Genomic DNA, 40,753 nt, shown 5'->3' with positions numbered 1-40,753 from the left:
TCGATGGATGGAGCGATTCAACGACAACACCGCAGGACCAATGTGGGAGGGGGCTTGCCCCCGATTGCGGTGGGCCAGTCATTGATGCATGCGCTGACACTCCCTCATCGGGGGCAAGCCCCCTCACACATTTGGGTCGGTGTTGGCTTCAGGATTGCTGTGCGGCCTGGCCATCCAGGCGGCGCTGGATTTCTCCCATCATGTCCAAGCCATCGCGCAGGGAGACCACTGTGGCCGTAACCAGGTGATGGAGGTTTTGGCTGTCAGATTTGGCGGTCAGGATTTTTCGCACCATCGCCATACGCTCCAGACTTTGACTCCTTCAGAAACAATCACTAACACCCGCCACTATCGTCCACTTCCGTTTAGTCGATAGGAAATTTCCCAATTTCGCGCAGAGCATGCCCCACCTCCTGCTCAATAAACTCAAACACCTCCTCCGACACGCTGTACTGAAACTGCTTACGCTGGTGCTTCGAAACCTTGCCGTCGTTATCCAGGCACATCATCACCAACCTCGATAAATCACTGCCGCGCACGTCGTAGCGTTGGTTCACGGCCTTGATCACGCGGTCGTAACGGTCAAGAAATTCGGTTTCTTCACGCAGTTCTACTTCCAGAGCACGGCGGGCCATTTGCAGGGTGAATTCGACGCAGTGAGTGGCGTCCCAGTAGCGGTAGATCGAGGGATGGCCGATGAAGTCGAAGGCCATTTGATCGCCGTCCAGCCACGTAACGTTCCAGAATTCCCGCGTCGGCTGGGAAAAAGCTTTGAGTGCCGCCAGATAGGCCTGCTCTTCGTGTTTCATCGCGACGGACACCGGCAGCAGCAGGCCGTTTTCCAGTGCGCCGTAGTGGCAGAGTGTTTGGTGGATCAGGAAGCGCGACAGGCGCCGGTTGCCGTCCATGAATGGGTGCAGGAATACGAAGCCGAACGCGGTAACGGCCGCGGCTACCAGCGGGTCGACGTCGCGCACGGGTTGATTGGCGAAGGCCATCAGCTCTTCCATCAGTTCCTGGCAAAGCTCAGGGGCTGGAGGAACATAGCTGACGCCCGCCGCACCGCGCAGGCCATTGTGCAGATGATTCTGCTCATGGCGAAACGCGACGGCTTTGTCGAAGGGGTTGGAGACGGTGCTGTTCTGCAGGTCTACCAAGTAGTCCTCGGTCAGCAAGCGGCCTTCATGAGCCTGGCGTAACAGATGAACAAAGCGGCGGGATTTCTCTTCGCTCGGTTGTTCTTTTTCGATGGCGAACGAATCGCGGGTTTCGTGCAGGTAAGCCCACTGGATGGCGCGGTCCATCATTTCGGGTGGGAGGGTGGCCATGAAGGATTTGGCGCGGTCCAGCACATTGAGCGCCAACAATGCAGCCAGCTCAGGCGTTCACTCCACGGTGGCGCAGTAATGCAGCGAACCCAAACCGTTGAAATCCACACGCCAGCGGCTATTGCGGATGCTGGGGCCGGTGACGTAGCGCTCGGGATCGAACAAGGCAACGACGCGGCCCCGAACAGGCATGGAGTAATCCAGCACCCGCCCCGTTAACCCCTCCCATAAAAAACAGGCTTTGCGGATAAACGCACCGTTTGGCGATTCCGTTAATCCCGCCAAAAAGGGCTCAGACCCAAGCCGTTCAAAAACCTGAGCGAGAACAGTCAAATTCACGCCCTCATGCTTGAGAGCAAACAGCACATGGTCAAATAATGCATCGGGGCGGGCGCCACGGTGGCCGGGACAGCCAGACAAGTACCGATTAGAGTGATTCTGGTCACGGGTTTAATCATTGCCACACGCGGGAGCGCAACAACCTTTAGATCCAGTACTTCACATAGACGGGCATATCCGACTGTTGCCAAGGTGAATCTCCCCAGAAAAAAATCACTCAGGCGGTTAAAGCCCAGATTTTTTTACTGCTCACCATTTTTTTTTACAAAACCATAACTTTCAAAAGATTTTTTTACACCCTTCGCCCATTGCGCAACATCAGATTCAACTCATCCACCACCACCGCCCAATCCGCATCGTCCAAAATCTCCTCACGCAAAAAAGTCCGCTGGCTGTCGGACCAAAAAAACGCGTCGGCCAATTTCAGATCCGGTTTAAGCGGAGAATGACTGGTCAGGAATTGATCAATACTTTTCGGATCATCCGGCAAACCCAGCTGTTTGAACAATGACGGCAAGCTGTGCACTGGCGATTCCATGGCGAGCTCCTAAGAAGTTGATTCTCCAGAGTCTAACCCAGGTGCCAGCCAGGCCAGCAACCGCTCGACGCACTGCTGCGCCGACAACACGCCGGTATCCAATACCAACGCGGCAGCCGCCGGCGGTTCATAGGATGAACCCACGCCGGTAAACCCCGGCAATTCGCCCCGCCGCGCTCGCGCGTAGTGGCCTTTGGGGTCGCGCCCTTCGCACACCGCCAAGGAGGCGCTGCACCACACTTCCCGATAATCCGCGCCCAAGCGTTCGGCAAACACCGCCCGCAATTGGGTCAGCGGCGCGATCATGGCCAGGATCACGATCTGCCCGTTCTCCACCAGCAGCGCCGCCAGTTCGCTGGCACGGCGGATGTTTTCCTCGCGGTCGCTGTCGGCAAAGCCCAAGTCTTTATTGAGGCCGCCGCGCAAGGCATCGCCGTCGAGCACGATGCTTTGCCGGCCTTGCTCGAACAGCGCGGCGTGCAGCCCTTGGGCCAGGGTCGACTTGCCGGAGGCGGGCAAGCCGGTGAGCAGGATCGCCACGCTGCGATGCCCATGACGCGCCTCGCGCTGACGGCGCGTGATGCTTGCCGTCGGCGCCACCAGGTTACGGGCCAACGGCACGCGGTACCGGTGCGGTGATGTTGCCGGCAGCCCACGCCGATTCGCGGCTGGCTAGCGCGGTGGCGATACTCTGCACGCGGTCGGAGTCCAGTTGCTCGGGCAGCGGGTCGAGCCCGGCGCTGGCGAAGATCTGGCCGTAGGCGTTGCGCAGGTCGGCGTAGGCCAGGTCGCGACGCAGGTCGGCTTGCAGGGTATTGAGTTCACCCTGGATCAGGTCCAGTTCACCCAAGCCGGCGGCTTGGTGGCGGTTGCGCAGTTGGGTGAGGATTTGCCCGTCGATGCTGGCCAGTTGTTCGTTGGTCTTGAACTGACGCACCGCGTCCTGGTAGTTGGCGTTGGCCACGTAGACTTGCGCCAGCACGGCAATCGACATGGCCTGGCGCCGCGCGGTGGCGACTTCTTCGCCGGCCTTGGCCACGTCGATGGCGGCCGGGGCGGAGATGACGTTGAACAGGTTCCAGGTGATCTTGGCGCCGTAGTCGGCCCAGCGGTTGTCCACCAGGAACGAGTTGCTGTCGTAGTGCCCACCCGCGGAAAACTCCAGGCCCGGCAGCAGGCGCAGCATGGCTTTACGGGTTTCGGCGGCGCTGATGCGGGTCTGGTAGTCCTGCTCGCGCAGTTCGGGCCGGTTGGCCAGGGCTTCCTGTTCCAGGCTGGCCAGGTTGACCTTCAGTTGCGGCACGGTGTAATCGTCCGGCGTGGCCAGTTTCAGGTCGGTGCCCATGGGCAGGTTGATCAGCGTGGCCAGTTCGGTCTTGGCCAGGGACAGCGCGCGACGCTGCTCCTGCAATTGGCGCGTGGCTTCGATCAGCGAGCGCTGGTAGCCGAGGGCCTGCACGGGGTCGCCGATGCGCTGCTCGCTCATGCTCTGGCTGTTGGCCTGAGCCTGATCAACGCGCGCCATCAGGCTGTCGATCTGGCTCAGCAAACGTTCGGCGGCCACCGCCCGCCAATAAGCCGAGCGCACGTCCTGGACGATGGTGTTGATCACCTTGCGTCGACGCTCCTGGATGATCAGGCGCTGGTCGCCCTGCTGCTTGGCGCTGATGTAGCTGACACCGAAGTCGAGCACGTTCCACACCATGGTCAGGTCCGCCACGCGACGGTCGCGGTCCTGGGAGGTGGACGGTTCGAGGGACTGCGTACCGGTGCGCACGCTCTGGCTGCTGGAGGCGTTGGTGTTATTGCGCCCGGCGTAGCCGGCGGACAGTGCCATGCGCGGCAGCATGTCGAAGCTGGACAGGTCCGACTGGCGCTTGGCCAAGGCTTCTTCCATCACCTTCAAGCGCCCTTCGAGGTTGTATTTCACCGCGCGGGCCATGGCCTCATGCAGCGTCAGCGGGCCGTTCAGAGGCTCCTGATTGGTGTACATGCCGTGCAAATCGCTGCGGGCTCGCTGCTCACTGACACTGCGTTCAATCGGCTCACTGGTGACTGCGCAACCGCTGATCGCCAGCGCCAGCAGGCTGGCGCCGCATAACTTTTGACCTGTCTTCATCCCTGTAATACCCCTGTTCCTGCGCAAAATGGGAGTGTGTTCAAGCCTGCATTTCGCTGATGCCGACCTGTTGCAGCGCGGCCGCCAGGTCCATCACCTTACGATGCTCCGTGTCTTTGATCTGTTGCAGTTGCTGGCCCAGAGTTGGAGCGCCAAACGCGCCACGCAAGCCCTGGCCGGCATCGCCACTGCCCTTGATCGACTTGTTATCGAACGCCCTGACGCCACCGTCGTCGCCGCTGTTCTCGCGGTTGAACAGCCCCGAGAGAGTGCTTGAACCAAACACCCCGCCATCGCCGCCACCAAAACCGAGGAAGCCCTGGCCACTGCCGTCCCCGCTGCCGTCGGTGGTGAACACCTGAGCGATAAAGCTGGGCGATGAAGCGCCGTTATTGATGAAGATGCTGCCGATAGGCGGCAAGCCCGCGCCCATCTCACGCTGCTCGAACAACGGCGGGAAGCCGATCGGCGAACCCAGATCGCCCCCCGGCCGCCGAAGATGATCGGCTGCAACGGCTGGTTCGGTGCGTCCACAGGCGCAGCCGGCGCGGTGACGCGAAACAAGGGGTCGCCCGTCAGCGCGATGGTGTTGATCGCAAAGTTGTTGGAGTTGGCAAAACCGCTGCCGGCGTTGCCCGCCAGGTCCGTCACCAAGCTGGAGTCCAGCGTGATGAAGTTGCTCGGGTCGTTGATATTGGCCGTCGGTGTCAGGGTTGCGGTCCAGGTCTTGCCGCCATCGTTGGTGGCCAGGTTGGACAAGGTGCCATTGGCCACGCTGAGGTCATCGAGCTCGAAGCCGCTGACCCTCTCGCTGAAGGTGAAGGTCACGGTGGTGGTTTGCCCGACTGTCAGGTTGGGGTTTGCCACACTGATGGTCGCGGTGGGCCGCTCACCATCAATGGCAAAGTTGTTGGAAATCACGATGCTGTTACCGGCGTTACCGGCGGCATCATCCACCAGGCCGGCGTCCAGCACGATCAGGTTGGTGGCGTCGCTGATGGCCGCCGTAGGCGTCAGGGTGGCGGTCCAGGTTTTACCGCCATCGCTGCTGGCCAGGTTGGACAACACACCATTGGCCACGCTCAGGTCCGACAGGTCGAAATCGCTGACCGCTTCACTGAAGCCGATGGTCACGGTGGTGGTCTGGCCGATGCCCAAGTTGCTGTCCGCCACCGAGATCGTCGCGGTCGGACGCTGGGTGTCGACCGCGTAGTTGTTGGAGTCGGTGGTGCCCACGCCGGCGTTGCCCGAGACGTTGACGACGCCGGTGTTGTCCAGGGTGATCAGGTTACTGGTGTCGGCAATGCTCGCACTTGGCGTGAACGTGGCCGTCCAGGTGATGCCGCCGTCGGTGGACGACAGGTTACTCAGCGTGCCATTGCTGACGCTCAGGTCGCTGTTGTCAAAACCGCTCACGGCCTCGTTGAACGTGATGGTCACTTGGGAGGTTTCGCCAATGCTCAGCGCCGTATCGGCGACCACGATAGTGGCCGTCGGCACCTGCGTATCGATGCTGTAGTTGGCCGAGTTGGTGGTACCGGTTCCGGTGTTGCCCGCCGCGTCACTCACGCCGGCGTTGTCCAGGACGATCAGGTTGGTCGTGTCGCGCACGCCGAGGGTCGGGGTGAAGACGGCGGTCCAGGTCAGGCCGCCGTCGCTGCTGCTCACCGCGCTCAGCGTGCCATTGCCAACGCTGAGGTCATCGTTGCTGAACCCGGTGACGGCCTCGCTGAAGGTGATGGTCACCAGCGAGGTCTCGCCGACACTGAGGCTGGAATCGGCCAGCACAATCGTTGCGGTTGGACGCTGGGTGTCCAGCGCATAGTTGTTGGAATCGGTGCTGCCGACATTGGCGTTGCCGACCAGGTCGACGATGCCACCATCGTTGAGCGTGATGAGGTTGCTGCTGTCCGTGATGCCATTGGTCGGCGTGAACGTGGCGGTCCAGGTGATACCGCCATCACTGCTGCTCAGCCCCGAGAGCACGCCGTTGGCCACTGTCAGGTCAGCGCTGGTGAACGCCGTCACGGCCTCGTTGAAGGTGATGGTTACCAGCGAGGTCTCGCCGGCGGCAATGGCGGTGTCAGCCACGACGATGCTCGCGGTGGGGCGCACCGTGTCGACCGCGTAGTTGTTGGAGTCGGTGGTGCCCACGCCGGCGTTACCCGCGCCGTTGATCAGGCCGGTATTGTCCAGCGTGATGAGGTTGCTGGTATCGGCAATGCTGGCGCTCGGGGTGAAGGTGGCCGTCCAGGTGACGCCACCGTCAGTACTGCTCATGGTGCTGAGTGTGCCGTTGCTGACGGTCAGGTCCGAATTGTCGAACCCGCTGACCGCCGAGTTGAAGGTCACGGTGACCAACGAAGTCTCGCCGATGCTCAACGTGGTATCGGCAATCACAATGGTCGCCGTCGGCACGTTGGTGTCGACCTGGTAGTTATTGGAGTTGGTGGTGCCGGTACCGGTGTTGCCCGCCGCATCGCTGACGCCGGTGTTGTTCAGGGTGATGACGTTGGACAAGTCGCTGACCCCAAGGGCTGGAGTAAAGGTGGCCGTCCAGGTGAGGCCGCCATCGCTGCTGCTGACTGCGCTCAATGTGCCGTTGGCCACGCTCAGGTCCGAATTGTCAAAACCAGTCACCGCTTCGGAGAAGGTGATGGTGACCAACGACGTTTCGCCGACGCTCAGCGCCGTATCGGCGATCACGAGGGTGGCGGTCGGGCGCAGCGTGTCGACGGCATAGTTGTTGGAATCGGTGGTGCCGCTGCCGGAATTGCCTGCACCGTCGACAATACCGGTGTTATTGAGGGTGATCAGGTTGGTGGCATCACTGACGCCGCCGATGGTGTGAAGGTTGCGGTGTAGGTGATGTTGTCGCTGGTGCTCAGGCCGCTCAGGCTACCGTTGGTGACACTCAGGTCGGCCAGGGTGAAACCGGTCACCGGCTCGCTGAAGGTAATCGTCACCACCGACGTTTCGCCAACGCCAATCGCCGTGTCGGCAACCACGAGGGTGGCGGTGGGACGCTGGGTGTCGATGGCATAGTTGTTGGAGTCGGTCGTGCCGCTGCCGGCGTTGCCCGCCGCGTCAGTCACGCCGGTGTTGTCCAGGGTGATGAGGTTGCTGCTGTCGCTGAGACTGGCGCTGGGCGTGAGCGTCGCGGTCCAGGTGATACCGCCGTCGCCGCTGCTCAGGCCGGTGAGCGTGCCGTTGGCAACCGTCAGGTCGGCGGCGGTAAAACCTGTCACTGCTTCGTTGAACGTGATGGTGACCAGCGAGGTTTCGCCGACGCTCAACGCGTTGTCGGCCACCACGATGCTGGCGGTGGGGCGCTGGGTGTCGACCGCATAGTTGTTGGAGCTGGTGGTGCCGCTGCCGGCGTTACCGGCCGCGTCCGCCACTCCGGTGTTGGCCAGAATGATCAGGTTAGTGGCATCGCTGGTGCTGGCGCTCGGCGTGAGCGTGGCGGTCCAGGTAATACCGCCGTCGCTGCTGCTCAGCCCACTCAAGGAGCCGTTGGCGACGGTCATATCGGCCAGGGTGAAACCGGTGACGGCCTCGCTGAAGGTAATGGTGACCAGCGACGTTTCGCCGATGTTCAGCGCGCTATCGGCCACCACGATGGCGGCGGTCGGACGCTGGGTATCGACGGCGTAGTTGTTCGAGTCGGTGGTGCCGCTGCCGACGTTGCCGGCCAGGTCGGCAATACCGCTGTTGGTCAGGGTGATCAGGTTGGTGGTGTCACTGATGCTGGCCGTCGGGGTGAGCGTTGCAGTCCAGGTGATACCCCCGTCGCTGCTGCTCAGCGTGCTCAAGCTGCCATTGGCAGCGGTCAGGTCGGCGAGGGTGAAACCGCTCACGGCCTCGGTGAAGGTGATGGTTACCACGGAGGTTTCACCGACGCTCAGGCTGGTGTCGGTTACCACGATGGTGGCGGTTGGGCGTTGCGTGTCGATGGCGTAGTTGTTGGAGTTGGTCGTGCCCATGCCAGCGTTGCCGTTGAGGTCCGCCACACCGGTGTTGTTCAGGACAATCAGATTGGAGGTATCGGTGACAGGCGCATCCGGCGTCAGCGTGGCGGTCCAGGTGATGCCTCCGTCACTGGTGCTCAGACCGCTGATCGAGCCGTTGGCGACGGTCAGGTCTGCCGTGGTAAAGCCGGAGACAGCCTCGGAGAAGGTGATGGTCACCGTCGAGGTTTCGCCGATCCTGAGGGCGGTGTCAGCCACCACAATGGACGCCGTGGGCGCCACGGTATCGTTGACGATGTAGTTGTTCGAGTCGGTGGTGCCCACACCGGCATTACCGGCCAGGTCGGCCACGCCTGCGTTGTTCAGGGTGATGATGTTGGTGGTGTCGGCAATGTTGCTGGCCGCGGTCAACGTACCAGTCCAGGTGACGCCGCCGTCGCCAGTGGTCAAGGTACCGACGGTGCCGTTCTGCACCGTCAGGTCCGCCGCGGTGAGGCCCGTCACGGCTTCGGAGAAGGTGATGGTCACCGTCGAGGTGCCGCCGGAGTTCAGGTTGGTGTTGGCCACCACGACGGTCGCGGTGGGCGGCGTCTCGTCCGGCACATAGTTGGTGTTGATGGTGCCGCCATCGCCGTAGACGTTGGCCACCGAGGACGGCGAAACACCCGCGGTGCCCGCGCTGGTGCCGCCCACGCCACTGCCGCCAACGTTGCCGGCCAGTGCCGCGAAGTTGGCGGCGGTGATCAGGATCGAGCCTTTGTTCCAGATAGCGCCGACCCCGACACCGCCCGCACCGCCTGCCTGAAGATAGCTGCCGCCGGCTCCGCCACCCCCACCGCCACCGCCCGCGCCGACGTTGTTGGAGATGGTCGAGTTACCGATGATCCGCAGGGTCGCGCCGGTGTCGTTGTAGATCCCGCCCACCGCGCCGCCGCCGTCGCCACCGAAGTTGTCGTACCCGTCACCCCCACCGCCACCGCCGATGGACAATCCGCCACTGCTGGCCGTACCACCGGCCGAGCCGGTGCTATAACCCGGATACGCCGCACCGCCGGCGCCACCCGTGGTGGAACCGCCACGCCCGCCGATATTGAAGAAGCCGCCGCCCGCGCCGCCCTGCCCCGCAGTGCCATTGCTGCCCGTGGAGTTGAGCGTATCGCCGCCCTTGCCACCGGTACCACCGCTGATCGCGCCACCACCACCGCCGCCGCCGCCGGCGTATTGCGGCGTTACACCGCCGCCGCCGCCACCGCCGGAAGCGGCGTTGGCGGTCACGGTGACGTTCTTCAGGGTCAAGGTGCCGGCGTTGTAGATACCGCCGCCCTGGGACACCAGCGCATCGTCGCCGCCATTCCCGCCATTGCCGGCCGCCATGCCCCGGGTAATGACCAGGCCATCGAGGGTGGCCGTGGTGCCGGATGTCACGTTCAGGATCTGGGTGCGGAACTGGCCGTCGAGCGTCACGTCGGCCACGTTGTCGTTATTGAGATCACCGTCGATGGTGACGTTCTTGTTGACCACCAGCGCCGAAGTCAGCCCGATGGTCATGGTGTTATTGAACGTGACGATGTCGCCGTTCTGTGCGGACGCCAGGGCCGCGCGCAAGGAGCCGACGCCGGTGTTGAGGTTGTTGGTGGCGGTCCAGGTGGCCAGGCCCCATTGGTACTCGCTCATGGCGCTGGCGGACAGCACGTTGGCGCTTTCGATGTTGCCGGTGGCGATTTCCAGGTCCCAGTCGCCGCCCAGGCCGGTGCGGTCAGTGGACGCCGCCACATCGCGGCCAGTCAATTGCGCCAATGAATCGACCAGGCTCAGGCCACGGTCGCCTTCGGCGGTGTAGCAGCCATAGATGAGGATATCGCCGCCGACGTTCATGTCCTGACCGATCCGCGCCAGCACATCGCCGCGAGCCTGCACGTTATCCGCCGACACGTAACTGTTGCCCAGCCACAGATCGCCAGCATTCCCGTGGGCGATGATCTGCACCGAGCTCACGCCCTGGTGGCTGTCCAGGTAATCGGCGATCTGCTGCAAGCCGTCCTTGCTCGCCTCCAGTTGCACCACCTGGGTACCGGGCGCCACGCCTTGGAGCAGGCTGGCGGAATCCTTGACTCGGGAGTCGACGAACAACACGCTCTTGCCCGGCACCGCCGCCTGGGTCGCATCGACCTGGCCCTGTGGCGCGTGGGTGTCCGCCGGCTGATCCGCCGTGGGTGTCTTGGCCGCCTCGGCCGTGGGCTGGGCATCCGGCTGCGCGGCATCGGCCACAGTGGCCGCCACCGCGCCGTCGAACAGCATGCGCGGTTCCAGGAACATGATCATTGGCGATGCCGGGGTGTGTGTGCCCTCGGTTACCCGCGATTTGCCTTTGCTCCACCACATGATGATCACCCGGACTCGAACGACTTGAATACGCAACAAAGGAAACGCCGCAATCAGCTGATTGCGGCGTCGGTTTTCATACGAATGACATTGGCCGCGCTGGCAGACCCATCGCGCCAGAACGACAGCGAGGCATACTTCTCAAACAAGTCCGGCGGCAACAGCGTTCGCCGTGCCTGTGGCGCGACCTTGGGCTTGACCTTGTGCAGGCCGGCCAGGCCCAGCGCCTGGTCGAACAGCGGCGCGTCGTAGGTCAGGTGGTTGAAATCATGTTCGAACCAGGGCTCGCCGATAAAGTCGTACACCAGCCGCATCACCCGCTCCGGGGCCTGGCTCAACAAGTCGTAATCAACCACCAGCAGCGATTCGGCGTTCTCGCCGTAATACGCCTCTTTGAGCGCGGTCCAGGCAAAGCCCACCAGGCGATTGCGCTGGGCCAGGGTTTCGCAGCGGCTGTAGACGGTGTTGCGCTCGTCATCGTCGTTGAACAGTTTGGTGTTCTCGAACGGGTTGGCGCGGTACAGGCGTTCAAGGCTGTCCAGCACCCAGGCCACGTTGCGCACACAGGCGATCACCTTGGCCTGTGGGAACAGGTCATGCAGCGCGGGCATGCGCGCGCACCATTGGCGGTTGGTATCGAACACCACGGGTGTGGAGGACTTGTCGGCGTAATAAGCGTCGAACAACCCGCGCAGCAGGCGGCGGCGGGTGCCGGCGTCGATCACCGAGCCGAACTCGCTGCCCGCGCTGCATTGCGCCAGCACCCCATTGAACAAGGGGCTCACCGGGCTGCTCATGCCGGCGTGAAAACGCGGGTTCTGCAGGAGAATCGCAGAGAGCAAGGTCGAACCGGAACGCGGCAGTCCGGAGATAAAGTGATACTGCAATCCGTTCACCACTTTGTAGGACAAAAATCCGTTTTGTCATGCAAGCGTAGCTGAGGATTGCAAAGTTGAAAGTGGTCAGTTGCCACTATTTTGATATTCCGTTAATACCAAACGGAGATTAGTGACAATTTACAGGCTGCGCGGCATCAGGTCCGCGACACAGCACATATAAACGCGCCCTCGCGCCGCCGCCGTCTTGTTGGCTGATCAAGCGCCAGCCGTCGGGCAAGGGCGCAAATTCGTCCGGCCCGTCGTTGCTGCTGATCAGCCAGACGCGTCGGGTATCGGCCGGTAATGCGGACAAACGGTCGAGATAAATACGCCCGCCGTCCTGGTCCACCAGGGTGCCGAAGCCATAGGCATTCGGTCGGGTCGGCGTGCCGTCGGGTTTGGGCGGAGTATAGAGCTGCAGTTGCGCGTCGGTCTGGTCGTAATACACGTAGCTGAGGTACCACATCATGTCGCTGAGGACGATGCGGTCGTCTTCCTGGTAATTGCGATTGACGAATTCCACCGGCACGTTGAACTGGTCGTGCTCATCCACTGCGAAGTTATTCTTCAGCCCCAGCAGTTCGACTCCCACCAACAGCGCGAACAACGCCGCTCCGAGCCACGCCAGGCGCGACGGCAGACGGTCGATCGCGACCGCCACCAGTATCGGCAATGCCAGGGCGTAAACGGTGAGGTAGCGCTCGATAAATACGGGCGAGATAAACGACACCGCATACACCAACAGCAGCGGCAGCAAGAAAAACAGCGCCAGCAGCACCGCCGGGCGATGACGCTCGCGATCACGCCAGGCGGCGATGCCCACCACGGCCAGACACAGCAGCGGGAACAGCCAGAACAGCGGCGGCCAGAGGTCCAGGCCTTCGTCCTGGAGCACGAATTGCCAGATCATCGACGGCACCGAGAACAGGTTGACCGGCTCTTCCCAGCCGATATCGCCGCCGACCTTGAGTTGCTCGACGTGCTGCACCAGGTCCAGCAGGTTCGGCAGCCAGGGCAGATAAAGCAGCACAATGGCGACGTTAGCCAGCCACCAACCGCGACACATGATCAGGCGCTGGCCCGGCGGTTGCGACGTGCACAACAGCCCCAGCCAGGCCCAGTGCACCAGTACGCACAGGGCGGTGAAGTAGTGGGTGTAGAAACCGGCAGTCATCAGCAACCCATAGACGACCAGATAACGCGCACGTTCCGGGCGGCGCACCCAGTACACCAGCGCCAGGGTGGCACCGAGCAGCCACACACCGAGCAGGGCATACATGCGCACTTCCTGGCTGTAGCGCACCGCGGTGGGCAACAGCGCCAGCAGTACGCCCGCCAGCACGGCCGCGCGCCGCGACGAGAGCTGCCGGGTGAGCCAGATACCCAGGCCCACGACCGCCACGCCAGGGATCGCGCTCATGCTGCGGATCGACCAGATCCCATCGCCAAACAACTCGATCCAGCCGCGCAGCATGAAAAAATACAGCGGTGGGTGAACATCGTGGGCGGCGTGAAACCACAGGTCGTCCAGGGCGTATTCGCTGAGCAGCAGGCTCGAGCCTTCGTCGCCCCAGACCGCCGCCGCGGTCAGGCCGTAAAAGCGCAGGGCCATGGCCAGCCCCAGTATCGGCAACCACCACAAGCGGCTGAGCCAGCCGGCGCCCGCCCAGGCACCGTCGAACAGGGCAAAGGCGCCGATCTTCTCGTTTTGTCCTACCCACCTTCGCACCACAAATCCCTCAGTACTGCCCGTTTCCAGGGAAAAACATGCACGTGCATAAACCAGCGCCACTGTAAGCCAAACGGCCCCTATTCGCTCACTGTTTCGAAAGCGTCGGGCAGTCGGCGAAACCTGCGTCTACGCTCTGCGATGACGCCCCCTTCGAGGGCCGTCCCCCTCTATAGAGCCTCTACAAGGATGAACGATCCATGGAAGTATTCATCGGCACTATCCAACCCTTCGCGTTTAATTTCGCCCCTCGGGACTGGGCTTTGTGCGCCGGCCAAACCCTCTCCCTAAGTCAGTACCAGACGCTGTTCGCCCTGATCGGCATCACCTACGGCGGCAACGGATCGACAACGTTTATGCTGCCCAACCTGCAAGGTCGCCTGCCTGTCGGCCAAGGGGGTGGCCTTGGCTTGACGCCGCGCGTTATCGGCGAAGTTTCCGGCACCGAAAGCGTCACCGCCACGCTGGCCAACCTGCCCGCTCACACCCATGGGATCGCGGCACTCACCGCCAGCACCTCGGTGCAATTGACCAACGCCGCCAGCAACCCGGTCAACACACCCACCGCCACTAACTCGTTTATCGGTGCTTCCGGCACTGGCCCGGGCAGCGCCAGCATCTACTCAGACCAACAGGGCGCCAGCCCGGTGCCGCTCAAAGGCGTGAGCACCACCTTGACCGGCACCATTGACCCCGCCGGCCAAGGCCAGCCCATGGGCAGCATGAACCCCTTTCTGGTCATCAACTTCAGCATTGCCCTGAGCGGATACTTTCCGTCACGCGACTGATGCCATCCCTCGGCCGAGGCTTAAGTGCCTCGGCGCTTTTGAAGCGGAGCCACGCTTATGTTGAACCTGGTCACCTCTGAACATTTTCGTCCGTTGCTGGGAGGCAGCAACCTGCTTTACCTGCCGGATGGCTCGGCGCTGCCGATTCAAATCGAACGTGTACGCGAGGCGCCCCAAGCGACCTTGCCGAACAGCCCACGCGGGGCATTCAGCGTATTGCTCAGCAGCCTCGGCCCTACCGATTTCGTCGACGGTCTATGCTGCCTGCCGCTGCCGGACGTGTGCCTGGAACAGGTGTTTGTGTCCCGCGAGCCCGCCATGGGCCGGGACGCCGAACGCGGTTATTTCTGCATCGTGTTCAACTGAGACGGGTACCACACCAACCGCTGCGCGGCGGCAGTGTCTTCCTCCACCCGAAACCCCAGCGCCAGGTAATGCTGGCGCGCATGGGGGTTGCTCGCCCAGACCACGGTGGTCACCGGGCAGACCACCTGGGCCGCGGCCCGCTGCACCCCTTGCAACACCACGCGGCCAAAACCCTGGCCGCGAGCGGCCGGGATAAACGCCAGGTACAGCACGCGGATCTCATTCGGCCCGAAGTCGGCACTCAGTGCGCCGATGGGCGTCCCCAGCTTCTCGACCACGTAATGCAGCGCACCGGGAAAATGCGAGTCCAGGCCCGCCTCCTGGACCTGGAACTGCTGGGCGATGACCTCCTCGACCAGCGCCTGCTCGCCATCGATCCATTGCAGATCGGCGCGCGCGAGCGGTACAGGCCCTGCAAAAACGGCCCATCGGTGCTGCGTGACGGACGCACCACCAGGCCCTGCGCCAACGCGCCCTCCTTGTTCAACATCGCGTGACTCCTGTCAAAAACCGCTTTCCCTGACCCCCAGCGCAGCCGCGCGGCGCCAGGCCACGCCCAGCACCGATTCGCTGCGCCCTTGCAACACCACCACGCCGCGCAATGGCTGGTGGGGCGTGGGGATCGGTTGCACACTCTTGAACCGCGCGCCGTATTGCGCCTGGACCGGTGCCGGCCGCTGGTTTTCATCGCGGCGCACAGCGATAGGCCCGTGGTGATCGGAGGTCAACGCCTCCTGATCCAGATACGCCACGCCATTGGCATCGATCTCCGTCAGTTCCACCGCAATCGCCGCGTGCATCGGGTCATCGGCAATAAACCGCCCGGTCGCCCCTGGCAACACGCGCCACAACTCGGCCTCCGCCAGGTAACCGCGCAGGCGCGCACCGTCCTCGACCACGCGCGCCAGTGCGTCCTTGGGCGACAGCCAGCGGCCCGGACTCAATTGCGGCAACACATCGCGCACGGTCCCGGCATGGGGCGCGCGCAACAACAGGCGCTCGCGCTGGGCGGCCAAGCCTCGGTATTCAGCCAGGGCCTGGGACAAACGCCGGTCATTGATGCCGGCGTCCGCCGCCGTTTCGCTGCGCCCGGCCTGGCGACGCATCTGCAACTGCAGGATCTCCACTTCGCGGCGCACGATGCTCTGTCGCGCATCCAGGTCCGGGGACTCCAGTTCGACCAGCACCTGGCCCGAGGTCACGACCTGCCCATCCGCGACCTTCAGCGCCTTGACCCGCGCCGCCACCGGCGCATGCAACGCACTCGCGCGCCCCGCTTCGAGCATCGTCGGCAATTCCACCGCGCTGCGCCACGGCAGCACCAGCGCCAGCACCACCATCAGCACGCCAAGCCCGGTGAGCACGACCCTGGGCGTATGAGCCTGGCTGCGCCGACTCCACCATTGGCGCCATTCCTTGAACACCGGCAGAAAGATGAACCAGACCAATTCCACCAGCATCAGGAAGATCCCGAGCAGTTTGAAAAACAGGTGATACACCGCCAACGCGATCCCCAGGAACAGCGCCGCGCGCCACAGCCACGCCAGGTAGCCCCACCACAACAGGCGCTGGCGCATTGTCGGTGACCAAGGCTCCGGTGCCGGCTCGCCATAACCGAACAACAGCTCGCGCAAGCGCCAGCGGCACAGGGCGAAAGCACGGCCTTGCAGGTTATCCACGCCCCACAGGTCGCTGATCAAAAAGTAACCATCAAAGCGCATGAACGGGTTGAGATTGATCGCCAGGGTGGTCAGCCAGGTGGCGCTGGCCAACATGAACGCCGCCGTGCGCGCGGGGCCGTCAGGCAATAGCGACCAGGCCAGCAACGCAACGCAGGCGAGCAGCAACTCAGCCATCACGCCGCCGGCGCCGATCAGCAGCCGGGCGCGGCGGTCATTCACACGCCAGGCGTCGCTGACATCGGTGTAGAACATCGGCAGCAACACCATGAACGCGATGCCCATGCTTTGCACCCGACACCCGGCACGCTTGGCCATGAATGCATGACCAAATTCGTGGCACAGCTTGGCGAAGAACAACGCCACCCCGAATGCCAGGGCGCCTCCCAGGCTGAACAGGTGTGGGAAGGTCGCCAGAAAACGCTGCCAGTCCCGCGCCACCAGAAACACGCCCAGGCCCAGGACAACAGGCAAACCGTAGCGCAGCAGGCCCGGCCCGAACCGCGCCAGCCATGGCCAGGCACGGTTGAGGAAAGCGTCAGGGCGCCACAGTGGAATGCGAAAAAACAGATATTGGTGCAGCAGCACCTGCCACAGGGTTTGCTTCTGGGCGGCGGCTTTATACAGGTAGCTGGCCCGTTGTTCGGGATCAAGGGCGGCGATCAGGTCGTGGGCGCGCAGAAAACCCAACAGCTCATCCACTTCGCTGCCGCCCAGGGGCAAGCCCGGTTCACGGTTGGCGGCCTGCAGGACCTTGTCCGCATCGCCCAGGGACCAGTGACGCAGCAACCGGATAGCCGTGGCGCCGAGTTTGAAATAGCGCCCACGCACCGGGTCGGCCAGGGTCCAACGCGGCGAACCGTCCAGGGCGGCACCGGCGCTGGACAGTTGCAGGTCGTCGCGCAATTTGGGCAGGCCCATCAAAGCCCCACGCTCTGGCGCAGGCCCGCCAGCGGTCGGCGCAACAGGTACAGCGCAAGTGGCGCGCGCTCACCAAAGATTTTCGCAGTGCCGCGCAGGCCGATGCGCGGTGGCGCGTCATCGAACTGCGCGTCCAGGCGATAGGCCAATTGCCCGCCCGGCGTGGGCTGGGCCTCGTAGGCGGCGCGTTGCAGGGTGGCGAGGTGGCGTTGCAACGGGTCGCTGTCCAGAAACAGCGCCACCTGGGCGTTCGGCGCCAGGGCAATCGCATCGCCCACCGCCAGTTCGATGCGCAGCTCAGCCTGGGCGGGGTCGGCGATCTGCAACAGGCGCTCGCCAGTCTGTACCGGTTTGCCGGTCCAGCGCTCGGCGTCGGCAAACACTGCGATACCGGCACGTTCGGCGCGCACTTCGCTGCGCTTGAGCAGCTCGCGGGCATAGTCGCGTTCGGCGCGTTTTTGCTCGACCCGCGCCGCCAGCAAGTCAATGCGCGAACTCGACTCGGCGTCGGCAAAGGCCCGCTGGGCGTTGGCCTTGAGTTCGGCTTCGGCCACGCCCAGGGCGCGCGCGGCCACGTCGGCCTGGGCCGTGAGGGTGGTGCTTTCGAAGCGCAACAGCAGATCTCCGGCCTTGACCGGCTGGTTGGGTTTGACCAGGAATTCGGCAATCACACCGTCCAACGGCGCCGCCACCACTTGCCCGGCCAGCGGCACCACTTCGGCGGGCGCCAGCACCGACTGGCGCACCGGAATCAGCAACAACAGCAACAACACAACCACCACCAGCGCGCGGCGCTTGCCGGTCAGGCGCAACCGCCACGGCTGGCGCGGTTGCAGCGCATGCCAGGCATGGCTGTAGGTATCGCCCAGTTGGGCCAGCAGCACCTGTTCGGCCGGGTTCCACGGGGTATCCCGCGCCAGCCACACACCACCGAACACACGGCCTTGGGGGTCGATCAACGGCAGCCAGAACACATGGCCAGCGGACAGGCTCTGCCAGTCGGCCTGCACCTGTGCGCTCAATTGTTCGCTGGGGATCACGCGGGCGGTCTGCACCAACGATTGTTTGTGCAATTGCGCCACGGCCTGTTCGACGAACGCCACAAACGGCGAGTTCGGGTCGACGCTGCTCACAGCGGTCACCGCCCTGACCTTGCCGGCAATCAACAGCGCCGCATGACGGTAACCGAACAGCGGCTGACCGTCGTTGACCAGGCTGTAGGCCAGTTGTTCGGTGCTGCGCGCGGCACGGGTCTGGCGCTCAAGATCAAGAAACTGGGCGAACACCCGCTCGGAGTGTCCCGGCATCGGCGCGTTCATTGCAGGTGCGCAAAATGGGCCGTGCCGCTCATGCCGGCCATCAAGCCGGTGGCATTGGACACCGTGGCCACCAGCAACAGCGTCTGGCTGCCTTCATCAATGCGAGCGCCCAGGCGTTTGACCGTGGCGCTGAACGCTTGGCCGGTTTCATCGGGGGTGAAGTTGAACGTCTGCCCAGGCTTGAGCTTGCCCATCCAGCGCGACGGCACCAGCAGGTGGATTTCCAGGCTGCGGTTGTCGACGATTTCCAGCAGCGGCGAGCCGGCGGCAACGCTTTCATAGCGTTGAACCTTGCGCTGCACCACCTGGCCATCAAACGGCGCGAGCACGCTGCAACGCTTGACCTGCACCTGGTAGACCTGGGATTGAGCCTGGGTTTCGGTCAGTTTGGCTGCGGCGCGGGCCACTTCAAAACGGCCGACCGAATTAAGCGCCGCCAGTTGCTTGTTGTGGGCCAGCTCTTCACCGGCGCCGCGACTGGCCGCCGAAGCGGCATTGAGCTGGGCCTGGTAACCCGAACAGTCAAAACGCGCCAGCGTGTCGCCCTTCTTGAACGACTCGCCTTCACTGAACGGCAGGTCGACGATGCGCCCGGACAATTCGCTCGCCAGCACCGCCTGGTCACGCGCACGCAGCACACCCCGTGCTTCGCTGTCCGTGGTGGCGGTGGTCACGGTCGAGTGATCCAGTAACGGGTCGTCAGCCATCGCCATCGGCGCCACGCCCATGAAGCAGGAGAAACTCAATACCCATCCATGCAACAGCTTCATACATTTGCTCCTCCCTGACATGCACGCAGTCTAGGTCAGCGAGATTAAATTGCCACTGCGGCCAATCGGACAAATCTTTGATTTGTGTAGGCCTTCACCCTCGCTTTTGTCGGATCAGGCTATTATTGACGCCCTCCATGGACTCAGGATCAAGGACACGTCATGCGCATCGGTTTTCTGTCACCCCTGGCACTGGCATTGCTGGCCGCTATTTCATTGCAGGCACAGGCCAGTTCCGACGATACCTGCTACCCCGACTGGCGGGTTTCGCGCGACCGTCTCGATACCTGCAGCAACCAGCCCTTCCTCAGTCCAGGCAACGACAGCCGTGTAAACCTGCGCCTGTTGCTGGCCGACAAAAAAGTCGCACCGTTGGCCCCCGACGCCTTGAACGACGATGACCTGTCCCAGGGTTTTGGCCCGGTGCCGTTTCCGGTGTATATCCTTAACCGCGCCGCCAACGCAGAGACCGAACCCGACTCGGACGACGCGCCAACCGTCGAACTCGAGCCCCTGCTGAGCTCGCTGGGCATCACCCACGAAGCGTCAAAAACCGCTGGCGAGGCCTTCCTTGGAGGCGAAGGCAGCCGCTGCCGCAGCAACGACGAGAGCAGCGCCACCGCGTTTATCAGGCAGGTGATCAAGGCCGACATGCCCGCAGCGGAACGTCAGCTGTTGGCAAACGCGCGCGTGCAGTTGCTCACCACTTGTAACTGGGACGGCCCGGTGGTCGCCGAGCCGATCGAATCGTCCAACGGCCGCCTGCTGGGCACTTATCTACAAGCCGCCGCCGACTTCTACAGCGGGCGTTTCAGTGACGCCGAGCGTGGTTTTGCCGCCGTCAGCAGCAGTGAACTGCCCTGGCTGAAGGAGACCGGGCAGTACATGACCGCGCGCACCTCGCTGAACCAGGCGCAGGCCGAAGCGTTCGACCAATACGACATGCCGCAACTCGATCATGTGGATAAGTCCGCCCTGAGCGCTGCCGAAAAAGGCTTCCTCAGCTATCTGGAGACTTATCCACAGGGTGAATATGCAACCTCCGCCCGCGGCCTGTTGCGCCGCGTGCATTGGCTCGCGGACGATTCCGACAAGCTCTCCGAAGACTTCGCCTGGCAAATGACCGAAGCCACCGACGCCCAACGCAACGTGTCCCTGGACGCGCTGGTGGAAGAAGCCGACCTCAAGTTGCTGATGGTCTGGGGCGGCAGCGTCAAGAACCCGATGATGCAAGTGGTGACCGACCTGCGCTCGATGCGCGCCGCCCCCAAGCCGTCCTTGACCCGTGAAGACCTCGACGCGCAAAAAGCCACGTTTGCCGACAGGCCTGAGGTGTTCGAGTACCTGCAGGCGGCCTTCGCGCTGTACGTCGAGCATCAACCCGACAACGCCTTGAAGTACCTGCCGCAGGACGTGCCATCGAGCCTGGACTACTTCGCCTTCAGCCAACAGACCCTGCGCGCCTTGGCGATGGAAGCCAAAAACGACTGGAAAGGCGCGCAAGCCTTGTGGCTGCAGCTGTTGCCACTGGCCAAGCTGCCCTTGCAGCGCGATCAACTGGAACTGGCCCTGGCCATGAACTACGAGCGCAGCGGCCAGCTGGCCAAGGTGTTCGCCAGCGACTCGCCGATCAGCGCCAAGCAAGTGCGTTATATCCTGCTGCGCAACATCGCCGGGCCTGAACTGCTGCGCCAGCAGATCGCTCAGGCCAGTGACCCGCTGGAGCGCCAGACCGCACAGTTCGTGCTGCTCTACAAAGACCTGCTGCACCGCCAGTTCGCGACCTTCGCCGACGACTTCAAACAACTGCCGGCCCAGGCCTCTGAAGACAAACTGGGCACCAGCCTGGGCTACGTCTACAGCGGCGGCCAGGCGTTGAAGCTGTTCCAGTGGAACGGCGACAAAGCCGAATCCGGCTATGCCTGCCCGACCATCGCGCAAACCGCCGCCACGTTGCAAAACGACGCGAAGAACCCTCAGGGCCTGAACTGCCTGGGCGAATTCATCCTGCGTAACAGCCTGGACGGCATGCCGTTGGAACAGGCTCGCGCCGCCGGCAGCCTGGGTGCTACCGCATCGCAGTTCCAGGGTGAAACCTTCTCGCGGCTCGACGGTTACAAACAGGTGATCGGCGACGCCAAGGCGCCGAAGAACGACAAGGCCTATGCGCTGTTCCGCGCCATCAACTGCTACGCACCGGCGGGCTACAACAGCTGCGGTGGCAAGGATGTCGAGCCCGCCGTGCGCAAGGCCTGGTTCCGCCAGCTCAAGACCGGCTTCGCCGACACCGAGTGGGGCAACTCGCTGCAGTACTACTGGTGAAATACCTGTGGCTAGGCTTGCTGTTGCTGGCAAGCCCGGCCTTCGCCGCCGTCGACGCCCGCGACTACGACGCCTTCTGGCTGTGGAGCGGCGTTGCCCCCCAGCCGGTGCTCAAACAGGCCAAGACCCTGTATATCCTCCAGGGCCAGATCAACTCCACCCGCCGCGCGCCGCAGCGTGGCGTGCGGATGATCGCCCAGGGCATCAGCGTGCCGCGCCTCACCGAAGGCCAAGTCTGGGTGGTGTACCGCGCCCATACCCTGCACTGGCCGGAAGCGGTCTACACCCAACTGCTCGGCCAGGTGCAACGCTGGCGCGACGCGGGCAACCCGGTGGTCGGCATCCAGATCGACTTCGACGCCCGCACCCAATACCTGCACGACTACGCCGATTTCCTGCGTGACCTGCGCCAACGCCTGCCCGCCGACCTACGCCTGAGCATCACCGGCCTGATGGACTGGAGCAGCAACGCCGACCCCACCGCCATCGCGCAGCTCAAGGGCGTGGTGGATGAAGTGGTGGTGCAGACCTATCAAGGGCGCCACAGCATCCCGGACTACGCGGCGTATCTGCCGCGGATGAACCGGTTGGGGCTGCCGTTCAAGATTGGTTTGATTCAAGGTGGGGAGTGGCTAGAGCCGGGGTATTTGAAGGGGAGTGAGTGGTTTCGGGGGTATGTGGTGTTTTTGCAGAATCCTTGACGTTCTGACATCGGCGTTGAACCTGTGCAAGAAAGTGTCCTCTGTCCGCGGACAGGACACTTAGGTTTGGAGACTCATGAAAAGTCAAGACGTGCTGATCTTGTTCAAACCATTTCCTGGCCCTCGTTGATTGAGAAATTCTTAATTCCCTGGATTGGCGAAGTTGCAAAGAGTAAAGAGTTGATATCCGTGCTGAATGTCGGAAGCGTGCCGGTCAGCCCATTCGGCACTGACCCACCGCTTTCGCGAGCAAGCCCGCTCCCACGGTTTGACCGCGTTCGACTTCAGGACGTCAGCGCCTGGCCGTCTGTAACGGGTACACCGACTCCCAGCCGCCTCCCAGTGCTTTATACAACCCCACCATCGCCAACGACACGCCGGTAGAACTCTCCACCCACTGCTCCTGCGTCGCCAGCAATGCGCTTTGTACAGTGAGCACATTGACGAAATCCGCCACGCCTTCGACGTACTGGTGTTGGGCGGTGACCAGGGCGATCTGGTTCTGGCGCACGGCTTCGGCGAGGCTGTCGCGGCGCAGTTGGCTGGCGTTGTAGCGGGTCAGTTGGTCGTCGATTTCATGCCAGGCGCGCAGCACGGTGTGCTGGTAGGCCAGGGCCGCTTCCTGTTGTTGGGCTTCGCGCAGATTCAACATGCCTTGCAGGCGCCCGCCGTTGAACAGCGGCAGGCTCAATTGCGGCCCGAAGGCGAACGCGCGCGAGCCCCATGAGCCGAAATCCGCCAGTTGCATGGCCTGGGAGCCGAGACTGCCAGACAAGGTGATGCGCGGGTAGAAATCGCCCTTGGCTACGCCGATGCTGGCGGTGGCTGCGTGCAAGCGGGCTTCGGCCTGGCGGATGTCCGGGCGGCGTTCGGCAAGCTGCGACGGCAGGCCGATGGCGACCTGGCGCGGGGCTTGTGGCACAGCGGCGTCCTTGGACAGTTGCGCGTGCAGGGCCTGCGGCGGCTCGCCCATCAGCAGGCTCAGGGCGTTGATCAACTGGTCCTGGCGTTGTTGCAGATCGGGCAGGCGCGCCTTGACGGCGGCGACCTGGGCAGCGGCTTCGGCCACGTCCAGATCCGTCGCCACGCCGTCAGCCAGGCGCAGTTGCGAAAGCTTGAGGCTGTGGCGGGCGACGTCGAGGTTTTGCTCGGTGACCGCGCGGGTGTTTTGTACCCCGCGCAGTTGGATATAGTCCTGGGCGGTCTCGGCCAGCACCGATAACAGCACGGCGCGGCGGTCGTTTTCGGCGACTTGCAGGGTGGCGTCGGCGGCTTCGGTTTCGCGTTTTACACGGCCCCAGAAGTCCAACTCCCAGGCGGCCGAAAAGCCCATGTCCCATTGATTGAACGCGGCGCGGCCGTTTTCGCCGGAGGGGTCGCTCAAGCCTTTGCCGCTGTTGCGTTTACGCTGGTAAGCCCCTGTGGCATTGACCTCGGGATAACGCTCGGCGGTGGTCACCTGGCGTACGGCACGGCTTTGCTCCAGACGACTGCTGGCCAGTTTCAGGTCGAGGTTATCGGTGAGGGCCCGGCGTGTGAGGGCCGAGAGTTGTTCGTCGTGGAACACGTCCCACCAGCGCTCTTGCAACGGGTCGCTGACCGCCCGGCTGTCGGCCTGACGACCTTGGGGCTCGCTCCATTGCGTGACCTGTGGGGTTTGCGGACGCTGAAAATCCGGACCTACGGTGCAGGCATTCAGGCTGATCAGACTCAAGGTGAGCCAGGCAACTCGTTTCATTGCTGGGCCACCTCACGTGGGTGCGCGACCGGTTGGGTGTCGACACTGGCTTCCACCGACATGCCTACGCGCAGGCGTTCGGTCAGCGGCTGGTTGGGTTCGAGCACGATCTTCACCGGAATACGCTGCACCACCTTGGTGAAATTGCCGGTGGCGTTGTCGGGTTTGACTGCGGCGAAGGTCACCCCGGTCGCGGGCGCCAGGCTTTGCAGGTGGCCGTTGAGCAGTTCGCCATCGAGGCTGTCGACGCGTACCTGCACAGACTGCCCGGCGTGCATGTGGGAAAGCTGGGTTTCCTGGAAGTTGGCCACCACATAGGCCTCGGCCAACGGCACCACGGCGAGGATCTTGCTGCCCGGCGTCACGTAGGCGCCCACTCGCACTGCACGTTCGCCAACCATGCCGTCCACCGGCGCGACGATGCGCGTGTAGGACAGTTGATAGCTGGCCATTTCCAGTGCGGCCTGGGCACGCTTGAGCCCACCTTCGGCCGCATCGCGCTGGGCGGTGAGGATTTCTACTTGCTTGCGCTCGGCCGTCAGCACCGCCGTGGACTTGGCCAGGCGCGCGGTGGCCTGGTCGATGCGGGTCTTGGCTTGTTGCGCATTTTGCACTGTGCCCGCGCCCACACCGGCGAGGTGGTTGTAGCGGTTCAGTTCGTGTTCGGCGAAGGCTACTTCGGCGCGGTCTGCGGCGACGGTGGCTTGAGCCTGGGCGATGACTGAGCTTTGGCGCTCCAGGGTCGCGGTGGCATTTTTGAGCTGGGCTTGGGCGACCAGTGTGTCGGCATCGGCGGCCTGGGCGGCGGCGCGAAAATCGCGGTCGTCGATCAGCGCCAACAATTGTCCGGCCTTGACCCGTTGGTTGTCTTCCACCAGCACTTGCTTGATAAACCCGGCCACGCGCGGGGCGACGAGGGTGAAGTCGGCGGCGACGAAGGCATCGTTGGTGCTCTGGCGTTTGTTGCCCAACAGGCCCGGCGCAACCAGGTACACCAGCACACCAACGGTAAATACCGCGATGACGGAGACGGCCATTTTGTCTTTGCGTTTCATAAGAGGTCCTTGGGAGCTAGGTCGGTGCGCGAGGCGGAAAGATCCGCGTGGGCATCCAGAAAATCAGCAGGATCAGCGCCACGGCGACACCGCCCATGACGTAATAGAGGTCCGAAGAGGTGAGCACCACGGCCTGCACGTGCAGCCGATGGGCCAGCCCCGGCGCGTCGCCGTTGGCCAGGGGCGAATTGCCCAGACCGTCCACCAGTTGGGTCGAATGAAAATGCAGGCGCTGGGTAGTCAGCGTATCCAGCACGCCGGTGGCGACCACGGCGGCCAGGCCTTTAACGGTGTTGAACCAGGCCGAGGCGAACGGCCCATCGGTGGGTTGGATGCTGCCGGTGGAGAGCATCAGCAGCGGCAACACGGCCATGGGTTGCCCGAAGATTTGCAGCAGGTACAGGCCGTAAAAGTCGTCGCGAATCCACGCCGAGGTCAGGTGCGCACTGCCGACGCAGCACAGCGCCAGCATGCTCAAGCCGATGCCCAGCACCCAGCGGCAATCGACCCAGCGCAGGTTGCACAGCGCTGCCACCAGCGGCAGCGCGATCAACTGCGGCAGCGCCATCAGCAACATCACCGGCGCGGTTTGCAGAGGACGATAACCTTGGACCTGGGCGAGAAAACTCGACGGGATGATGATCACCGAGGTCAGCACCATCAGCACGCCCGCCAGCACGATCAAGGCAAACGACAGGTTGCGCAGGCCGAGCATCTGCAAGTTGAAGAACGGTATCGGCTGCGACCACTCATTGAGCATGAACAGCACCAACAGTAGGCTGCCGCCACTGAGTAAAAAGGTGATCAGGCCGGACTCGAACCAGTCCAGCCGATTGCCTTGCAGAATGCCGATCACCAGCATGCAGATCGCCGGAAAACCCAGCAGCAGGCCGCGCCAGTTGAACTGCTTGAAGCGCTCCAGGCGCAGCGGGTCTTGCGGCAAGCCGTAGGCCACGGCGGCCAGCGCCAGCAGGCACGGCGCCACGATTTGCCAGAACGCCCATTGCCAACCGACGTACTCGGTCCACAGCGCCGCCAATGGAGTGCCCAGGCTCGGGCCGAAGGTGGCGGTCAGCGCGTAGCCGGCCAGGCCGTAAAGCTTGACGTTGGCCGGCAGGAAACGCAGGGCTACGGTCATCAACATCGGCGGCAACGCGCCACCTGCCAAGCCTTGCACGGTGCGCAGCAGCAACAGGCTTTCGTAGTTCGGCGCGAACGGGCACAGGATGCCCAGCACGGTGAACAGGCCAATAGCGCACAGGGTGAAGCGGCGCAGGGAAAACGTCACCGCACACCAGGGCGCAAACGCCATGGCAGCGACAGACGTGGCGGTATAGGCCGCGACCAGCCAGGTGCCTTCGTCAAAACCGATGTACAGCGCACCACGAATGTCGGCGAGGGCCACCTTGGTGACCATCTCGTTGAGGCCAGACACCAGCACCGCCAGCAACACACCGACCAGGCCGATAATGATGCGCGGGCCGAACACGGGCGCAGTCATGGCGGCGGGTTTGGCTGCGGCCGCAAGGATGGGGGCGGCGAGGGAAGTCATGAACAGGTAACTCGGGATTGGAAATACCCGAGCAGTTTATTCAGGCACAAGCATGACAAAAAGTTACATGTTGGCAGGGTATAAGTGCGCCAAGCGCAATCCTGAATCCGTAACAAATGCCCTGCGGGAGGGGGCCGTGTGCATTCAAACGTTTGACGGTTGGGCTTCCAGCCAAGTGGCGTGGCAACTTTCGCGCATCGTCTCGCGCAGCCATTTGTGGGCCGGGTCTTTGTCGAAACGTGGATGCCAGGATTGGGCGAGTACCAGGGTCGGCAACGGGATCGGCAGCGCAAAGGCACGCAGGGGCAGCTTCAGGCGGTTGGCGCTGTAGAGCGCTCCTTGGGCACCGGCAGGATCAGATCGGAGTCGGGCAGCATGAACATTGCTCCGTGGAAACCCGGGGCGATCATCGCCACGCGGCGTTCCAGGCCCAGGGCGTTCAGCGCGGTGTCGATCGGCCCACGGGCGATGCCGCGCCGCGAGATGCTGATATGGGAATAGCTGGCGAAACGGGCGGCGGTGATTTCTTCGTCGAACAAGGGGTGGTCCTGCCGCGCCAGGCCGACAAACGTGGTGGAGAACAGGGTCTGCACCTTGACCTCCGGGCTCGCCGGCTGGGTGTTGCTCACACGTAAATCCAGCCGTCCCTCACGCAGCGCTTCGTCATCGGTGTCGCCTTCGGGCACGAAGCACAGCTCGCACAGCGGGGCCATGCGCTCCATGGTGTCGAACAGGCGGCCGCCATACACGCCGATAAAAAAGTCGTTGGCGCGCACGCTGAAGCGGCGGCGCAGGGTGCTCAGGTCTACTTGATCGGCCGAACGAAACAGCAAGGCGGCCTGCTCCACCACGTTGCGCACCTGGCCTTGCAACTCCAGGGCCTTGGGCGTGGGTACCAGCCCCCGACCAGCCCGCACCAGGATCGGGTCGCCCACCGCTTCACGAATACGCGTAAGGGTGCGGCTCATGGCCGCCGGGCTGAGGTTCATCCGTCGCGCGGCGCCCACCACACTGCCCTCGTCGAGCAAGGCGTCGAGGGCGACCAGCAGGTTCATGTCCGGTAGTTGCATGCCAAGCACTCGTGATTGTGGGGGAGTGAGCGGGATGCAATCGTAGCAGGTGTATCAGCGTTGCATGCCCCAGCGCTTCACGGTGAGCCGCTCGAAAGTGTCAAACACCAGGTTTTCCACGAGCAGACCGATCAGGATCACCACCGCCAGCCCGGCAAATACCTTGTCGGTGTACAGCTCGTTGCGGTTCTGGAAGATGTACCAGCCCAAACCGCCTTTGCCACTGGTGGCGCCGAACACCAGCTCGGCGGCGATCAGCGTGCGCCAGGCAAACGCCCAGCCGATCTTGAGGCCCGCGAGGATCGAAGGCAGCGCCGCCGGGATCAGGATAAACAGCACAAAGCGCATGCCCTTGAGACCGTAATTGCGACCGGCCATGCGCAGGGTTTCGGACACGCCGAGGAACCCCGAGTAAGTGTTAAGCGCCAGTGCCCACAGCACCGAATGCACCAGCACGAAAATCAGGCTGTTCTGGCCCAGGCCGAACCACAGCAGCGCCAGCGGCAGCAATGCGATGGCCGGCAGCGGGTTGAACATCGAGGTCAGGGTACTCAGCAGGTCACGGCCCAATTGGGTCGACACGGCCAAGGTGGTCAGGGCGAACGCCAGCACAATGCCGATCAGGTAACCCTTGATCAACACCACCAGCGAGAGGCTCACCTTGCTCAGCAACTCGCCGCTGAGCAGGCCCTCGTACAGCGCGTTGAAGGTCTGCAGAAAACTCGGCAGAAGGAGGTCGTTGTCCTGGTAGCGCGCGACGGCCTCCCAGAGGATCGCCAGCACGATCAGGATCAGGCCCTTGCGCAGCCAGCCTTGTTGCCACAAGCGTTGGCGCAGCGGCAGTTCGCGTTCCACCGGGACGCTGAGCAACGGCTCGAGGGTGATTTCGTATTCCTGGCGCATGGGTTGCCCCCTTAGTAAGCGATGCGGATATCGGCAAAACCCAACTCGGGTTCCGCAGCCGTGGTTTCATCGAACAACAAGCGATGAATCCGCCGCGCCGACGCCTGGAAGTCCACACCGCCAAGGCTGTGCAGGTCGTATTGATGGCTGTGGATTTCCGCGCGCACCCGCCCAGGGTGCGGCGACAGCAACAGAATGCGATTGCCCACCACCAGCGCTTCTTCGATGGAGTGAGTGACGAACAGCAGGGTGAAGCGCACCTCTTCCCAGAGCAGCAGCAACTCTTCCTGCATCTTGCGCCGGGTCAGGGCATCGAGGGCGGCGAAGGGTTCGTCCATCAGCAGGATTTTCGGCTGCATGGCCAGGGCACGGGCGATGGCGACACGGGCTTTCATACCGCCGGAGAGCGTATGCGGGTACGCATCGGCAAAGGCGCTGAGGCCCACTTTATCGAGGTAGTGCAGAGCGCGCGCTTCAGCTTCGCGACGCTTGAGGGTCTTGGATGCCAGCAGCGGAAACATTACGTTCTGCTTGACGGTTTTCCACGGTGGCAACTGGTCGAATTCCTGGAACACCACGATGCGGTCCGGGCCCGGTTGCTCGACCTTCTGGCCCAACAGGCGGATCTCGCCTTCGCAGGGTTTGATAAACCCGGCGATGGACTTGAGCAAGGTGGATTTGCCGCAGCCCGAAGGGCCAAGCAACACGTAGCGGTCGGCCGGGTCGATTTCGAAACTGACCTGATGGGTGGCCCGCACCACGCGCTCGGGGGTGCGGTATTCAAGGCTGACGTTATCCACCGCCAGCAGCGGCTCGGCGGTGTGCAGGTTGCTGGCCGTGTGGCCTTGCAAGGGCGCGTTCATCTCAACTTCCTTGCAGGGGCTTGGCATCCTGGAAGAAGTAGTCCTTCCATGACTCAGGCTTGTTTTTGATGGCGCCGACGCGGTAGAGGAATTCCGCCAGCGGGTAGGTGTTCTTCGGGGTGACGCTGAATTCGAACTGCGGGTTGTCGATGATTTTGAGCAACTCGGCGTGGTCGATCTTGGCCTTGGTCACACGAATATAAGTGTCGGCGGCGGCGCCTTTGTCGTTCTGGGCGAACTGCGCGGCTTCGCTCAGTGCCTCGATGAACGCCTTATAGGTCTTCGGGTTGTCGTTGCGAAATTTTTCAGTGGCGAACAGCACGGTTGGCGAGTTCGGCCCGAGCAGGTCGTAGGTGTTCAATACCACGTGCACATTAGGGTTCGTCAGGGCCTGGTCCTGGAAGGGCGGGTTGGAAAAGTGCCCGGTCAACTCGGTGCCGCCGGCGATCAAGGCAGCCGTGGCGTCAGGGTGCGGGACCGCAATGGTGTACTTGTCGAGACGATTGAATTCCTTGTCGCCCCACTGCTTGGCGGCGGCGTATTGCAGGAAACGCGACTGCACGGAAACACCCACTGCCGGGACGGCGATGCGGTCCTTGTCGGTGAAATCAGCGATGGTCTTGACCTTCGGGTTGTTGCTGACCAGGTAGTAGGGGAAGTTGCCCAGGGACGCCACGGCCTTGACGTTCTGCTTGCCGTGGGTGCGATCCCAGATGGTCAGCAACGGGCCGACGCCGGCCCCGGCGATATCGATGGAGCCGGAGAGCAACGCATCGTTGACCGCCGCGCCGCCCGAGAGTTGGGTCCAGTCGACCTTGATGTCGATGCCTTCCTGTTTACCGTACTTTTCGATCAAATGCTGATCGCGCACCACGTTGAGCAACAGGTAGACGATGCCGAATTGTTCGGCGATGCGGATCTCGCCTTCGGCCTGTGCCGCCGCTGGCGCGATCAGGCTGCCGGCCAGCAGGCTGATACCGAGTCCGAGCGTGGCGGCCAATCGCGCAAAAGGAATGTTTCTGGACATGGTCTTGCTCCGGATCAGAAAGGCGCATCGCCCTGGATGGTGGTGCGAAACAGTTTGCGACGCAGGTGGCTCGGGCAACCGGCGGCCAGGTGAATCAGCGAGCGGTTGTCCCAGAAAACCAGGTCGTGGGGCTGCCATTGGTGGCGGTAGATGTTGTGCGGCAGCACGCTGTGGGCGTAGAGCTGGGCCAGCAGGTCGCGGCTTTCGTCCTCCGGCAGGCCGACGATGCGGGTGGTGAAACCCTCGCTGACAAATAGCGCCTTGCGGCCGTTTTCCGGGTGGGTGCGCACGATCGGGTGAACCACTTCTGCGACTTGGGCAAGCTGCTCTGGCGTCAACGTCGGGCGCCAGTTGCCTTCGAATTTGGTCTCGCTATAGCGCACGGTATAAGAGTGCGCGGCGCTGCGGCCTTCAACGGCTTTGCGCAGGTGCTCGGGCAGTTGGTCCCAGGCTTTGTGCATATCGGCGAACAGGGTATCGCCGCCCTCGGATGGCAGTTCCTGAGCGTGGAGCATCGAACCCAGGCTCGGCAGTTCTTTATAGGACAGGTCCGAGTGCCAGAACTTACCCGCATCACCCAGGCCGATGGATTGGCCGTTTTCAAGGATGTTGGAGACGATCAGGATTTCCGGGTGGTTGGCCAGCAGGAACTGTTTAAGCACATGAATCTGCAACACACCAAAACGGCGGCTGAAGGCGATCTGCTGTTCGGGGGTGATACGTTGGTCGCGAAAAACCACCACGTGGTGATCCAGGTGCGCGCGATGAATGCGCTCGAAATCCTGGTCGTTGACTGGTCGGGACAGGTCCAGGCCGATGATTTCGGCCCCCACGCTGCCGGGCAACGGACGAACCTCGAAGGCTTGGGCGGTTAGGATCGCTGTTGGAACAGTAGAGGCGGCGGACATGAGTTCACTCCCGGTCGGACAGGAGAGTGACTTTATAGGTATAAGAATTTCATTTTAAATACCGATAGCGAATATCGATAGACACAAATGTTGCAAGATGACAGCGGTGCTGTCAGACCACCGAAAACCAGTGCGTGGGCCGTCAGAGCGGCGTGTTGAAACGCTTACAAGCCGAAACCGTGCCTGTTTGACAAGCTTATGGTCAGTCTCTAGTGTGCATTGGATCCAATTAGCCACCACCATTCCAATAAGGAAGGATAGCGTAACCGTGACGCAGAAGCCGACCCCTTTGAACAGCATCAAGGTCAGCGGGCCCATTCCCGCTCACCTGGCGCGTTCCGTGATTGAAGAAACCCTGCGCAATGCCATCCTCGATGGCCGCTTGCCCTGCGGCACCGCCATGCGCCAGCAGGAACTGGCCAGCCTGTTCGGGGTCAGCCGCATGCCGGTACGTGAAGCCCTGCGCCAGCTTGAGGCCCAGTCACTGTTGCACGTGGTCACCCACAAGGGCGCTGTGGTTGCACCGTTGATCGAAGACAATTCGGCAGAGACTTATGAGCTGCGGATGTTGCTGGAGTCCGAAGCGCTGCGCTTGTCGATTCCCTTGCTGACCGACGCCGACATCGCTGAGGCGGACGCGCTGATCTGCGCCCTGGAACAAGAAAAAGACTACACCGAGATTGGCCGTCTCAATCGCCTGTTTCACATGGCCCTGTATGGCAAGGCGCCCAACCAGCGGTTGCTTAAATTAGTGGAGCACGGGTTGAATGAGGAAGAACGTTTCCTGCGATTTAACCTTGAGGCGATGGGATTGGGCGAGACATCCCAGGAAGACCACCGTGAACTGCTGAATTTGGTAGCGCAAAAGAAAGTCGGTGAAAGCATTCTGACATTGCGCAATCACTTGATGCGCGGGATGGAAGTGATCACCACCTACCTTAATGGCTTGGATGTCGCCGGAAAGAAGGACTTGCAATAAGTTCCTTACTCCCCCGCCGCCAATCCTAACTGCCGCGGAACACTTTACTTGTAGGACAGTGTTCCGCACCTAAGAAACCTCCCACTTTTAATAAGCAACTTTCTGACCTCCAATATTATTTGGAAAAACTTCTAGTACATTCATACCCTCGCTAAATCGTTTAACCCGCTTATCATCTTCCATCACTAAGCCAGGCAGGCCAATTTCGCGTCTGCGCATAGTCTCGCGCTCTGTCGCCAGGCTGATACCGGTTCCCTTTTTTGCCGAACACAATAATCAACCGTGGATTCATTCTGCGGCCGCAACAACTTATAGGCATCAACCATGTACCCACCGTTACTTGAACAAAAGAAAATTCAACTGTGTAGCCACCCGCTGTTCCAAGAAATAACATCGCATCGAAAGTTACAACTTTTCATGGAAACCCACGTGTTCTCTGTTTGGGATTTCATGACCCTCGTCAAACGCCTGCAACAGGATCTGACCTGCACCCATTTGCCCTGGCTGCCCCCTGCCGACCCGCAGGCCGCACGTCTGATCAATGAAATCGTGTTGGGCGAAGAGTCGGACGAGCATCCCCGGCAAGGCCATTGCAGCCACTTCGAGTTGTACCTGGAAGCCATGGCCGAAGTCGGCGCCAGCACCGTGGTGATCAACCGCTTCATTGCGCTGCAGCGCAACGGCCTGGAAGCAAGCTCGGCCTTGCACAGGCTCGATGTGCCTGCCGGGGTGAGCCGTCTCGTGACGGATACGTTGCACATCGCCCGGCACGCCCCCACTCATTGCGTGGCGGCCGCGTTCTTTCACAGTCGCGAGTCCGTGATACCGATTCTGTTCGAGCGCATCCTGCACAGCGACGGGTTTGTTCATCACCAGGCGCCAACCTTGTGCAGGTATCTAAGACGCCATATCGAACTGGACGCTCAGAATCACGCGCCGGCAGCCCGGTTGCTGCTTGAACGCCTGGTCGGCGCAGACCCGACCTACCCATCACAAGCAGACGACGCAGCCCTTGCCGCCGTGGAAAGCCGTATCCGTTTTTGGGACGAGGTGCGGGCGTCGCTGCGGGAGGTACGTCCATGAGCATCGCCGACTACCCTTCGATTATCGATGACTGGGAGCGCAGGGCAACCATCCGCACACGCCCTCGCCGTGTGCTGGAAAACGATGACAACCTGATCTACCCGCTGTGTCGCCAACCCCTGGTACTCAGCGCGACCTTTCTGGAGCATTGCCCACAGTGGCGCGACTTCGTGCTGTTGCAGAGCTTCTACAAATTCATCAACGACGTAGTGATCTTCGAAACCGAGATCGTCGACAGGACCGCACGCCGCATTGCCAAGAATCGCTTCTCGCTGCCCTTCCCCCTCGCCTGTCGCATTGATGCAATGACGGTCGTGGTGGACGAGGATTACCACGCCTTGGTCGCACTGGACCTGCTGCAACAAACCGTCGCCATGACGGGCATACGGCCGCTCCAGTTGCCTGAGCAAATCGAACTGAGCCGCGCACTCCCGGCGGCACAGGCAGAGGCGCCAGCCCATCTGCGCGATGCCGTGGAACTGATCGGAGTGGCAATCGCCGAAAACACAGTCACCCAGGATGTAGCCGCGTTTTCCAAGGACAGCAGCGTCAAAGCCTCCATACGTGGCTTGATGGCCGACCACCTGTTCGATGAGGGCCGTCACGCACAATTCTGGACTCGGTTGGTGCGCCTTTATTGGCAGGCCGCGAGCCCGAATGACCGTGACAGCATCGCTCAGGTACTGCCAACGTTCCTGGCGCATTACCTGACCAACGACCTGCAAAAGAACTTCGATCTAGAACTGATCGAGCACCTGGGCGTCAGCACCCGCGTACGCAGCGCATTGGGCGATGAAATCAGGGCGCTCGCGTTCCCCATCACCCGTCAGCATCCGTTGATGGGCAATATCATGGCTTTCCTGCAACACAGCGGTTTGCTGCAAACGCCGAGCGTGGCGCAAGCGCTGAACAACTTCCTGCCGGTGCGGGCATGAAGCGCCTGACGATCGGCTGGAACGGTTCCAGCAAAGCCCTGGACGCGATCAGGCCGGTGCTGGAACAGTACGGGCACGTCTCGGGTAATGAGACCATCGACCTGTGGATTGATGATGGCAGCCAACCTCTTCCGGTCCATGTGGGCAAAACGATGTGCATCAGCCTGCGCCTGGGCGTGGGGCCCATCACTGAGTATGGGCTGCCCGCATTGCAGCTGCGCCTCTATGACCGTGACCGAGCTGTATTGGCCGTACTGGACGTCGCCGCAGAGCCCAGCGGTAATGGTCAACGAATGCGTCAACGGGTGACGAGCGCGCTGGTGGATTGGGTCGCGACGCAGGTCAGTTGTTTTTCACGAGACCTCGAATATTTCGCCATGACAACCATCGCCACCGACTGGCCCGAACAGAGCCTGCAAGGGTTGGAGGCGCTTGCGTTTTTACATCGATTCAACCGTACCTTTGACCCAGGACTAAGCCGACAAGCCCAAGTGCCAATGATCGAGCGTTTACAGGCGAGCCTTCAGGCCTTTTCCGAACGAACGGCGTTGAACATTGCCGGCAAGGCATGGACCTACCGGCAACTGCACAGCCGCGCAATGGCGATTCAACAGCAATTGCGGCCAGCGCTGGAGGGGCTCGAAACCCCAGCCGTAGTCGGCGTGTGCCTGGGAAAGTCTATCGAGCTGTATGCCAGTATCCTTGCGGTACTGGGCAGTGGCGCGGTGTACCTGCCGCTGGAACCCGAACAGCCACCTCAACGCCATCAGGCCATGCTCGAAGATGCGAGGGCCGGCGTATTGCTGGATGCCGGTCAGCACTCACTGCGCGAGCGTTTCATTGCGCTGGATGTCAGTGCTATCAGGCCACGAAACGCCGACAGCTTATCCGATCTGACGCAGCATCGGCCCGACCCCGATGCGCCGTGCATGGTGCTCTATACATCAGGCACCACGGGCCGCCCCAAGGGTGCACTGCTCAGCCAAGCCAACCTGGCGCATTTCACGGCATGGTTCGGCGTCTGTATGGCGCTGGACGAGCACAGTCGCGTTCTGCAATTTTCACCGTTGAGTTTCGACTCGTCATTGATTGATATCTTCCCGGCGCTGATCGCCGGTGCGCAGTTGATCGTCCCCGGCGAGGAGCAACGACGCGACCCTCATCAACTGGTGGCGCTACTGCGCCGGCAATACATCACTCATGCTTTCCTGCCGCCCGCACTGCTCAATATCCTGCCGCTGGATCAACCGCTTGGCGTCACTCACCTGCTCACGGGTGGCGATGTCTGCGAACCCCTTGCCATCGAGCGATTGGCCGGGCAGTGCCAGCTCCATAACCTCTATGGCCCCACCGAAACCACGGTGCTGGTGACTCACCGCAGGTTGCAACCGGCAGACAGCAACCGAAACATTGGCGTGCCCATCGCCAACAGCCAGGTGCTGATCCTCGACGACAACCTGCAACCGGTGGATGAACAGGTGCAGGGCGAGGTTTACATCGTCGGTCCAGGGGTGAGCCTGGGGTACGTGAATGCGCCTGAGCAGGCTGATAGTGCGTTTGTCGAGCTGTCGATACCCAGCGGCCAGGTTCTTCGCGCCTACCGCAGCGGCGACCTGGCTCAGTGGACACCTACAGGCATCCTGCTGGGCGGGCGGCGCGATCATCAGGTGAAGATCCGCGGCTTTAGGGTCGAGCCCCGGGAGATCGAGCAGTGCTTGCGCGACAGTCGGCTGTATCGACAAGTGGCAGTGATCATCGATCGCGATGACAGGATCCACGGTTTTGCCGCCCAACCCGAGCCAGGCGCCAGTATGCCAGCCCTCAAGCAACACGCACGGCAGTGGCTACCGGAGTACATGCAACCTGCCTCCTGGGTCGAGTTGCAAGGCATGCCACGCACCATCAACGGCAAAGTCGACCGCCAGGCACTATTGGCCATGGCGCTGCCGCCTCGTTCCGACCTACCTGTCCACGACGATGCAAACACTGAGCTTCAAGCGCAATTGACTCAGTTGTGGCGCGAACTGCTGGAGTTGCCCTCAGGTGCGTTATCCATCGATGGCAGCTTCTTCGATCTCGGCGGCCATTCGATTTTGCTGTCGACCTTGCTGCTGCGTGTGCGCGAGCAGTTTGGCCGTAGTTTCGCATTGAGCCATTTCATCGAAGTGCCGACGATCCGTGCCCTCGCTACGTTGCTTGAGGATGGTGAGCTACCGGACACCTCCTCCGCCCAGGCGCTTGAGGATACCCAGCGGGAGTGGACGATCAGCGCGCTGGACGAGGACCGCGTGGGGGACCCGCGAAAAATCATCGTGACGGGGGCCAACAGTTTCGTCGGCGTGCATATTGTCGAAGCGCTATTGGCGGGCGGTGCAATCGAAGTGGCCTGCCTGGTACGCGAGCAGCCGGGGGCGCTTGCAATGGCCCGGTTTACCCAGGCATTGCGCGAATACCGTCTGGAACATCTGGACTTGAGCCGCGTGCGGGTCTTCGCGGCCGATGTCAGCTTGCCGCGATTGGGCTTGACGACCGAGGCATATGAATCCCTCGCCAGGGAGTTTGGTGTGCTGGTGCACAACGCAGCACAGGTCAACCACGTGATGGACTACGCCTCACTGGCAAAGGACAACGTCGATCCCATATTCGAGTGCCTGCGTTTGTGCGAAACCCACAGCAAGAAAGTCTTGAACTTTGTCTCGACGTTGTCGGCTTCCAGCAGCATCGACACGCAGGGGCATGTTCTTGAGGAACCCGCCGCCGCGACGCTGCCCCTGTATGTGAGGAATGGCTACAACCTGTCCAAGTGGGTGGCGGAGCGGTTGCTGGGTCGTGCCGTCGAACAAGGCGCCTGGGTGAATATCCTCCGGCCGGGAAATATCAGTTTCAACAGCCGTAACGGTGTCTGCCGGCCGCATAAAAACCGCCTGATGCTGATGCTCAAGGGGTCTCTGCAATTGGGTGTGCTGCCTCGCCTGGAGTTGAACTTCGACTTGATGCCAGTGGACTTCCTGAGTCGCTTCATTGCCTTCCACTGCGCCAGCTTCCAACCCCATGAAAACGTCTTCAACTTGCACAACCCTCAACCGTTGAGCTGGGAACATTACCTGGACGCCTTCAGCGGGGCCGGCTACCCGTTCGAGCGGGTGGACATCAAGCAGTGGCAGCGGGCTCTGGGCGCCGTGGGTCAGGACAATGCTCTATTCGGTGTACTGGGCTTTTACCTGGATCACTTGGATGACGACATAGGAGACACGTCAATGATTCTTCATGGCAACGCACGACGCGGTGTTCAGAAAATGGGAGAGCAGTATCCCGAAAAAGACACAGAGCTACTCAGCAAAGGCTGCAACTACCTCAAGGCCATCAGCTTTCTATGAACCGCTTCAGGACATTCTTATGAAACCGCTGCAACCCGATACGTTAATCCGCAACCCGAGCAGCGTGCCGATTGTGGCCTCTGCCTTGGTTGATTGCCATGCCCGTCGGCTGTGGAGTGTAGTGGGTCAGTTTGCGGGCTTTGATGCCTTCATTCCTGCGCTTATGCACATTGAAATGATCGGCACGGGTGTGGGCGCTTTGCGCAAAAAAATTTTTCGCGATGGCAACTGTGTCGTCGAGCAACTCAATAGTCGCGATGAGCAGGCCATGCACATGACCTGGACCACGATCTACAACACCCTCGGCGTGGCGCGATTGTGGGCAGCGATCAGTGTTCAAGCACTTGGAGCACAATGCTCCAGAGTCACCTGGACCATCATTGCCGAGCCCATGGACGCCGCACAGGAGGGGTTTGAGCAGTTTGTGCAAGACTTCGCCAACAGCGCCCTGGAGAATGTACGACGCTTGCTGGCCAAGCCATAGGATCCTACTCCGTCATCAGCGGATCAGATTTTGAAACTGTCGACCAGTTGCTTCAACCGATTGGCCTGCTGCGACAGGGCATCGCAGTCCTTCAGGGTTTCGTTGAGATTGGTCACACCCTGCTGGTTCAACAGGTTGATCTGGTTGATATCGACGTTGAGTGTTTCCACCACCGCAGTCTGCTCTTCGGTAGCTGCGGCGACCGACTGGTTCATTCCATCGATTTCAACGATCCGCTGCGTCACGCTGATAAGGCGCTCACCGGCCTGGTTGGCCACCTGAACGCTTTCCTCGCTGGATGTTTGACTGGCATTCATGGTGGTCACCGCTTCGCGCGAGCCCACTTGCAGCGAGGTGATCATCTTGTGAATTTCTTCGGCCGACTCTTGGGTGCGATGAGCCAGGTTGCGCACCTCGTCTGCAACGACGGCAAACCCACGCCCGGCCTCCCCTGCACGGGCTGCTTCAATCGCTGCGTTGAGCGCGAGCAAATTGGTTTGCTGGGAGATGCCCTTGATCACGTCAAGAATGTGGCCAATGTTGTCGGTGCTGGCGTTCAGAGTTTCGATCTGGGTGCAGGACAAACTGATCTTTTGTGAAAGCTCAGACATTGCCAGAATGGTTTGCTCAACCACTTTGCGTCCATCGTCGGCCTGCTCGCTGGCGCCACTGGCATGCTGTGAAGCGTCGGCGGCGTTACGTGCGATTTCCTGGGTGGCTGCGCCCAGCTCGTTGATCGCTGCAGCGACGCTGTTGGTGCGGGCGCTCTGCTCATCCGAGCCGATGATCGATGCGTTGGAAGAAGCCATCACGCGTTGGGACAGATCGTGAACCTGGCGCGTTGCCGAAGACACCTCAGAAATCGAGGCGTGAATGCGCTCCACAAACTCATTGAACGCGCTTGCCACTTCGCCGAACTCGTCCTTGCTGGTGACGGCCAGACGGCGAGTCAGGTCGCCCTCGCCCTGCGCGATATCCTGCATGGCGACGCCCATGGTATTCAGAGGCCGTAACAGCACTTGGATCAGCAGGCTCAAGAGCACAGCAATTGCGACCACGGCTATCACCATGGCGATCAACGCAGAAGTCCGGAACTTACCCAAAGGGGCGTAGGCTTTTTGTTTATCGATCGACAGGCCGATGTACCAATCTGCCCCCGGCAAACCGCTGATAGGCGTGAATGACAGAATACGATCCTGGCCATTGAGAACGACGTCCTGGTTAACCTTCTCTATCCGCACGCTGGTGCCTGGGTAGATGTCCTTAAGGTTTTTCATCACCTGATCCTGATCAGGGCTGACGATGACTTGGCCATCGCCGCTGACCAGGAACGCATGGCCGATGCCACCGAAGTCCACGGAGTTGATGATCTTCACCAGGGTTTGCAAGCTCAGGTCACCGCCAACGACACCCAGCAGCTCGCCATTCTTTTTCACTGGCATGGCGATGGTGACGATCTGCCCACCCACAGCAGCCATATAGGGTGGCGTGAGCATGGGTTTATCGGCAGCCACGGCTTGCTTGTACCAGGGACGCTGACGAGGGTCATAGCCATCAGGCATTTTTGCGTCCGGGCGCTGGGTGAATACACCGTTGGTTTGACCAACATAGGTGAACTGGAAGTTCGAGGTGAACGCCGACTGATCGACCAAACCTGGAAGGTCCGCAGCATTGCCTTGGTGAGCAAAATTCTGCGTAAGACTTTCAAGGACCAGTATTCGGCCACTGAGCCAGTTCTGCACACTACTGGCGGTGAGCTCACCGGATTGCTGAATGGACGACTCCAGGTTCTGCTTGATCGTACTGCGCTGTAGGTAATCGTTGTAAAGCGTGAATAACGCGAAGGCTAGAACCACAACGCCTGACGCGGCCAACAGAATTTTATGGCTGAATTTGAGATTCATTTCATCGACTTCTTTTGCCAAATGGGGGGAGCGTGCCGAGAGGAACATTCCTTGTTCAATATAGACGGCTTAGGAGCTGCTCTATTTCGGTGCACGCATGGCTCATCAGGCTTTCGGCCACGTAAAGGTAAAACTTAGGTGATATCGGGAAAAATCTCTTTTCCATGTAAGAAATAGACAGGCGGTAGAGCTTCGCAGCGCTAAGTCGGGAGATCAGACGAGTACGGATCACCCCCTCAAAACGACAAAACCCCTGTCTGCGTCAGCAGACAGGGGTTTCGGAATTTAATCTTGACGATGACCTACTCTCACATGGGGAAACCCCACACTACCATCGGCGATGCATCGTTTCACTGCTGAGTTCGGGATGGGATCAGGTGGTTCCAATGCTCTATGGTCGTCAAGAAATTCTGTTTACCAGACCGTTGCATCGCAACGTGCCGGTTAAAATCTAGGACTTCTACAAAAACAAAACCCCTGTTTGCTTGAGCAAACAGGGGTTTTGGAATTTAATCTTGACGATGACCTACTCTCACATGGGGAAACCCCACACTACCATCGGCGATGCATCGTTTCACTGCTGAGTTCGGGATGGGATCAGGTGGTTCCAATGCTCTATGGTCGTCAAGAAATTCGGGTACTGAGTCGTGACCTGTTGGCCTCGCTTCAGCAAATTGGGTATGTGACAGCTGTCGGTGTTTTGTAAGCGTCGAACTTTCGGTTCA

Annotated in this window: 26 protein-coding genes, 2 rRNA genes and 4 pseudogenes; 9 read left to right on the top strand and 23 right to left on the bottom strand. The window is 61.7% G+C overall.

Going from position 1 to position 40,753, the window contains the following annotated elements; all coding sequences use genetic code 11:
- Positions 1 to 148: 148 nt before the first annotated feature.
- The 8 genes and pseudogenes from JWR98_RS04205 to JWR98_RS04170 form a co-directional block, all read right to left on the bottom strand.
- Entirely contained in the window at positions 149 to 295 is a 147-nt protein-coding gene (locus tag JWR98_RS04205; RefSeq protein ID WP_205489364.1) for a hypothetical protein, read from the bottom strand.
- A gap of 70 nt (positions 296 to 365) precedes the next feature.
- Positions 366 to 1,858 (bottom strand): annotated as a pseudogene (locus JWR98_RS04200) (Fic family protein).
- Positions 1,859 to 1,959: 101 nt separating this feature from the next.
- Entirely contained in the window at positions 1,960 to 2,205 is a 246-nt protein-coding gene (locus tag JWR98_RS04195; RefSeq protein ID WP_078731008.1) for a DUF2789 domain-containing protein, read from the bottom strand.
- A 9-nt stretch (positions 2,206 to 2,214) separates the two neighbouring features.
- A complete protein-coding gene (cysC, locus tag JWR98_RS04190) occupies positions 2,215 to 2,826 on the bottom strand; it encodes an adenylyl-sulfate kinase (RefSeq protein ID WP_078731007.1) in 612 nt (203 codons plus the stop codon).
- Positions 2,810 to 4,324, bottom strand: coding sequence for a TolC family protein (locus JWR98_RS04185; RefSeq protein WP_205489363.1), 1,515 nt, complete (start codon positions 4,322 to 4,324; stop codon positions 2,810 to 2,812). The genes cysC and JWR98_RS04185 overlap by 17 nt, the downstream gene beginning before the upstream one ends.
- A 40-nt stretch (positions 4,325 to 4,364) precedes the next feature.
- A pseudogene (locus tag JWR98_RS30050) lies at positions 4,365 to 10,677 on the bottom strand (Ig-like domain-containing protein).
- A gap of 53 nt (positions 10,678 to 10,730) precedes the next feature.
- Positions 10,731 to 11,573: a sulfotransferase family protein gene (locus JWR98_RS04175; RefSeq protein ID WP_078731004.1), complete on the bottom strand. Its 843-nt coding sequence runs from the start codon at positions 11,571 to 11,573 to the stop codon at positions 10,731 to 10,733.
- Between the two features lie 109 nt (positions 11,574 to 11,682).
- Complete coding sequence (locus JWR98_RS04170; protein ID WP_425273147.1) at positions 11,683 to 13,284, bottom strand: glycosyltransferase family 39 protein; 1,602 nt, start codon at positions 13,282 to 13,284, stop codon at positions 11,683 to 11,685.
- A gap of 200 nt (positions 13,285 to 13,484) precedes the next feature.
- Between JWR98_RS04170 and JWR98_RS04165 the strand changes: the two genes are divergently transcribed.
- Together JWR98_RS04165 and JWR98_RS04160 are read left to right on the top strand one after the other, a co-directional pair.
- Positions 13,485 to 14,072, top strand: coding sequence for a phage tail protein (locus tag JWR98_RS04165; protein ID WP_078731002.1), 588 nt, complete (start codon positions 13,485 to 13,487; stop codon positions 14,070 to 14,072).
- Positions 14,073 to 14,129: 57 nt separating this feature from the next.
- Positions 14,130 to 14,438 (top strand): hypothetical protein, encoded by a 309-nt coding sequence (locus tag JWR98_RS04160; RefSeq protein ID WP_078731001.1) that lies wholly within the window; start codon positions 14,130 to 14,132, stop codon positions 14,436 to 14,438.
- Here JWR98_RS04160 and JWR98_RS04155 read toward each other — a convergent pair.
- The 4 genes and pseudogenes from JWR98_RS04155 to JWR98_RS04140 all read right to left on the bottom strand — a co-directional run bounded on the left by JWR98_RS04155 (position 14,414) and on the right by JWR98_RS04140 (position 19,085).
- Positions 14,414 to 14,928 (bottom strand): annotated as a pseudogene (locus tag JWR98_RS04155) (GNAT family N-acetyltransferase). The gene JWR98_RS04160 and the pseudogene JWR98_RS04155 overlap by 25 nt on opposite strands.
- Positions 14,929 to 14,941: 13 nt before the next feature.
- Entirely contained in the window at positions 14,942 to 17,038 is a 2,097-nt protein-coding gene (locus tag JWR98_RS04150) for an efflux RND transporter periplasmic adaptor subunit (RefSeq protein ID WP_078730999.1), read from the bottom strand.
- On the bottom strand, positions 17,038 to 18,357 hold the full coding sequence (locus JWR98_RS04145) for an efflux RND transporter periplasmic adaptor subunit (protein ID WP_205489362.1): 1,320 nt from the start codon (positions 18,355 to 18,357) through the stop codon (positions 17,038 to 17,040). Before JWR98_RS04145 ends, JWR98_RS04150 begins: the two co-directional genes overlap by 1 nt.
- Positions 18,354 to 19,085, bottom strand: a complete 732-nt coding sequence (locus tag JWR98_RS04140) for an efflux RND transporter periplasmic adaptor subunit (RefSeq protein ID WP_225908557.1) — start codon at positions 19,083 to 19,085, stop codon at positions 18,354 to 18,356. The genes JWR98_RS04145 and JWR98_RS04140 overlap by 4 nt, the downstream gene beginning before the upstream one ends.
- A 204-nt stretch (positions 19,086 to 19,289) precedes the next feature.
- Between JWR98_RS04140 and JWR98_RS04135 the strand changes: the two genes are divergently transcribed.
- Both JWR98_RS04135 and JWR98_RS04130 read left to right on the top strand, forming a co-directional pair.
- Complete coding sequence (locus JWR98_RS04135) at positions 19,290 to 21,449, top strand: PA5441 family protein (protein ID WP_205489360.1); 2,160 nt, start codon at positions 19,290 to 19,292, stop codon at positions 21,447 to 21,449.
- Positions 21,446 to 22,150 (top strand): DUF3142 domain-containing protein, encoded by a 705-nt coding sequence (locus JWR98_RS04130; protein WP_078730995.1) that lies wholly within the window; start codon positions 21,446 to 21,448, stop codon positions 22,148 to 22,150. Before JWR98_RS04135 ends, JWR98_RS04130 begins: the two co-directional genes overlap by 4 nt.
- Positions 22,151 to 22,442: 292 nt before the next feature.
- Here JWR98_RS04130 and JWR98_RS04125 read toward each other — a convergent pair whose 3' ends face one another.
- From JWR98_RS04125 to JWR98_RS04090, 8 genes and pseudogenes are all read right to left on the bottom strand, one after another.
- Positions 22,443 to 23,888 (bottom strand): efflux transporter outer membrane subunit, encoded by a 1,446-nt coding sequence (locus JWR98_RS04125; RefSeq protein WP_205489359.1) that lies wholly within the window; start codon positions 23,886 to 23,888, stop codon positions 22,443 to 22,445.
- Positions 23,885 to 24,943, bottom strand: a complete 1,059-nt coding sequence (locus JWR98_RS04120) for an HlyD family secretion protein (protein WP_205489358.1) — start codon at positions 24,941 to 24,943, stop codon at positions 23,885 to 23,887. Before JWR98_RS04120 ends, JWR98_RS04125 begins: the two co-directional genes overlap by 4 nt.
- A gap of 16 nt (positions 24,944 to 24,959) precedes the next feature.
- The gene (locus tag JWR98_RS04115; RefSeq protein ID WP_078730992.1) at positions 24,960 to 26,495 is read right to left on the bottom strand and encodes an MFS transporter; all 1,536 of its coding nucleotides are present in this window, start codon (positions 26,493 to 26,495) and stop codon (positions 24,960 to 24,962) included.
- A 144-nt stretch (positions 26,496 to 26,639) separates the two neighbouring features.
- Positions 26,640 to 27,565: pseudogene (locus JWR98_RS04110) on the bottom strand (LysR family transcriptional regulator).
- Positions 27,566 to 27,619: 54 nt separating this feature from the next.
- Positions 27,620 to 28,468: an ABC transporter permease gene (locus JWR98_RS04105; protein WP_078730990.1), complete on the bottom strand. Its 849-nt coding sequence runs from the start codon at positions 28,466 to 28,468 to the stop codon at positions 27,620 to 27,622.
- 11 nt (positions 28,469 to 28,479) lie between these two features.
- Complete coding sequence (locus JWR98_RS04100; RefSeq protein ID WP_078730989.1) at positions 28,480 to 29,331, bottom strand: ABC transporter ATP-binding protein; 852 nt, start codon at positions 29,329 to 29,331, stop codon at positions 28,480 to 28,482.
- A 1-nt stretch (position 29,332) separates the two neighbouring features.
- A complete protein-coding gene (locus JWR98_RS04095) occupies positions 29,333 to 30,358 on the bottom strand; it encodes an ABC transporter substrate-binding protein (protein ID WP_205489357.1) in 1,026 nt (341 codons plus the stop codon).
- A 14-nt stretch (positions 30,359 to 30,372) separates the two neighbouring features.
- Positions 30,373 to 31,266, bottom strand: a complete 894-nt coding sequence (locus JWR98_RS04090) for a TauD/TfdA dioxygenase family protein (RefSeq protein WP_205489356.1) — start codon at positions 31,264 to 31,266, stop codon at positions 30,373 to 30,375.
- A gap of 268 nt (positions 31,267 to 31,534) precedes the next feature.
- On the opposite strand from JWR98_RS04090, the gene JWR98_RS04085 reads away from it, so the two are divergent.
- From JWR98_RS04085 to JWR98_RS04065, 5 genes are all read left to right on the top strand, one after another.
- Entirely contained in the window at positions 31,535 to 32,245 is a 711-nt protein-coding gene (locus tag JWR98_RS04085) for a GntR family transcriptional regulator (protein WP_078730987.1), read from the top strand.
- 324 nt (positions 32,246 to 32,569) lie between these two features.
- Entirely contained in the window at positions 32,570 to 33,328 is a 759-nt protein-coding gene (locus JWR98_RS04080; RefSeq protein WP_078743598.1) for a DUF3050 domain-containing protein, read from the top strand.
- Positions 33,325 to 34,263 carry a diiron oxygenase gene (locus tag JWR98_RS04075; protein WP_078730986.1) on the top strand — a complete coding sequence of 313 codons (939 nt, stop codon included), beginning with the start codon at positions 33,325 to 33,327 and terminating at the stop codon, positions 34,261 to 34,263. Before JWR98_RS04080 ends, JWR98_RS04075 begins: the two co-directional genes overlap by 4 nt.
- Positions 34,260 to 37,640, top strand: coding sequence for an amino acid adenylation domain-containing protein (locus tag JWR98_RS04070; protein ID WP_205489355.1), 3,381 nt, complete (start codon positions 34,260 to 34,262; stop codon positions 37,638 to 37,640). The genes JWR98_RS04075 and JWR98_RS04070 overlap by 4 nt, the downstream gene beginning before the upstream one ends.
- 19 nt (positions 37,641 to 37,659) lie before the next feature.
- Positions 37,660 to 38,124 carry an SRPBCC family protein gene (locus JWR98_RS04065; protein WP_205489354.1) on the top strand — a complete coding sequence of 155 codons (465 nt, stop codon included), beginning with the start codon at positions 37,660 to 37,662 and terminating at the stop codon, positions 38,122 to 38,124.
- Positions 38,125 to 38,147: 23 nt separating this feature from the next.
- Here JWR98_RS04065 and JWR98_RS04060 read toward each other — a convergent pair whose 3' ends face one another.
- The 3 genes from JWR98_RS04060 to rrf (JWR98_RS04050) all read right to left on the bottom strand — a co-directional run bounded on the left by JWR98_RS04060 (position 38,148) and on the right by rrf (JWR98_RS04050) (position 40,657).
- Positions 38,148 to 40,028, bottom strand: coding sequence for a methyl-accepting chemotaxis protein (locus JWR98_RS04060; protein ID WP_003170845.1), 1,881 nt, complete (start codon positions 40,026 to 40,028; stop codon positions 38,148 to 38,150).
- A gap of 289 nt (positions 40,029 to 40,317) precedes the next feature.
- A 5S ribosomal RNA gene (rrf, locus tag JWR98_RS04055) occupies positions 40,318 to 40,433 on the bottom strand.
- 108 nt (positions 40,434 to 40,541) lie between these two features.
- Positions 40,542 to 40,657: ribosomal RNA gene (rrf, locus tag JWR98_RS04050) — 5S ribosomal RNA — on the bottom strand.
- Positions 40,658 to 40,753: the final 96 nt, after the last annotated feature.

This window comes from Pseudomonas lactucae, assembly GCF_016937615.1.
Classification (GTDB): domain Bacteria; phylum Pseudomonadota; class Gammaproteobacteria; order Pseudomonadales; family Pseudomonadaceae; genus Aquipseudomonas; species Aquipseudomonas lactucae.
This window is presented reverse-complemented; position numbering and strand designations above follow the sequence as displayed.

Bases quoted from the DNA above. Each gene is read 5' to 3' on its own strand.
- JWR98_RS04205 (WP_205489364.1), bottom strand. From the start codon at position 295: ATGGTGCGAAAAATCCTGACCGCCAAATCTGACAGCCAAAACCTCCAT.
- JWR98_RS04195 (WP_078731008.1), bottom strand. From the start codon at position 2,205: ATGGAATCGCCAGTGCACAGCTTGCCGTCATTGTTCAAACAGCTGGGT.
- JWR98_RS04185 (WP_205489363.1), bottom strand. From the start codon at position 4,324: ATGAAGACAGGTCAAAAGTTATGCGGCGCCAGCCTGCTGGCGCTGGCG.
- JWR98_RS04165 (WP_078731002.1), top strand. From the start codon at position 13,485: ATGGAAGTATTCATCGGCACTATCCAACCCTTCGCGTTTAATTTCGCC.
- JWR98_RS04160 (WP_078731001.1), top strand. From the start codon at position 14,130: ATGTTGAACCTGGTCACCTCTGAACATTTTCGTCCGTTGCTGGGAGGC.
- JWR98_RS04150 (WP_078730999.1), bottom strand. From the start codon at position 17,038: ATGGGCCTGCCCAAATTGCGCGACGACCTGCAACTGTCCAGCGCCGGT.
- JWR98_RS04145 (WP_205489362.1), bottom strand. From the start codon at position 18,357: ATGAACGCGCCGATGCCGGGACACTCCGAGCGGGTGTTCGCCCAGTTT.
- JWR98_RS04140 (WP_225908557.1), bottom strand. From the start codon at position 19,085: ATGGGCGTGGCGCCGATGGCGATGGCTGACGACCCGTTACTGGATCAC.
- JWR98_RS04135 (WP_205489360.1), top strand. From the start codon at position 19,290: ATGCGCATCGGTTTTCTGTCACCCCTGGCACTGGCATTGCTGGCCGCT.
- JWR98_RS04125 (WP_205489359.1), bottom strand. From the start codon at position 23,888: ATGAAACGAGTTGCCTGGCTCACCTTGAGTCTGATCAGCCTGAATGCC.
- JWR98_RS04120 (WP_205489358.1), bottom strand. From the start codon at position 24,943: ATGAAACGCAAAGACAAAATGGCCGTCTCCGTCATCGCGGTATTTACC.
- JWR98_RS04115 (WP_078730992.1), bottom strand. From the start codon at position 26,495: ATGACTTCCCTCGCCGCCCCCATCCTTGCGGCCGCAGCCAAACCCGCC.
- JWR98_RS04105 (WP_078730990.1), bottom strand. From the start codon at position 28,468: ATGCGCCAGGAATACGAAATCACCCTCGAGCCGTTGCTCAGCGTCCCG.
- JWR98_RS04100 (WP_078730989.1), bottom strand. From the start codon at position 29,331: ATGAACGCGCCCTTGCAAGGCCACACGGCCAGCAACCTGCACACCGCC.
- JWR98_RS04095 (WP_205489357.1), bottom strand. From the start codon at position 30,358: ATGTCCAGAAACATTCCTTTTGCGCGATTGGCCGCCACGCTCGGACTC.
- JWR98_RS04090 (WP_205489356.1), bottom strand. From the start codon at position 31,266: ATGTCCGCCGCCTCTACTGTTCCAACAGCGATCCTAACCGCCCAAGCC.
- JWR98_RS04080 (WP_078743598.1), top strand. From the start codon at position 32,570: ATGTACCCACCGTTACTTGAACAAAAGAAAATTCAACTGTGTAGCCAC.
- JWR98_RS04075 (WP_078730986.1), top strand. From the start codon at position 33,325: ATGAGCATCGCCGACTACCCTTCGATTATCGATGACTGGGAGCGCAGG.
- JWR98_RS04070 (WP_205489355.1), top strand. From the start codon at position 34,260: ATGAAGCGCCTGACGATCGGCTGGAACGGTTCCAGCAAAGCCCTGGAC.
- JWR98_RS04065 (WP_205489354.1), top strand. From the start codon at position 37,660: ATGAAACCGCTGCAACCCGATACGTTAATCCGCAACCCGAGCAGCGTG.
- JWR98_RS04060 (WP_003170845.1), bottom strand. From the start codon at position 40,028: ATGAATCTCAAATTCAGCCATAAAATTCTGTTGGCCGCGTCAGGCGTT.